We start from the raw sequence: 55439 nt of genomic DNA, 5'->3' as shown, positions 1-55439 counted from the left end.
CCATACGACATTGAGGCAGCTCGGCGGGCCAACGTGGCCACGCTGATCGTTCGGTGCGGCGGGTGGTGGAAAGACGGTGACTTTTCGAACGCGATCGGCATTTACGACGACCCCGCTGCGTTGCTGTCCAAGTGGCCTGAGGCCTGGCTTTCGCCCTGAGGACAGTTGGGCGGTCTTGGCCCATCCGCAGCCAAGGCGCCGCCGCCTAATGCGGGCGGGCTGCGCCGCGCGTCCTCCAAGCGCTTCGGCATCGCACTTCTGCTGTAGCTCGAAGACCAGCAGCGTCAATGAGGGCGCCCCGATAGATGGGCTTCGCCCGACGCTGTTCCGTGCCACTATGCCGCTTTGCGCGCGCGCTTAGACGGCGAGGTTGCGGTCTTGCCCGAGGGCCTCCCGGTGGTCTTCCTGGCCGCTGTTTTGCCGCCGCGGCCTTGAACCTCCTGTGCAAGTTCCTTCGCAGGCGATCCGGCCTTGCCGCCCTTGAGGCTGCGTTGCAACAACTCGGTGAGGTCGAGGACGTTGGAGCTGTCGGACGGCGCCTGCTCCTCGGGCTGCAGCACGGTCTCGGTTTCGCCGGCCTTCACCTTCCGGTCCACGATCTTCATCACCGCGTGTTTGAACTCGTCCTTGAAGGCCTCGGGCTCCCACCGCCCCGACATTTCCTCTATGAGTTGCTGCGCCATCTTCAGCTCTGCCGGCGTGACCTTGGCGCCCCTCACGCCGGCGCGGGGCACCTCGAGTTCGTCGGTGGGCTTCACCTCGTCACCCCATCGCAACAGGTTGAGCACCAGAACGTCGCCCGAGGGCACGAGCACCGCGAGATGCTGTTTGGTCGCGATGACGACCTTGGCCAAACCCACCTTGCCCGATTGAGACAGGGCCTCGCGGAGCAGGCCGTACACCTTCTCGCCCTTGTTGATCGGTGCGACGTAGTAGGGCCGCTCTAGATAGACGAACGGGATTTCATTGGCGTCGAGGAAGCGCTGAATCTCGATGGTCTGCGTGGTGCGCGGATAGACGGCCTCTATTTCTTCGGGAGAGATAACCACGTATGTGCACGAGGCCGAACGAAATCGCGCCTTTCCAGAGAGTCCTGGTTGCCATGATGGGAGCCTTTTCGAAGTTAAGAGATAGGACCAAATCCGAACACCATGGCCCGCCGGCCAGGCTTGGCGGCCATGTCACCGCCGGGTGTGTCGTCGTACCGCGACGCGTGCTCGGTGTTATCGGACGGGTCGTCAGCCGCTTCGGTTCCTGCATCGGAAGGGGTAGCGGCGCCATCTGCTAGGCCAAGCTTGGATGGCTCGGCGCGCGGTCCTCTTTCTAGGTCGGCGACCTGCCCCTCCAGTGCGAGCAAGCCGGCCGCCATCGCAGCGTGATAAGTCTTGAAGCTGTCCCTGCCGCTTTCAAACAGCTGCCAATGGGTCGGGGCCTCCAGTTCGCCCATAACCCAACGGAATGCCCCCCGGCTTGTCTCCTCGACGTAGACCGTGACCTTGCGCAGTGGCTGGAGGAAAGATTTTTTCATGACAGGACCAGGCGACTCGCGTGCTGCACCGCTCCGCCGCCCGAGTTCTCTAAAGGGTAGCTGACAAGACGCGCCCGTGCTGTAGGGAACGGCCTTACGCCGAAGCGCGTCGTCGGAGCCCCTGGCAGCCTGCGGCGCCTCCAGCTCCGCCCGCCGCCAAGCGAAACAAGGCACCTGCCTTCAGGTCTTGGCGTCAGAATTTAGGGCTTCGTCGACGCGCTCGACATTCGTTGTGCTTCGAGAACCCCTCAGATGCAGCTCCACGTCGGTGGGGCGGGCCCCGACAGCCGCAATAGCTTCTTTCAGCTGCGCCTCAGTCACATCGAACTTTTTCTGCCCTGTAGTCCTTTTTGGGTGCAGCGGCTCAGAAATGTGCACACGTCTCACGATCGCCGCAGCTTGGCGGCAGCCCGTTCCACCTCCTACGAGAGAATTGCGAACAATCTTACGCAAGCGCGCAGGGGAGGCAACACCATTCAAGCGCTGACGAAATTGCGAATGGAGGGCTCCCTGTCATGGACCACACAAAGCGAACTTTCCGTCCCGAGGATCTGTATCTGCAGAGGAAAATAACGGACATTGAATGTCACCCGGACCGCGCGGTGGCGGCCTGCTCAGTGAGGTCGGTGGATCAGGAAAACGACAAGTACGCTTCCTCGATCTGGCAGTTCTCACTCGCTGGAGGGGATGCGTCGCAGCTAACCCGCGGGACCGGAGACGACAACTCGCCACGCTGGTCACCCGACGGCCGCCAATTGGCTTTTCTGTCCGATCGTGGAGGCTCCCCGCAGGTGCACATCCTGGCCATCGACGGTGGCGAGGCCAAGCAACTGAGCAGGCTGCCGCAAAGCGTGTCGGACTTGCGCTGGATGCCGGCAGGCGACGCCCTCGTGGTGACGGCAGCGGTGGTCGATGACCCTGACACCCGCAGCTTGAGCGGCGGCACGGGGGGCCAGTCGGGCCAAAGCAACATTGGCAAGCAGTTGGAAGTGGCGCGCAAGAAATGCGCGCCAGAAGTCGCCTGGCGCCTCCCATATAAAGAGGATGGCGTCGGCTACCTGTTGCGGCGGCAGTTCCATTTGTTTCGCGTCGATGCGACCACTGGCGACCACATACAGCTTTCCCAAGGTGCGTTCGATGTGCTTGCCTTTGATGTCGCCCGCGACGGCTCCATCGCCTACTCGCGATCGCGTGACGGCCGCTTCGCTCATAGCAACGACCTGTGGATTTGCGGCCCGCTCGGGCGGGATGCGCGGCGGGTGACGCGGGACATTGCCATCGTGATGCACCCGGCCTGGTCGCCGGACGGCCGCATCATCGCTTTTACCAGTGCCGAGGAGGAAGGCGACGCCGAGCCGCGCCTGTGGCTGCTAGATGTCGCAACGGGCGAAGCTCGCACAGTTTGCGAGGCCACACTGGACGTGGCGCATCCGGCAGCCCTGCATTGGGTGGACGATGCCCGTCTGGTGCTCACACGTGCCTTCCGCGGACGTCATCAAGTGGTGATGCTCGATGTCGGGAGGGAATCGTTCGAGGTGCTCTCCCAAGGTGACCGCCAAATCGGAATCTTTGATTGCAACGCGACACACATCGCGTTCACGGTCGATCATCCGTCGCTGCCTTGCGAGCTATGGTCGGCGGCGCGAGACGGACGGGACGAGAAGAAGTCGAGCAACCTTAACGCTTGGTGGGGCGACCGGCAGGCCATCGATGTGCAGTTGCTGGAATTCGAAGTGCCCGATGGCCACGGCGGCATCGAGAGGATCGAGGGTTGGCTATTGCGACAGCAAGGACGCCTCGGGCCGTCGCCCTTGCTGGTCGACGCCCACGGCGGGCCGGCCGCCTATGCGCTTCTGGATTTCGATACAAACGTCTTCTGGCAGGTCCTGAGCGCGCTGGCCACGGGGCAGTCGAACGCTTTCAGCGCCGCAGTCGTCATGGCGCCAGTAGGGAACATTGAAACTCACTATGGAACTTCCGATGGAGGCTACTATGCCGACCCTTTCTATGTGGCGAGCAAGCCGATGTTCGACCGCGAGAAGGCGCGGGAGCTTTCGCCGTTGCACTATGTGGAAAAATCGGAAACGCCGACGCTGTTTCTGCAAGGCAAGGAAGATGAGCGTTGCCCCAAGTGTCAGTCCGAGGAGCTATTCGTGAGTCTCTCGCGTGCGGGGAATACGCCGGCCGAACTCGTGTTGTACCCGGGCGAAACTCATGCCTTTCTCGGCAGTGGCGCACCCTCGTGCCGTGAGGATGCGGCGGCCTGCATCGTGGCGTGGTTGAACAGGTTCGTGGGGGTGTGACAAGGAGTGGCGCGCGCCTGCACCAAGCAGAGTACGGGAGGCACAATGAAGGTGGTTCTCGCCGAGGACGATCGCAAACTGCGCAGCTTGCTGTCGCAAATATTGCGACCGATGGGTGGGGACATCGTTTTCGAATGCGGAACACAGTTCGAAGCGATCACGTGGTTGGAAGGGCATCATGACGGTTGGGATCTGGCGGTTGTGAACCTGTTCTTGGCGGAAGGGAACGGGTTCGCACTGCTCCGACATTGCGAGACACGCTCGCCCGCCCAGAAGGTGGTGATGATTTCGAACTACGTGCGGGAACCGGTGGCCGCGCGTGCCTGCGAGGCGGGTGCTGACGCTTTCTTCGACAAATCCTCGCAGATGGAAGATTTCATCGAGTACTGCCTTGCTGTGCGCCAGTCCTTGCCTCCAAATCATCGAGTCTGAGCAGAACGGGTGGTCGTTGTTGGCTGCTTGCGATGGAGCTTGATCCATTCGGCGCCCAAGGTTGTAACGCTATCCATACGGGCGAATTGTGACTTGCAAGGAGCGGGCGGATAAAAGGTTGCTGTTACAAACCCCTGCCGCTGCAGACGCCGCAGTTTTCGCAGCTTTGACCTGCGCGAGACGTACGCTGGCGATGCAGACTTGGCAAGGAGCCCGAGGAAGTCTAATAGAGACTGCTTCATATATCTGGTAATTAGATCGAGGCAATTCAGATCAACGGTGCGCGTTTGCTGCCGTAATGGCGAATGGGCTTGGGGCAAATGTTCCTATGAGCAGCGGCGCTTTGTCCCACCTGCGTAAAGGGGGGAGGCCCGAGCACGTGGAGCCGCAGCGGCGGCCGAAACTTGCCGCGGAGTTTGAAATCCCTTCGCACGTCGCATTGCGCTTGACGTACCCCTCTATGCCAGTAGGCCATGTTTAAGGGCGTAATAGGTAGGCTCGCTGCGCGACTTGAGCTGGAGCTTGGCCATCGCCCGAGCGCGGTTTCGGCTAACGCTGTTAACCGCTCGGCTGCAATCGTGCAAGCCCGTTCTCCCATCGCCAACCGGTAGAAGACCTGAAACTCCCGGTCTGTTAAGTGCCGGTGCGGTGGGGCGCACCGGGGCGGTTGTTTGGCCAAGAATTCAGCCACCTCAGATGGAAAGTGGTGTTTGCCATTCGCCAAGGTTCGAACTGCGTGGACCACCTCTATCGGGTCGCAGAGCTTGTTCAGAAAGCCCCGCGCGCCCATGCGCATGACAAAGCCCGCAAATGGGTCGGCCGGGTGCCCGGTGAATACGAGGATCGCCACTTCAGGCGCACGGATCTGCAGCCAGGCCAGAACGTCGAGACCGCTCCGTGCAGGCATGGCCACGTCCAAGATGAGTACATCGATGGGCGTTCTCGCCACCAGCGCCAGGGCAGCCTCTCCATCGCTCACCTGCCACGCACAGGTCGTTGTGGGTTGCTAGAAGGTCGCGCAAGGCCAGTCGAACAAGGGCGTGATCGTCGGCAATGCCAATGCGGATGCGAGGGATCATTGGGGCCAGCGTCATTTTGCGAAAAACCTGATAGGGCAAACGGCGTGCCGCGGAATGCAGCGCCAGCAATTTACAGCCTCCCACCGGCAAGGGAAGAACTAACACCGGGCGCTCACACCGGGAAACCGACTTGGGCTTGCCGTTTGCCCCGAGGAGCACGACTCCTAAATCTCGCTCCTGGGAGAGCACTCGGTACACACTTCCTCTTCCGGCAGCGCCCAGCTGCGCAGACCGCTTCGATCATCTGCTTCTGCCAAGGCCGCGCCCTTCAGTGCGGCTTCTACGAACCGCTGTTCTAAGCGGCTTACGCGTCAAGTGGTTAGGCGTCGATACGCGTGGTCGTAAATTTGGTCAAGAAGGACATTACTAAATGAGCAGTACTAAACCCAGATATACAAAAGCGCCGCTTCCACAACAGCAAGGGCACCGACGGGAGGCCGATCGGGGCGACGTCAGGGGGCGCAACACTGGGCAAAACCTAGAAAGGATTTCCATGCCTGACTTATCCCCAGCTCCGTGGCCTTTCCCGACCGCCCAGTCCCATAGTCCCCTCCCTGTGGCCGACGCGCCTACGGTGTTGGTGCCTTCGGAGGAGGCTCTCGACTCCGGAGTTGAAGAGTCTTTCCCTGCAAGCGATCCTGTATCGGTCACCGTCAGTAAATTCGTCCCTGAAAAATGAGCGAGAGGCATTGTCTTGAAAGATTGCCACGGGTGAACGATCTCTGTATCGATCTTCATAGCCAATGAGAACTGAGACAGGTGAATCCAGGTGCGACCGCTTCCCGCCAGTAGGACGGCGCCCTCCACGCGCGCACGCTGGCCCTACGGGCGGGCCGCGAGTGTCAAATGTCGAACGAGGGGTGCGGGCGCATCAGAAGACCGTTCAACGCCACTGCAAAGAGGAATCCGCAAACCGCTGCGATTCCAATCGACTGCAGCGGTTTAGCAGCGACGAACTTTGCAGTTTGCCCGACGAAGGGCATCCGCTCGAGTGGGCCAGCGGGCTGCCTGTCCGCGGCGCGGGCCCCGCCCACGTCGTCGACTGGCCGGGCAGGCACCGAAGCTCGGGTGTAGGTTTTGGGAGGGTAGCCGTCCTCAAGTTCTGCTCGCTGATGGGCGCGGTCAGAGAGTTCGGTGATCGGCAAGGTGGGGGAGTCGCTCAGATTGTCCATTGGATTCTCCTTTCGTCTGGAATGGGGCTCTCGACATGGACCGATATGGGTCGTTTTGGAGCTCGACTCTTGTCGGTGAACGTCGACTTGTACCGTGAGTAATGAGCGGGTCGAGTACCGCTTTCTGAAGCTACTAATCTCAGAACTGTCCGCTCGCTCGCGCGATCGCGGAGCAACTGTTTCGGGCGCGGCTAGGTGTCGCGACAGCGTCGCAACGCCTCAGGACGACAAGCCTGCAGCGAGTCGAAGGTCGCTCGCGCCCCGTCGACGCTCCACGGACTCGATGTCGAGGCCCTGCCGATATTTGGTGACCGTTCGGCGAGCGATGCGAAAGCCCTGCTGTGAGAGTTCACGCGCCAGCGCGGCGTCGCTCCATCGCGTATCTGCGCTCTCGCTCCCGATGAGGTCGCGGATAAGAGCCTGCAGTGCGATCGGAGCGCTCTCACCACCGCCTGAATGGACCATCCCGCGTGAAAAAAAGTGGTGCAACTCGAAAACGCCGTGCGGTGTCGCCAGGTATTTGTGGTGCACGGCGCGCGACACAGTGGAAGGATGCACGCCCACTTCATCAGCCACCTCGCGCAGACCGAGCGGCTTCATAGCCAGCTCGCCATATTCGAGGAAGAGCTTTTGCCGCTCTACGATCGCCATCGCGATCTCCAGAACCGTCGAGACCCGTTGGGCGGCGTTCTGCACGGTCCAACGGGCCTGGTTCAGGCAATCCTTCAGCGCCGCATCATCGTGTTGACGGTGCTTTTCGAACATCTCGGCGTATGACTCGTGAACGCGCACACGCGGCATCGCCGATCCGTTGAGCGCCGTCTTCCAGACCCCCCTGACCTTGCGCACGATCACGTCCGGCACCACGATGCGGGCAGCCCCTTCGCTGAACCGCGAACCGGGGCGCGCCTCCAAGCCGAGGATGAATTCCACGGCGCGTTGCACGGCAGCATCCTCTGTCCCGAGCAGCGCGCTCAACTTGGCGAGTTTGCGGGCGGCAAGGAGGTCCAGGTGATCGCGCGCGATGCGCCGTGCGAGGGTGCGAAGTGCAGGGTCATTCGCGCGCTCCAACTGGAGCGACAAGCACTCCGAAACGGTGCGTGCCGCTACGCCCAATGGGTCGAGCGCCTGGACGCGGCGCAGGGCCATCCGCCACTCGCGCATCTCGTCGACGCCTGATTCACCGAATGCGGTGCCCAGCTCCTCGAGAGAGACGCGCAGATAGCCGTCGTCGTCCAAAGCCTCGACCACAGCGCGCGCAAAGGCCCCGTCGCGAGCGTCCAGCCGGAGCACGCCCAGTTGCGCATGAAGATGCTGGCGCAGGCTGACGGGGGCGGGTGCATGCTGCAGATGGTCGAAACTCTCGTCATGGGACAGGCGCTGGGCAGACGGCGGACCTTGATCGCCCATTCGATCCAGCCGCTGCGCCCAGTCGATCTCGGCATCTCCAGGAATCGTGAGAGGTGCGTCCGCCAGCCGGTCCTCATCCGCTGAGGGGACGGCGCTGTCGTCGACCTCAAGGAACGGGTTGGCCTGTGCGGCCTCGAGAAGCGCTTGCGCATAGTCCATCGTAGACATCTGAAGCAATCGGACGGCCTGTTGGAGCCGCGGCGAAAAGGAGGCCGTTTGCGAGAGGCGGGCTTGCATTTTCGGGGCGCTCATGAAATCTCCGTTGGCCAGCCCATGACGCAACCCTCGTGCCAAGAAAATTCGTGCCAGAGCCCTGCTGAATGGCAACAAAGTTCGTTCCGCGCATTGCTTTGCGCGCCACGTCGGAAAAATTTACCGGAACATCTCGTTGTGCTTGCCGGTGGGTGCTTGCCGGCGGGCGCCTCTGCCTGCGGGCAGCGGGAAGCAACAGCCTGCCTCACGCGGCAACGCTGGCCTGCTCTGCGAGACGGCTGAAAAGCTTCAAGCTCTGTGCGACGACCTGATCCATGTTGTAGTACCGGTAGGTACCCAGTCGTCCGGTGAATGTGACGCCAGGCGTCTTCTCGGCGAGGCTCTCGTAGCGCCGGTACAGTGCCGCGTTCTCGGGTGCCGGGATCGGGTAGTAAGGGTCACCGTGGGCGGTCGGGAACTCGCGCGTGATGCTGGTACAGGGGTGCTGCTGCCCGGTGAGTTGCTTGTATTCTGTGATGCGGGTAAAGGGAACTTCCGGCGACGGATAGTTGACCACCGCCACCTCCTGAAAACGTTCCTGTTCGAGCGTCGCGTGTTCGAAGCGTAGCGAGCGATAAGGCAGACGGCCATAGCAGAAGTCGAAGTACTCATCGACCGGCCCCGAATAGACCAGGTGGTCGTGCGCGATGGTGTGCCTCACGTCCGCATAATCGGTGCTTGGCATGAACGTGATATCGGGGTGATCGATCATGCGCTCGAACATCCGGGTATAGCCTGCAAGCGGCATGAACTGGAACTTGTCCTGGAAGTAGCGGTCGTCGGCATCGGTGCGAGTCGGCACGCGCGACGTGACCGACCTGTCGAGCTCGGAGGCATCCCGGCCCCACTGCTTGCGCGTATAGCCCTCGAAGAACTTGCGGTACAGCTCCTCGCCCACCTGGCTCACGACCACGTCCCGCGCACTCTCGATGCGTGCGCTGGTGGCCGCTCGTGCGGCGAGGAATTCCGCTGCGCCAGCGGAGTCAAGCGTCAGTCCGAACAGGCGGTTGAGGGTGGTCAAATTGATCGGCATCGGAAGGCGCTGGCCGTCTACCTCGGCCAATACGCGATGTTCGTAAGGGCGCCATTCGGTGAACTGCGAGAGGTACTCGAACACCGCCGATGAATTCGTGTGAAAGATGTGCGGTCCGTAACGATGCACCATGACGCCGGCTTCGTTCAAGCCGTCATAGGCGTTGCCGCCGATGTGATCGCGCCGGTCCACGATCAGCACGCGGCGTCCGAGTTGGCTGGCCAGCCGCTCCGCAAGCACGCAGCCGGCGAAGCCGCCGCCCACGATCAGATAGTCAAAGCGCCCGCTACCGGCAGATGAGAAGTGCATGGAGAGCTCTCGCAAGAATAAAGTTGAAGTTCTCTCCAGGGCAACCGGCGTGCCTTGTGAAGAAGCTTGGCGACCCCGGACGGGCAGCCGAGCGGGTTTGCCGAGATGCTGTTCGCCCGGCAAAGTCACCGTGACGCACGCATCCACCCGCGGTGGCCTGAGTACTGCGCGAGCGAGGGGCGATGGCCTACACGCAGCCACCACGCACCTCACAACACTGGCTCTTGCCATGAAAAACATTCAGAGTTCGCCGGTTCGTTCGGTTCCGAGGAGCCGGAATGTCGGCTGGTGGCTGCTGGTGGGTCTGGGCGGCCTCGCGTGGCTGGGGCGTGGCACGCCCGAGGGGACCCGCCAAGCAAACGTCCGGCTGGCCGAGGTGCGGGCCCGCCGGTCTGAAGAGGCGCGGGAGGCGCAGCGACTCGACCATGAGCTTCGCACGCCCTTGGGGGCGATGGCAATTGCTCTCGAATTGTTGAACAGCGGCGACGCAACCACTGAACAGGAAGCCTTGGACGTACTTCGAAGGCAACTGGCGCGTCTGACCACTCTGACAGACAGGTTGCGCCTGCTCTCACAGCGCCTGGGCGATTGAACTTGCAGTGGCGGATTCGATCGCCATGACACTGCTGGAGATCGGAGCAACCGACGGGGAAATATTGTGAGCCATGCGCTGATCGTCGAGGACGACGAAGACTCCGCACGGATGATCGGGGCGGTCATCGCACGGAAGGGGCACACTGTCATGTATGCGCCTTCGCTGCGAGCGGCACGCCAGAAGCTTGCCATGCAGCGCGCCGATCTGCTGCTTCTGGACTTGCACCTGCCCGACGGCCATGGGCTTGAGCTGCTCGAAGACACTGAGGTCCTGCGCGACACCGTGTTAGTCCTCATGACTGGACACGCCAGCCTCGAAACCTCTATCAAGGCTTTGCGGCTCGGTGCCGCGGACTACCTGGTCAAGCCGATCCATCCGGACCACCTGAAAGGTGTGCTGGCACGTCTGATCGCCCCCTCGCAATTGCGCGCCGAGCTCGACGAAGTCCGCCAAGCGTGGCAGGAGAGCGGAACTTTTGCGCAGCTGACCGGGCGCTCGCAGGCAATGGAACGCGTCTACCAGCAGATTTCACGCGTCGCGGGCACCGCCGTCACGGTGTTCATACATGGCGAGAGCGGCACCGGAAAGGAACTCGTGGCGCGCGCGATTCATGACCTCAGCCGCCGGCGCGAGCAACCATTTCTGGCGGTGAACTGCGGCGCGCTGTCCTCGCACCTGATCGAAAGCGAGATCTTCGGCCACGAGCGCGGCTCCTTCACCGGGGCGGAGCGGCAGCACAAAGGGTTCTTCGAAAAGGCCCATGGCGGTACCTTGTTCCTGGACGAGGTGACCGAGATGCCGCTCGCCTTGCAGGTCAAGTTGTTGCGAGTGCTCGAGACTGGCACTTTCATGCGGGTCGGATCCACCGAGTTGCAACAGACGGACGTTCGCATCATCGCGGCCACCAACCGTGAGGCGGCCCACGAGGTGGAACAGGGTCGCATGCGCGAGGATCTGCTTTACCGGCTGAATGTCTTTCCGATCGGACTGCCGCCGCTGCGCGAGCGTGGCGAGGACATCGAGCTGATTGCCTGTCGTTGCCTACATGAACTCGGCCAACAGGAGAGCGCGGTGAAGCAGATGACTCCGCAAGCGCTGGCCGGCCTGCGCAACTACCGTTGGCCCGGCAACGTTCGCGAGCTGCGAAATGCGATCCAGCGCGCTTGGGTGATGGCCACCGGCGAAGTCATCGACGAAGAGTGGCTGCCGTCGGGCGGCAACCCGTCAGCATCGCCGGCCGTCGACCCGGCGGCCCCTGACCTCCTGGCGCTTGATCCAACGCCCGCGCCGGCGGGCGCGGATCGGATCACGGTGGCTTTGGGCACGCCGCTGGCGGACATCGAGCGCCAGGTCATCCTCGCCAACTACGAACGCTGCGGCCAGCACAAGGAGCGGACGGCTGCGCTGCTGGGCATCAGCACGAAGACGCTCTATACAAGACTGAAAGACTACCAGCGCTGAGCGGCGGACGACGCAGGCACGCCACGTGCCCAAAAAGCCGACCCAAGCTTCAAAGGCAATTACATGCTGGCAATGAGCTATCGAGGTCCGTACCGCGTACGCGCCGTCCAAACGCCGGAACCGCAGATCGAGCATCCCAACGACGCTATCGTCCAGGTCTTGCGCTCGTGCATCTGCGGCTCCGATCTCCATCTTTACCACGGGCTGGTACCGGACACGCGCGTCGGAAGCACCTTCGGCCATGAGTTCGTCGGAACCGTGATCGAAGTCGGCGAGTCGGTGCGCAACCTCAAACGAGGCGACCGGGTGCTGGTGCCGTTCAATATCTTCTGCGGCACCTGCTACTTCTGCCAGCGAGAACTGTACGGAAACTGCCACAACGTCAATCCACAGGCGACCGCGGTGGGCGGCATCTATGGGTATTCGCACACCGCGGGCGGCTACCAGGGGGGCCAGGCGCAGTACGTGCGCGTGCCGATGGCCGACGTCGGTCCCACCCGGATTCCCGATCAAATGCTGCTCGAGGATGCCGTGATGCTCACGGACGCGTTTCCGACCGGTTACCAGGCCGCGGAGATGGGTGGGATCCGGGAGGGAGACACGGTCGTCGTGTTCGGTGCGGGCCCGGTGGGTATCTTCGCCGCCAAGTCTGCGTGGCTGTTGGGCGCGGGGCGCGTGATCGTCATCGACTGCGTCGACTACCGGCTCGACTTCGTCCGCAAGTTCGCCCAGTGCGAAATCGTCGACTTCAAATACGTCGACGACATGGCGGTTCATTTGAAGAAGATGACCGACTGGCTGGGGCCTGACGTGTGCATCGACTGCGTCGGTGCCGAGGCCAGCGGCAGCGCGCTGCAAAGCCTGACCGGCGTCAAGATCAAGCTTCAGGCGGGCGCTGCGACCGTGCTGCACTGGGCCATCAATTCGGTGCGCAAGGGGGGGAACGTGTCGATCGTCGGCGCCTACGGCCCGACTTTCAACATGGTGCCGATCGGTAACGCGCTCAACAAGGGGCTTACGCTGCGAATGAACCAAGCCAGCGTGAAGCGGCACCTGCCGCGGCTCATTGAGCACATCCAGGAGGGACGCATCGAGCCGCACCGGGTCATCACTCACCGCATGCCGCTCGAAGAGGTCGCAGACGCCTATCACATCTTCTCGAGCAAGCTGGACAACTGCATCAAGGCGGTTCTGATCCCCCCTGGCGTCGCCAGCTGATAGACCTCACAAGGAACTGCGATGGAAAATTCCGCCAAGTACGCGCACATCAAGGGGTGGGGCGCCGACCTCGACCCCGCTCGCCGGCCCGCCTATCCGAAGGAACGCATGCCCGCCCGCCTTGAAGGCGTTCATTGGGATCAGCCCGAGCCGCAGCGCCAACACATCGAGGTGCTCCAGTCGATCGAATATCCGGCCCGACCACCTCTTTTCGGGTCCGGTCCTACGCCCCGGGGGCTGAGCGGGAGCGTCCGGCGCTTCGCCTTCGGGTTCAGCGAGAGCGATCTTCGGCACTGGTTGCTGCTTTTGCTGGCCGACCGCGTCGACGTGGGAGAAGGCCTGGTCGCCGACCTCACCCGCGGACATATTCCCAACATATACGCAGAGATGGGCGGGCGGGCTGAACTCAAGCACAACCCCGCGGGGGCCGTTCGCAAGGCTCTGGTGTTAGGCGTCGTACTGGGAGTCGTCTATCTACGTCTGCGCAGGAATCCGCGTCGTCGACGGAGCGAGACCCCCGCCCCGGCCCGGGTCTCCGCAAGGAGGTAGGCGGGCCTGGGGCGTTTCGACGGGCAGCGCGTCAGGGTGTAGGCGACGAAGTGGATTTGGTCGGATCGCGCTCGCCGTGCACCTTTTCCTCGTCGCCGACCCGATGGCCTTCGGTGACGGGGCCGTTGTAGACGGCATCCATCACCGGCCCGCGATCGGTATCCACGCCGGCGACTGCATCGTGATGCGCCAGTTGGCCGATGACGTCCATCGACGCGTTCGATGCTTCCTGGCTGCTGGCGGATTCATCGAGTTCGTTGGGCTGTTGTGGCACCTCGCGTTGCAGTCCGTCGGCGCTGGCCTGGGCCCACCGGGTTTCGCCTGCGGCCCGGTTACTTTTACCCTTCGGCGGCGCTTCCCCGTGCAACGCAGGCGAGTCGTGATGGGGAGCGGCTGCGGCGGGCTTCGTTTTGGTCATGGAAGGTCTCCTGATGAGGGCGCAAAGGGTTTGAGACTTCGATGGTGCAGCGCGAGCGAACCGACGCGGTCGGGCGTTGTGCAACGTGCCTGTAGGAGAGGCGGACGATGCGAATGGCACCGGAGCGCGCCGGCATGGCGATTGCCTCGACAAGGACCCCCCCACTGAGAGAGGTCCCCCAATGACACGACTGGCCACCGACGAACTGACCGGCGGCATCCTGTACGAACTGCCGCCCGAAGCCGGCGACACCACGCAACCACGTTTCGAGCCGGACGAACAATGGCTGCGCTCCGCCGCCCCCGAATTGCAGAAGACGGCCATCTGGCGCTGGTTTGCGACGCGCTATGAGGAAATCGACGCCGCCACGCCGCGCGACGCCTACGGCAACTACTTCCTCGGCGTGAAGGACGCGCCAGTGAGGGTCGACGCTGTGCTGATCGGGCGCTTCGGGGAATGGTTCCCGAGGGAACCCTGAGGGAATTGATTGAAAACGCGCAGGCCATGGCCGGCAATGCGTGGACCACGCTTCAGCCCGACGAACTCAGCGGCTAGGCGTTGAGAAGAGGCACGCGGATTGCCGGCTCAGATGCGGCGGCCGAGTTGGCCGATCCACAACCTCACGCAAAGGATATCCTAATGTTTTCACACAACAAGCACTTGCAATACACAGTCCGGGTGAGCGAGACGAATCCCGGCCTGGCCAACCTGATGCTAGAACAATTCGGTGGTGCGCAGGGGGAACTCGCCGCCGCGTGCCGCTACTTCACGCAGGCCATCGGCGAGGACGATTCAGGTCGCAAGGACATGCTGTTCGACATCGCCACCGAAGAGCTGAGCCATCTCGAGATCATCGGCACCATCGTCGGCATGCTCAACAAGGGCGCCAAGGGCCGGCTGGCCGAAGGCGTCGAGGAGGAGGGCGAAATCTACCGGTCAATAACGGCGGCCGGTAATGACAGCCACATCACACAGGTGCTGTACGGTGGTGGCCCGCCGCTGGTCAACTCGGCCGGGGTGCCCTGGACGGCCGCTTACATCGACACCATCGGGGAGCCCACCGCCGACTTGCGGTCCAACATCGCCGCCGAGGCACGTGCCAAGATCGTTTATGAGCGCCTGATCAATCTCACCGACGACCCGGGAGTGAAGGAAGCGCTCGGCTTCCTGATGACCCGCGAAATTGCGCACCAGAAGTCATTCGAGAAAGCGCTGTACGCCATCGAACCCAACTTTCCGCCGGGAAAGCTCCCCGGGGACCCGCGTTTCACGAGTGTGTATTTCAAGATGTCCGATCCGGACGGTAGCCCGCAAGGTCCCTGGAACGGGGGCGAGCGCTGGAATGTGGTGCAGGCGAAGGATGCAGCGGCGGTCGACGGCGGCGAGGGCACGGCATCGGTCCTGTTGGGCCCGGACGAAGAAGCGGTCGTCGCGACCATGTCGGCGCGCACGAAGTCGAACCCTACGATCGATCCTTTGACCGGCGCTGAATTGGGCATGGGAGAGCAGGCATTGGCAGAAGAAGATATGGAAAGGGAACAACTCGCCAAGTAGGCGCTGCCGGCCCCTGACCTTCCGCACGGGGCGCACATGCGCCCCGTGCCGTTATGCATCCCCTGTTAAGCAGTGCGGCTGCTGCCGCGTCATTGCTTGCGCGGCCATACGAGCGTGAAAATGCCGTAGAGGCCAGCCGCACCGACGAGCACATAGACAACGCGACTGATCATGGTCATGGAGCCGAAGAGGGCCGAGACCAGATCGACGTTCAAGGCGCCTAGCAGCCCCCAGTTTACGGCGCCAACGATCATCAGGACCATCGCAATCCAGTCGATTGCCGAGAGGCGCAAGCGCGGCGCGATCCCACGAGTCAGGTCTTCACGGGTGATAGGCATAGATGATCCAGAGAGAAAGTTGGAAAAAGCGCTTCGGGCGGGCAAGGGGTATGCCGCGTCGCCCCGTGCGGTCCAGCGGTCACACAGCCTCGGCCGCCGCGGGCCTTCCACTCTGCCGCGCAGCAAACGTCGACGCGTCGTTGGCGGGAGCGGATGACGCGACCAGGCGCGCCTCGATCAACTGGCCCATGTGCTTAGCGGTGCGCAGCCACGAGGTCCGCGCCACGATCGCGGCGCGGTCCACACGGTCCTGGGAGCGTTCTTGCGTGGTACGCGCCAACGCTTTCTCGCATGCTTCGATGAACTCCCAAGGCGTGGCGGCAATCGCGACGATGCCGCTGTAACCACGCACCACGTCACGCACCGGCGTGCTCACGGCAGGCTTGTCGGCCGCTAGGTACTCCAGCGTCTTGGTGGGACTGATGTAGCGCGTTGACTCGTTCAGCGCGAAAGGGAGCAGGCACACATCCCAGTTCTCCATCACCGTGGGCAATTCTTCATAGCGCCGCTGACCGCTCCATTCGATGTTCGGACAGCGGGGAAGGCTGGCAGGGTCGATCTTCGCCACGGGACCGACCATCTGGATCCGCCATTGCGGACGTTCGCATGCCAGCGTCTCGATCAATCCGAGATCGAGACGCTCGTCGATCACCCCGAAATAGCCGAGCGTAGGGCTTGCATTCGGCATTGCCCGATGCGCCGATGCCCCTGCGAAATGCGCCGCATCGACGCTGCTCGGGAAACAGTGGACGTCGGAGTGTCGAGATTGCTTGGACTCGAACAGGCTGATCCCGCCAGTGAAAACGAGGTCGCATTGCTTGAACAATGCGTTCTCGCGCTGGATCAGCTGGCGAGGCGCATCCTTGAACGCGGCCAGCTCGTCCATGCAGTCGTAGACGATCACACGCGGTGTCAGACCGGACGCCAACGGGACAGCCATCGGGGTGTAGAACCACAGACCGTAGTCATCGATGCCGAACCTGTGCAAATAGTCTGCGATGAGCGCCTGCATTTCGACGATATGTGAATCATGAAAGCCCTTCGCCTTGCCCGTCAGGTGCGGGCGCAAGACCTCGACGCCGGCGCACGGATGGATTCGCTCCAGCGACGCGTGCGCCGCACCTGGAATCGGCTCCTCGACGAACAGCACCGGGAATCGATGAGCCAACTGCGACAGCAGGTGCTGTGGACGTTGAAAAACAAAGTCCCAACGTAGGTGGGAGAAGACGACAAGGTGGGTCATGGGGCGGCGAGGTTGATTGAACGAGGGACGAGCTTCCTGAAGGCAAGCGGCGTGCCGCGCCGGCGGTTCCCGCTGCGCGCAGCGACTTGTGCGCTGCAGACGAACATGCGCCGCTATGGTTGCGTCTTGGCGGAGGCCGCGAGATCGAGCCGCAGGTCCGATCCCCGCGTCCCCTGCAGGCGGCGGGCCAGGTCGACGAGGAATTGAGGTTGGCACACCGGCGAGATTCGCACGCTGCCGCTTGCATGGTGCAACACGATGCGGTTCGCAGACAGAGCGGGCGCCCACGTCCAGCCGTGTTCGAGAGTGACGGCCAAGATGTCCGTGTACGGGATCTCGCGCACGTAGAAGCCGGCCTGCAAGCGCAACGCATCGGGCGTCAACGTGTAGCGGCACGGCACCGCCCCGGCCACCAGAGCAACCGACACGGCCAGCGCGGCCGAGCGCAGGGTGGACCCCATCCCGGCCCCTTCCGAACTGAGCGCGCAGCCGACGTAAAAGGCGAAGACGCAGGCCGCCGCCAGCACGACCCAGACGGTCGCGACCTCCGACCGGTATCGGGTGTTGTCCTTCACGTTCATGTATTCGAGCAAGATGGCCCCAGCCTTAGGATTGAAGAGCGTCGGCCTGCCCCTGAGCAAACCAGATGCCCATTGCAGGGGGCGCGCCGATTGCTCGACGGCTGCATGTGTTGCAACATGACCCACCTCATGAAAGCTCTCTCGTGAACCCGGTCCGCAATGGCACGACGCTGCCCCATGGCCAGCTCCCAGTGATGTCGGCCAAGCCTTGCGCCGTCGTCTTCGACATGGACGGACTGCTTATCAATACGGAAATTCTTGCTCGGCAAGCTCTGCGGCTTGCCGGACCCGAAGTTGGGCTTGCCTTGTCGGATTCTGTCTGCTCGCTGATGATCGGCGTGCCCTTGGACGGCTGCCGTGCCCTGCTGATCGAGCGCTATGGCGCGGACGTACCTGCGGACGCATTGTTCGAGGGCGCAGCGCGGCACCTGCAGGCGCAGATTGACGCGGGGGCGATGCAGATGCAACCTGGCGCAGCGGCCCTGCTTGCCCAACTCGACGCCGCCGGCACGCCGCGCGCAGTCGCCACCTCATCGAGCCGTTCCAAGGCGCAGCACCACCTCCTGAGCGCCGGCCTGGCCCATTGGTTCAGCACGGTCGTCACGCGCGACGATGTCGCGCAGGGAAAGCCGTGGCCCGACCTTTATCTGCTCGCGGCGCGACGACTCGGCTGTCCGCCTACCCGCTGCCTGGCGCTCGAAGATTCGTACAACGGTGTGCGTGCCGCCTCCGCGGCAGCAATGCCGGTCATCATGGTGCCCGACCTTCTCCCGCCGACCCCGGAAATGCGTGCCAGATGCCTGGCCGTGCTGCCGGACCTGCATGCCGTCGCGCGACTGCTCGCTTGAGGGCGAGAGTGCGGCGCCCCGGAACCCCTCTTCAGTCGCGCCGCACCAGTCCATCCGCCAGCGTGGCCAGGGTCGTCACGCCGGCAGCACGCGGAACCGAGGCCGCAGTCGGGTCGGCAAACTTGGCTGCCTGCGCGGGGGTGACCGGTGTCCCGGGGCTCACCGGGCTTTGCGGCGCGATCGTGCCACCCCGCGCCAGATGCTGCTGGATCTTGTGCTTTTCCATCCAGGCGACCAAGTGCTGGTTCAGCGCCTGCGGCAAAGGCCACCGGTAACGATGCCCTCCCTTCAGCGATTGCATCTCCCCCCAAGACGCATGGGTGCGAACCACCTCGGCAAGCTCTTCGTCGGGGTCGACGTTCATGCTGCGCAGCTTGCGATAGAACGGCCCTTCCGCACGGTCCATGGGTTTGGTGTGGTCCATGGCCACTGCATCGACGATGCTGATCCGGCCGAGCCCGTCGAGCAGGGAGGACCATGCGTAGTCGATGCCCCAGGTGCACCGCGTGAGCAGGAACGTCGGCAGCAGCCGGTCCAACGCCTCGCGTGAGAAGCACGGGGCCATGACCTCGACAAAATTGACCCCCCTCACCGTGCACACGGGGTTGCAGATATTGATCAGGTGATTGCTGTTGCTGCCCCAGGCAATCGCGGGCTGGCTCAGGAACAGGTCGTTGCGCTCGCAGTGCTCGAAGAAGCGCGACACATCCCCTGGCTTGAACCGAAGGTCGTCATCGATCATCAGCACGTAGCGGTAGCCGACGCCCGCGGCCGAGCCGCGACACATGTCGGAAAAGGCCTCGAATTTGTTCAGGGCGCCAGGCTGAAAGCGCTCGGCACCGAAATCCCGGGCCGTGCTGCCTGGGGGGGCCTCCCACCCATTGACGCAGCAATCCCAGTTTCGATCAGGGTCTTCGGCAATCATTTCCGGATGAAGGGAGTTTCTTCCGGCTCGTACGAACACTAGGTAATTGCGCATGAAGGTCTCGGGTCTCTGTAGGGGGTGCCCCCGGTTCGCACCTGTGGGCAAGCGACGTGCCGGTCGCAACCCGCCGCTTCGTCGACGCGCGGCATGCCGATTGCCGGACAGATCTCATACCCGCCGCGTCAATGGCCTTCCAACACCTTCGTCCTCCATGTCCCGTCGATACCTGGTCGTCGCCCGCGTCGGGCGCAGTTCCCTTCATCCGTCATGGCTCTCGGCGGGGCAGCCACGCTCCTGGGACCTGTATCTGTGCCCGTACGAGCCACTGGCGCCCCAAGGCGAACTCGATTGCACGGTCGGGGAGGTGATCGCGGGTCCCAAGTGGACGGGATTGCGCGCCTTGCTCAATGGCTGGCACGGCTGGCGCGATTACGATTACGTCTGGCTGCCCGACGACGACATTTTTGCGAGCCAGGCTACCATCGACAAAATCTTCGAGTTGGCCTCGGCACTGTCATTTCAGTTGTGTGCGCCTGCGTTGCACGAGAGTTCGTACTACGCGCATTTCGACACCCTGCGCAACCAGTGCTGCTTTGCCCGCGAGACCGGTTTCGTTGAAATCATGGTTCCGTGCTTCAGCGCCGACGCGCTCGCCCGGCTGCTCCCGACGCTGGATCTGAGCGAGACCGGATGGGGGTGGGGCCTGGATTCGCTATGGCCCAAGTTGCTGGCGTACCGTAACCTCGGCATCCTGGATGCCGCTGCGGTGCTGCATACGCGCCCGGTGGGCATGTTCCGTGATGCCACGCTCGGCGCGCGTGTACGAGCCGAGTCCGACCACATCATGTCCGCGTACCAGTGTGCGCAGGTCCATGCGACCTTCCAGATCGTCGATGCAGACTTTCGACGTTGCGAACTCGGGCCGGCCGCGCTGGCGGCGCGGTTGGCGCAAGGATGGTCCTATCTGTGGGCGCGCGACCCCCAGGTTCTGCCGTGGCTGCTGCAGGCCCAGCAGCCCGCCACGGGCTGGCCGTCCTATCCGATCGAAGGGTCGCCGTCCGGCGCAGCCCGGCCATTGCCATGACACCCCCTCCCGCCTACCCCCGCCCGCAGCTGGTGCGCGAATCCTGGATACCGCTCGATGGCCCGTGGCGCTTTCGCTTCGACGATGAACGCAGCTTCCTCACGCCGGCCGACATCACCGACTGGCCGAACGAGATCGAAGTCCCCTATCCGCCGGAGTCGGACGCCAGCGGCATCGGCGATCGCGGCTTCCACAGCGTGTGCTGGTACCAGCGCGACGTCGAGCTGGCCCCCGATCACGGGCGTGTGCTGCTCCGCTTCGGAGCCGTCGACTATGCCGCCCGGGTCTGGGTCAATGGGCATCTCGCGTGTACGCACGAGGGTGGCCATACCCCTTTCTTCGCCGACATCACGCACCTGCTCGACCCGGCGGGCCTGCAACGAATCACGCTGCGGGCCGAAGACGATCCGCACAGCCTGACGCAGCCGCGCGGAAAACAAGATTGGCAGGCTGTTCCCCATGCCATCTGGTATCCGCGCACGACGGGCATCTGGCAGATGGTCTGGCTGGAGCGAGTGGGCAGGACCTATATGGACAAGATCCGCTGGACCCCCAAGGTGGAAGGGTACGCGATCTACTTCGAAGCCCGCATCGCGGGCGATGTGGCAGACGGTCTCGCCATCGAGGTTGAATTGCGGCACGAATCCCGGCTGCTGGCCAGTGATCGCTACCAAGTCGTCGACGGCGAGGTCGACCGGTCCATCGTCCTGTCGGATCCAGGCATCGATGATTTTCGCAATGAACTGTTGTGGACCCCGGAGCGTCCTACGCTGCTCGATGCGGTCGTGCGACTGACGCAGAGCGGAAAGGTGATCGACAGCTTCACGTCCTACACCGCGCTGCGCTCGGTGCATATCGTGCGCGACCGGTTCATGCTCAACGGCCGCCCTTATCTGCTGCGCATGGTGCTGGACCAGGGCTACTGGCCCGATACCTTGCTGGCCGCGCCGAACGACGATGCGCTTCGCCGTGACGTGGAGCTCGCCAAGGCCATGGGCTTCAACGGTGTGCGCAAGCACCAGAAGATCGAGGATCCGCGCTACCTGTACTGGGCAGACACACTGGGCCTGATGGTCTGGGAAGAAATGCCTTCGGCCTATCGTTTCACCCGAACCGCGATCAAGCGAACTGTCCGCGAATGGACCGAAGCGATCGACCGCGACTACAGCCACCCCTGTGTCATTGTCTGGGTACCCTTCAACGAGTCGTGGGGCGTTCCAGACCTGACGAGCATCGGCGTACAACGCCACGCCGTGCAGGCGCTCTATCACCTGACCAAGACGCTCGACGCGACGCGCCCCGTGATCGGCAACGACGGCTGGGAGGCGAGCGCCACCGACATCGTCGGCATTCACGACTACGACGCCAATGTCGAGCACCTGCGCGAGCGCTACGGTGGCGAGACGGCGCCAGAGGGGCTGTTCGCGCAACGCCGGCCTGCGGGACGGGTCCTTACCCTGGACGACCACCCTCACCAAGGGCAGCCGGTCATGTTGACCGAGTTCGGAGGCATTGCTTTTAAATCGCAGCAGCCCGGGGCCGCGCCAGACGCGCTGCCGGTGTCGATGCCGGTCGGGCACGATACGAAGAAAGTCTGGGGCTACTCGGTGGCAGACAGCGCGCAGGAGTTGGCGGCGCTCTACGAGACGCTGCTGCAGACCGTCGTTCACGCGCAACTCTTCAGCGGCTTCTGCTACACACAGTTCAGCGATACTTTTCAGGAGGCCAACGGGCTGCTGAATGCCGACCGCTCGCCCAAGGTTCCTCTCGAACGGATCCATGCCGCCACCCGAGCCTCTCGGAGCCACATCCCGGGCGTGGTTTAGGGCGGTTGCGGGCGGTGGCGCCTCGCCTGCAGCGCGCACGATGAGGCATAAAAGCAGCACAAGGACAATATGAAGCTCTCTCGCTTTCCGACAGATCAAGCCAAGGACGTTCTGATCGCGTGGGAGGCGTCTTGCGCGGATTCCGAAATCCGCTGCCATCTGATGGCGGGGGCATCGCCCGGGAGGAATCGAGCCGATGCACAGGCTGTGACCGCAGCTACCGGGCCCAAGCTTGCAGGAGCGGCCCTTTGATGGTGGCGATTGTCATACCCGTGCTGGACGCGTTGTCGGATCTTCGAGAGATCGCGGTGACGTCGATCAAGGAAGGGTTGCTGACGCTGGAGCTCAAAGGCGGGTCGGCCTCCCTGCGGGTCGCCGAACAGCGCCTCTTGCGCGGCGGCGTCGGCGCCACGCTGGGCCACCAGAACGGGTTACTGAAAGGACTCTGGTCGCAGCCGAAGGGGCCCGCGCAGATCAAGGTGCGATGTCGCTGGCGGGTACCTTGATGCGTCGCGAAAGCACCCTGTCGGGATATCACCGAGGTCTCGCTCGGGACACGCGGAACGTGTGGCGCCACTGCACGATGAGTCGGCCTCTGGTGCCTCGGGTGCGACGGTGGCCCACTTCTCCACGGACACCGGCATGCTTCTCGTGCGGGATGGCTGGTTCGTAGCCGATGGAAGGAACCCGAAGGGCATACCGCGCCCGGCGGGTGAGGACTGACGAACGGATGCGTTGCAAGCCGACGGCCCCGCGGCCAGACACCGGACGCCGGACTGGCCCTTTTGCATTAACTTACCCGAGATACCCATGCGCAAAGATCCCAATGACGGCAAGAAGCCGATCCGTCGAATGACCCATCTGCTCGGTTTTCTAATCGCAGGCGCTGTGGTGCTGATCCTGTTGTGGATGAGGAATCCACCTCCAGGCGTCGATGCGACCACCGACGCCACAGGACGGTCTGCGTTGGCCTTGGCATCGCCGGAGCCGCGCCATTCATCCGGTCTACGCAATCTTCGTCTGACATCATGAGCATGAGCATTGAAGCCGGCGCTGCACGTCGCGGCCGGAACGTTCGCAAGCGGTTCGGGATGGCGGTGTCTGTCTTCGGCCTCGGGATCGTGTGCTGGCAGGCTCTCCCAACCAGCTTGGAAGCCGATCCACGCATGAAGGGCGCGTTGATCGGCGGCCTGCTGGCTGCCCTCGCGACCGCCCTCGGAACGCTCCCGGTTCTGCTGTCGCAGCAGTTCTCGCAGCGCACGTACGACACCATGCTCGGCTTCGGTGCCGGCGTCATGCTGGCCGCCAGTTCGTTCTCGCTGGTCATTCCCGCGCTGGCGGCGGCTAGGTCGCAAGGCGCCAATGGTTGGAGTGCAGGGGCCATCGTTGCCGCCGGAATTCTGTCCGGTGCGGCGGCGCTATGGGCCATCGACCGGGCGGTACCGCACGAGCATTTCGTCAAGGGGCTAGCAGGCCCGCAGGCGCGAGCCATGAAGCGCGTCTGGCTTTTCGTTTTGGCGATTGTCCTGCACAACCTTCCGGAAGGCTTGGCGATTGGCGTGGCGTTTGCCGGCAGCGATCCAGTGGGGGCGACAGCGCTGACCACCGGCATTGCGATCCAGGACGTGCCGGAGGGAATGGTGGTGGCCTTGGCGCTGCGTACGGTCGGCTACGGACGCGGACTGGCCGTCGGGCTTGGCGTACTTTCGGGACTTGTGGAGCCCGTGGCAGCCGTGTTGGGTGCCGCCCTTATCACCTTCTCGGAGGGGCTGCTGCCGTGGGGGCTGGCCATGGCCGCGGGCGCGATGCTCTACGTCATCAGTCACGAGATTATTCCCGAGTCGCATCGCCAGGGGCATGAGGCATTTGCCACCGGCGGACTCATGCTCGGTTTCGTGATCATGATGCTGCTGGACACCGCCCTCGCGTGATCATCACAGCCGCACGGGCGGTTCGGGGAAGTCAGGGCAGCAGGCCGGCCATGCATGCGGCCACCGCGCCCCGCACGCCTTGCTGCTGCAGCATGGCGACTGCCTCTTGCAGGCTGCGTCGCAATCCCGAATCGCGTGGCAAGTCGTCGCCAAAAATCCTGGGCTGCGCGAGCATAAGAGCCACCAGCTGGACCGGGTCGTTGACTGCGTCTGCAGCCTGACGCTTCAGCTCGGCGCACATAGCGTCCACCAAGGAGACCGGTTGGCCTGCGTCATCGCGGCCGGCAACGCAACACATCCAGGCAGCGACCGCAAGCACGGTGCAAGGCGCGGGCCGGCCGGCACACAGGTTGTCCCGCAAGGATGCGAGCAGCCGTCCAGGCAGCTTGGTCGAAGCGCCGCGCGCCACCCGGTCCAGTTGATGAACCACCCCGCGGCTGCGCCAGCGCGCAAGCAGTTGCCGTGCGTACGCGTCGATGTCGTGATCGCTCGCGGGAAGTGTTGGCTTTTGTTCGTCGAGCATAAAGCGCAGCGCGAACGCGGATATGCCCGGCACCGCCATCGCGTCGGCCACCGTGGCGCAACCCGCCATCTTCCCCAGGCTCGCGATCGCGAGGTGGCCGCCATTCAGCAGTCGCAACTTGGAGGCTTCCCATGGTTCGACGTTCGACACGTACTCCGCGCCGGCTGCGTCCCAGCGCGGACGTGCACCATCGAAGCGCTCGATGACCCACTGGTAAAAGGGCTCCGCGCACACCGGTACCGTATCGATCAGGCCCAGTGAGGCGCTCGCGTCCATCCGGTCTGCGGCGCTGGTCACCGGCACGATACGGTCGACCACCGTGCAGGGGAACTGCACGTGCGTGGCGATCCAGCTGGCCAGGCGGTCTTCGCCGTGCAGGGCTGCGAAGTCCAGGCACATCTGGCGCAGCAACCGTCCATTGGCGGGAAGGTTGTCGCACGAGAGGATGACGGGCGGCGCAGCGCCGTCGATCCAGCGCTTGCGCAGACCCTGGACCAGCAACCCGATCGCGGTGCTAGGCTGCACATGGAGGTCGTGCTGCACCGACGCCAGGGTGGCGTCGAGCCGGTTGGCGGCGTCGGCGCAGTAGCCGGCGACCGTGATGGTCAGCGTCACCACCCGGATCGCCGGGTCGGCGAATACGCGCTTCAGAAATTCCGGGCGGTCCGGTGCATAGACAAGCTCGCAGATGCTGCCGACGACAGTGGCATGGGTGCGCTCAGGTCCGCGCTCGAGCAGGGTATAGAGCCCGTCCTGGGCGGCAAGCGCATCGATCGTTTTTCTCGTGACCAGGCTCGCCGCGACGATGCCCCAGGCGGGTGGCTCGCTGCGCTGAAGCCGCCGGGCCGCGCTGTGTTCCCACTCCACGGCACGCTGCGTGAGCAACGCCTGATGGGCACGATGAAACGAGCCGCAACCCAGATGCAGGATTCCGGGACGCAATGGGCCTGCGCCGAAGCCGGGCACGCGAGCCTGCGGGGCGGTCATGCCGAGCGTCGCGCGCGTGAGCCGTGCCATCGGCGGGCGGGACGGCCGGGCGTCGGTCGATAGCAACTGAGCTAATTGGTTCATTCGGCGAGTGCGGGTGTTGCCGAAGAATGGCAACCGGCGTGCCTGAGCTCCCGAGGATCGGACAGCGGCGACCGCCGGCTGTCAGGGGCCTCGAGTGATCGGCGACGCGAGGCCGACTTCCCGCCGGACGATGCCCGTGCCGGGTCGATAGGAGCGGCCCAGCCCAGACGGCCGCCAGGTGAGATGCGTCAGTGCTCCCTGGCGCCGCGGCTTCACGCCGTTACGCCCGGCTGCGCGTACGGAGCCAAGTAGCGGTGCTCGATGTCGATGGTGGCGCGGCACCCGAGCTGTCCGCGATGGGTTTCCAGCCATGACTCGCAGGCCGCCCGCCCGCTGCGCCGAGGCGATTCGAACAAGGCCGGTCCCACCGTGCGCTTGATTGACGGCTCATTCTCGAGTTTGCTCCCCGCGTCCGGCAGGCTTAGCACGTGCAACCTGATGTCGGCATCCGGTACGGTGCGGTTGATCGTATCGAGCGCCCGGAGTTCGGCGAGCAACCCGTTGATCGACGCGATCTCGTTGATACGGTTCAGAATATTCTTGGCCGTGGTTGGCGTCTCGGGCCGGCGCAGCGGCGTCAGCTCCACCATGAAGATATCGGTGTCCAATGCCTCGCGGTACAACGGCCACAGCATCGGGTTGCCTGCATAGCTCCCGTCCCAGTACGCCTCACCCTCGATCTGCACGGCCTGGAACATCAGCGGGGCGCAGGCCGATGCCAGAAGCGCCTCCAGCGACATGTCCTGGGGGCCGAACACGCGCGACAGGCCGGAATGGACGTTCACCGCGTTGACGAACAGCGGATGGGCGGAGCGGGCGCGCAGCGCCTCAAGGTCGACCACCGTGTCGAGGATGTGCCGCAGCGGCGCGAGGGCGACCGGATTGGTCTGGTAGGGCGACAGCAACGGCACGGAGTCATCCCAGGTGCCCAGGCCTGGCTTGCGCAAGGGCAGGAGAAGGAAGGTCATCGGCGCGCCAACCTCGGCCACCTTTCGCCACAAGCGCTCAAGGTTGTCCTTCGCGGCCTGGCGGCCGCCGTTCACGAGCCGGTCACCAGCGCAGCGCCGTTGAGCGCGCCGCCGCTGGTGCCGCTTACCCGGCCGATCTCGATGTCGGGTTGGTCGAGCAGCGCATCGACCACGCCCCAGGTGAATGCGCCCTGCGCGCCGCCACCCTGTGCGCCAGGTTCAAGATTGTGCGGCCGGGGGAGGTGGAGGAGGGCATGAGGAAGACCTTTCAGGTCCATTCCAAATGAACAAGGGGCACCGCAGCCGCTCGGTTGCGGCTGGCGATACCTGGCATGACCGGCCCGCTATCAGGAGAATCCTCCGCCGCCGCCCGGGCGTTAGCGGCCCGGACGGGTGGGGGCAATAGCTAGCGAACAGCGCCGCGACGTACCAGGTTCACGATGGCCAGGAGGATGACCGCCCCGATGAGAGAGGCTACAAGTCCCATGACGCTGAAGTCGTTTTGGTTGACGGTGCCGGACCCCAGCAGGGGTGCGATCAACCACCCGCCGACCATGGAGCCCACGACGCCGACGACAACATTGAGAATCATCCCCTGTTGGGCATTCGTTCTCATGATCATGCTGGCCAACCAGCCAATGATGCCTCCAACAACAAGCCAAATGATGATGTTCATGAAAGCTCCTTGAAAAGAACAAGGCTGGTGGGTGCCCCCAAGTTCCCCTATAGGACAACGCCGCGACGAGAGGCCAGGAACGCACTGTCAAGTGTCGGCCTCGCTCGCACGGATGGTTTCGCATCATTTCGAATCGTCTCTAAAAAAAAGCGGTGGAAACCCACCGCCAAGACCCACCGTCGAAAAGCTGGCTACGGGGCCGTCGCACCGGCCATCTCTGCCATCAACTCTTCCTTGCGTCCTTCAAGTTGCGCGCGCATCGCCACCAGGTCGAGACGGCGCGCTGCGCGCGCCTTGACGAAGATTTCGTTACGCTCTTCCTTTACGTGGTGGTCGATGTACTCGCCCAGCACGGTCACCTTGGCGTCGAACTTGTCGTCCGTATCCGTCGCTTCCTGGATCTGGGCGATCAGGTCCTTCGCACTGGCGTGCTCGACCTCGGCCTCGTCCAACAGGTCAGTATCCTTGATTGCCTCACGAAGGGCGGGATAGAAGATCTCTTCCTCGATCTGAGCATGAACTGTCAGCTCCATGCAGATTTCCTTGGCCAGTTCCCGCTTCTTCTGAGAAGCGCTGGCGGCGCGGGAGCTGGTGAGCTCTTCGTACGCCTTAAACAATTTCTTGACGTTCCGATGGTCGGCATCCAGCAGGCTGCAGGCATCGGCCTCGGCACGTTTCGTTGTGGCCATCATGGGCTCCAGAGTGATTGTGAAAACGCCAGATTGTTCTTTCGCGCGTGGCCTCCACGTAGGAAGATGCCGTTCGCTATCAGCGACAAGGATGACGCAGGCTGATTTCGTCGCCGCGGCGGTTCGCCTGAAGCCCGCGCTGCATCAAGGCCCCTTGTGCCCGAGCATGTAGTGGTACGTACTCACGACGATCAGCAGAAGCAGGGTTGCGAGCAGCATCCAGCGCAGCGCGCCTCGCACGAACTTCTTCCTGCTCTTGACCTCCCTGTTGCTGTTCATTTGGCTCCTACGCTGTTGCCCCGCCCGCGCGTGGGGACACCATTCACTCTCACGCATAGACTCGACGGAATCAATAGAGAAAAGACGTGGAACCGGATGGCGGGCTTTGAGCGAACAGGATCGAAGCCGCGGCACATTCATTGCGCGACCGGAGTCATCGTTGTGTTCCTGTCACGCGAGAAGGGCACGCGCGCGGGCCTCTCTCAGCTCAAGTATCCCCAGGTCCGCAAGCGCTCCAGGTCGCCGCCAACAAGCCGCAACCCTATGTCCTCCCGATAGCGCATATTGGGAATACAGAGCCTCTGGACCGCATCGTAGGCAGCGCGCCGGGCCTCGTTCACGTTCAGGCCGGTGCCAGTCGCAACACCGACGTAGCCGGCTTGTCCGCTGGTGACGAGTTGGCCACCCACCTTCGCGATCTCACCGAAATGAAGTGCATCCTTGTGCGCCGCGCTCGCCGTCTTGCGGAAGGTAATGGGGAGGCCCTTTGACAATTCGTCGTAGCCGTATCGGTAGGGAAAGGGCGGCACGGTGAGGACGACGCCGCATGCAAACCCAGTGCGGGTCTGGATGCGGGTGGCATGGGCGTCGACCATCTTCACCAGGACGCTGGCCCAATCCTCGTCATGGAGCGCGTCGCAGATCGCAAAGCCGGGGTAGCCGAACCGGCTCGTGAACTCCAGCGGCCACAAGCCTTCCGGGTTGGCGATCAGATTGAGATTGATGTAACCACAATGCCCTGCGGCGCGCAGCTGATCGGCGACACACGCCAGGGTCGAACGGAAAATGTTCGCAGCGCCCTCGTAGGAGACGATGGTCCCCATCTCGCCGGTGAGTTCGCCGATGTCGCCCGGGAAGAAGCGCTTGTGTTCCCAGTCGACGAGCGGTGGGTCCAGAAAGCGGTGGCCGTTGAAATAAGCGCCCACGCCAACTTCCACGCCCTCGACATGGTCCATCAGGACGAAGTCGGTGCATGAACCGGGGGAAAGCTGCGTCCTCTGCAAGGCCAGGAACGCTCTCATGTCCGCGCCGTCCTCCAACTGACCGATGTAGTTGCGCGTGCGCGGGGCACCCGCACCATTGCTCTTGAAAACGTAGCGCCCTGGCTGGGCCCGAAGAAAGTCCAGGGCGGCGTCGAAGCTCTTGAACTCGCGAGTGCGCGCCGTCCGAAGTCCGGCTGCCCGCAATGCCGACTGCCCGAACTCGCGATTAGCTTCCAGCCGGTCACCGTACTGGCTGCCACCCACCACGCGATAGCCCTCGCTGCGAAGGGCGTCCTGCCACTCGCCCTTGGCAGCAGACTCAAAAACCACAAGTCCGTCTCGCCCGGCGGCGCGGATCCACGTCAGCTCCGCGCGCCAGTCGCTCGTGCGCGGCACAATGCCGCCGAACACGTCATGGGAATCAGGGTCCTCGATGAACACGCGCACCTCGTGGCCGGCCCGTTGCAGCCGCCAGTACATATCCCCCAGATCGCAGGTTTCGCCGACGCCCAAGACCCTCATCTGCCCTCCGTCGGTGCCTCGACCACGAGAGAAACGACAGCGATTCGCTCGGCGCCTTCGTAGCCCGGCTGGTCGAGCTCCTCCGCGAAGACATCCGGGTCCAGTTCGGCATAGCGGAACTCCAGGCGGTCGCGTTCCAGCATGGGGCGCAAGCTCGCCAACAACAGGTCCTCGCCACCGACGATGACACTCCCGGTATAGAGCACCAGCCTGCCGCCCGGCGCCAGCATCGGCACGCCTTCCGAGACGATCCGCTGAGACAGGCCGGCGCCGAGGGAACCGCCCCCGTGCCGATAGGCGCGCAATTCGCGATCCATGAGGTAGGGAGGATTGGCGATGATTAGATCGGCTCCAGGCGACAGCCCGGCAAACAAGTCCGCTTGGCGAAGTTCCGCATCCTCGACCCCCGCAAGTCGGGCGTTGACGGTTGCATATTCCAGCGCGCGCGGGTTGACATCGGTCATCTCGAGACGGGCGAACTGCCCCATGGCGCGCAATGCGCGAATCGCTTCAAGGCCGCCTGCCCCGGAACCACAGCCGATGTCGACAACTCTTCGAACCGCAGGCCTCGCTGCGAGCTCCCGCTGGATGAGCGAGATGAAGCGGTACGTATCCGGACCGAAGAACACCGACGCCGGTTCCAGGGTCGGGTAGGCGGAGTGCAGGTAAACGCTGTCCCCAAGGGTCGAGAACCGAACGCGACTCCGAAGCTTCCCACCGGAGGTCGTCAAGGCGCCGGCCTCCTCCGCCAGCGATCGAATATCGCTGGAGAGGTCCTCTGGGGCGAACGACAGACTCCAGCCGAATATGTCCCGGAGGTTTGCCCCGGCGCGATGCGCGCGGCGTTGCAGGTAGCGACGATGGGACTCAGGCGACACCGTCGTAAACCGATAGCCGGCGGTTTGAAGCGCACCCGCCAGCAGCCGCAGGGCTTCGAGGTTGCCTCCATCGCGCTCGCCCGGGCTCATGGTGCTCACGTGTGGGCCTCGTCGGCGCCCAAGACGGCACGACGAAAGATGCGGGTGGCGCAAAGCCCCGCCCGGGTCCAGTGGAGATCGGGGCCCATCATGTCACGCAAGATGACCAATCGTGCCTCAGGATCGGGCGCAGCTTCGAGGCGCACGGTGAGGTCGGTAACTTCAGGGTCCGCGGGCGGCGCGCCGAGCTGGACGCATTGAGTCAAGCCCGCCTCGGCCGCCGTCAAGGCTCCCCGTTGATGCCGGTATGGCCTGCATGGCCGAGGGGCCTGATCCGGGGTCACTGAACTCGGTGCCCGCGCTCCGTCCCCGCTCGCGGGCCCTCGAATCCAGTCGTAGATGACCTGGCGTTCGTAGGCGCCAAACACCCCGTGCATCTGCGCCTGTTCGCCGTGCAGCAACTGCCAGAAGCGGCTTGCGCGTGGATCGACCCCGCGGGTCAGCCAGCCTTTTCGGTGCAATGCCTGGACGAAGCCATCCACCCCTTGCGCGCTGCCCAGCCACTCGTTGACTGTCTTTCCCTCGATGCGACAGTAGTTGGAGTGCGCGAATCGACCTTCGAAGGTCTTTTGCCCGAGCACCCGCAGGAATTCGGCGTCGAGATCAAAACGCGTGATGGCGGCGTTGGTACTGAGCCCGAGGTTTCCCAGCAGGTAGCCCCGGCGCACGCGTTCCCAGAACACCGCCGATGCGTCAGTCCGCGAAAGCGCATCATGTACCGCTTTGACGGCGCGCATCGCATGACCGCTTGCCGCGTTGTCGACCGTGACGTGCAGGGTGAAATAGTACGGGTCTATCCCCAGTTCGTCGAGTTCGTAAGCCGAGATCAAAAGGTGAAGCGGCAGTTGTTCGTAGCCGAGGTTGAAGCCGATGACTTCGGGCAGGAAGTCCTGCGTGCACGCACCCAGCGCGAGTTGGATGGCACCCTGTTCAAAACATTCATCAGACTGTGCGAGCCAATCGTCGACGCCGTGGGCCTGCAGGAGTCTGCGATACAGGAGCACATGATTCTTGTCTGGCGCGCCATCGCCGAGTTCTTCCAAGTAGGTGCGGATCAACTCCGCGAAGCACGGGTCGCCAGCATGTGAGAGCATTCCGGATAGCCAAGCCCCGTCCGCCAACTTCGTCGGGGCAATGGCTCGCAATACGCCCAAGGCGTGCGAGCGGCAATGGAAGTACTCCCGTCCCCCACCGTCGACGCGCCGCTGGAGGTAGTCTTGGTAGAGCTTTCCGGTGCGCGCGACCCCGGTTTTCATCCACGCCTCCAGCCCCTGGGCGTCCTTGGGCAGATCGCAGGGAAGACTCGCGGCAACCTGCAGTCGATGGTCCAGGAAGAGCCGAGCTGCCTCGCGCCTTGCTCCAGCGTTCTCAAGTCGCACGGCGCCCGCCAGTTGCTGGTACAGCGCGCGCGCCGCCGGCGAACCTTGATCGTGAGAGGCAGGGTCCTCCGGCGCGCTAGTCTTCGCGCCGTCGTTGGCCGCGCCTGCCCAAGGAAGCAATCGGGGCAGCGGAATGGCGCCTCTTAAAAACGAAATCATCGTGAATCCTGCAAATCTGAACTGTCGCCTCACACGGCGCGCCGCGTATAAGGCTTCGTCGTCGGGTACCGTCGGAAATGCCTTACGGGTCCATCCGGCCCACCGTCGCCTTCACGCTTGTCTGACAGACACGCATGCCCTGGAGGCCAAGCTGATCACCTTCCGGCGAACGATACGAGCAATGACAAACCGCGCACCGCCTGACGATCCTCAACTTGCACGGGTGCTGGCCCGGTTCGAGTGTGGACAATTGTCGGGCCAGATGACCTTGATGTACTGGCTGAAGATGGGTCGCAGCGTATGGCAGATCGAATCCGAACTCGCAAGATTGCAAGAGTCTTCCCGTGAAGGGGAGAGACAGCATTTCGCGGAACTCGGCAAGTTGCTCAAGCGGCACCGCGAGGGCTGTCTGCGAATCGCCGCGATGGTGGGAAGTGGTGTGGATTCGGACTTGCCGGCCCGTACGGACGCCGAGGGAATCGCGTTCTGTCGCCGTCTTTTCGACTGGTCATGCCAACAATCGGGCGAAGCGAGCGTCGCGTTGTACTCCCTTGGCAGTCCCGCGCTGCTGTCTGCTGCTACCGACGAGATCGTGTTGTGGTTGGGAGAGCAGGCGGTCCTGCGGCCAGGAAGCGATGCGCTGGAGATCGGTTGCGGTATCGGGCGCTTTGAGGAGGCGCTTGCGCCCGTGCTCGGTACCGTCACAGGGGTCGACATCTCGACGGAGATGGTGCAGCGGGCTCAAGCCCGTTGCCGGAATCTCCCGAATGTGTCGATTCAACTCAGCGAAGGGAAGAACCTCTCGGGGTTCGAAGACGCCAGCTTCGACCTCGTGCTAGCAATCGACAGTTTTCCGTACCTGTTTCAGTCCGGATGGTCGTTGCTTGCCAGGCATTTCGAAGAGGCTCGTCGGGTGCTTCGACCCGGAGGCTCCCTGGTTGTCCTAGAGCTGAGCTACGGGCGCAGTCTGGAGGCAGATCGTGCCGACTTCGCGAAGCTCGCCCTGGCGTCGTCGCTAGAAATTGTTGTCAATGGCGACCAACCATTTCACGCGTGGGACGGAAATGCTTTCGTGGCTCAACGAGGAAGGACGTAAGTCACCCGGACCCTGCGGCAAGCGAGCTCAGGCGGGCCAACAGCCCAGCCCACCCTCACAGCTTTTCGAGCACGAAGTGCCCTGGCACTGTAGCACCCGCCCGCAAGCGCTGCTTCACAGCATTGGTCAGTGCGTCAGCGAACCCGCCGCTCGCCCGCGCCTTTTTTCGAGCGCTTGTGATCACGCGCGGCCGAGCGCTCCATGCGATCTTCGCACCCACGGCGTCAAGAGCCTCGACCAAGGCGACGTCTTCGCCGCATTCAAGATGTTCAAAACCGCCTGCGCGTCGATAGGCGTTGGCCTCCACTCCAAGGTTCGCCCCATGGATGTGCCGGTGGCCGTCGACGTCGAAGTATGTCTCGCTGAAGTGCCAGTGGAGAAGACGCGCATGTGCGCCGTGCGGCGACCAATCTGAAATCCCGACCGTGCCGCATACCACATCGGCGGCCAAATCCAACTGCTCGGCCAGCCACTCCGGAGAAACGAGTGTATCGGCATCGGTGAATGCCAGCCATCTTGCACCTCTTTCCAGAAGGAGACTTGCGCCCGCAGCTCGAGACTTGCCAACGTTTCGCACATCGATTGCCAGTGTCATGACGCCGGCGCGCGCCACGATCTCGGCGGTTCTGTCGGTGCAAGTGTCGGCAACGACCAGAATCTCGACGGGCTCGCCCCGAAGACGCACGCTTTGAGCACATCGGCGCAGGTGGCGGATGCAATCGCCGATGAAAGCCTCCTCATTGTGTGCAGGGACGACGACACCAAGCATAGGGCTCTTTCTAAGATCATTGAACCAGGATCTGAGTCGCTGTTCGCCTTTGGCCGGGCATTGCCTGACCAAGGCACACATCCGAAAGCTGCAAGCAATGAAGCTAATGCAATTGCGCCTCGAAATCGCTTGGCATGACGTCCACGACGCTCGATTGGTCACGTTCCGCGACTCGCAGTGCAACTGCGCGAAGGTCTTCGATATGCCGGGCAAAGGTCGCCAGATAGTCCGATTCGCCAAACGCCCCCAGGTAGATGAGGGTTTCACTCGGAACGCGGATAAGCAGGCGTCCGTGCTCGGTGCGAATGCTGGTGGCATACCCGCCTGTTTCCGTTTTCATTTGCGCTCCCCGCGGAAGTAGCCTAGGCCTGAGGCGGATCGTTCTCGCGCCCGAAATGTCTGTGCAAGCTCAGCGCCGCGACGAAATCCGTGATTGCTTCGTCAGGGTTCCCTGCGTCTGCGAGAATCAGGCCCGTATCCGGCGAACCGTCGGACATCGTCATTGGGATCTGCGCTTCAGCCAGTAAGGCGTGGGAGGCGCCGAACGCCAGGATGGGCTTGCAGTGCCAATACTGGGCCCGTAGAAATTCCAGGGTATGGGCGTCAGCGTCCAGCGCTTCGACGGCGGCCTCGCCGTCCGGCAGCACCATTGCATCGAACAGGAAGCCCGGGGAGTTCTCAAGCGTCCCGTCGGCCGCGAACTTGTCGCCACCGATCCCGACATAGGTCCCAAGCCGGGCCGCGACAAGGCGCGGCACCGCGCCGGCCGCAACCAGCGCCGAGACCACCTTGCCGAGTGACGTCCCTTCGACGCCTTGGGCGATTAGCACCGCGATTTTGCGAGTGCGGATACCGCCGTCGCCCGGCCGCGCGAAAAGCGACAGGGCGGGAGAGGCGTCGACCTCGGGCTGCGCAGGATTCTCCAAGGCCTTGGGGAGCGGCGCCGGCAACTCCATTCCCAGGTTCTGGGCCAGCCGCGCGGCGAGATCGGGCGCAGCGTTCAGAAGACTGGCGACCATGCGTTCCCGGATCGCCGGCACGGTGACCTTCGACAGCTCGAAACGGAAGGCGTTGCCGATGTGCGCCTTCTCCACCGCCGACTGGCTTTCGTAGAAGAGGCGGGCCTGCGTGTAGTGGTCGGCGAACTTCTCGGGCTTGATGCGCAGCTTGTCGGCGCTCTCCTTGGCGTCGATGCGCCGGGCCACGCTGGTGAAGCCCTGCGCCGCCCCGGCCGGGAACGGGCAGCCGCCGGCCAGGGAGTTGGGCTCGTAGGCGACCCGGCCGCGATGGATGGCTTGCCGGTGCATGCCGTCGCGCTGGTTGTTGTGCACTTGCGCGATGGGCGCGTTGATCGGAAGCTCGTGGAAGTTGGGCCCGCCCAGCCGACTGATCTGGGTGTCGACATAGGAATGGATGCGACCCGCCAGCAAGGGATCGTTGGTGAAATCCAGGCCCGGCACGATGTGGGCCGTACAGAACGCCACCTGTTCGGTCTCGGCAAAAAAGTTGTCGGGGTTTCGGTTGAGCACCATCCGCCCGACGATCTGCAGGGGTGCGACTTCCTCCGGGATGATCTTGGTGGCATCCAGGATATCGAAACTGAACTTGTCGGCCTGCGCTTCCGTAAAAATCTGCAGGCCAAGCTCCCACTCTGGATACTCGCCGGCCTCGATGGCCTCCCATAAATCGCGCCGATGGAAGTCCGGATCAGCCCCCGAGATCTTCACGGCCTCCTCCCAGACGAGCGAGTGGGTCCCGAGCTTGGGAATCCAATGGAACTTGACCAGCACGGACTCGCCGGCCTCGTTGACGAGCCGGAAGGTATGGACGCCGAACCCCTGCATCATCCGGTAGCTACGGGGGATGGCGCGGTCCGACATCAGCCACATCAGCATGTGCGTGGATTCGGGCATCAGCGAGACGAAGTCCCAGAAGGTGTCGTGCGCGCTGGCGGCTTGCGGCATCTGGTGGTGCGGCTCGGGCTTGACCGCATGGACCAAGTCCGGAAACTTCATCGCGTCCTGGATGAAGAACACAGGCATGTTGTTGCCGACCAGGTCCCAATTGCCTTCGTCGGTGTAGAACTTCACCGCGAAGCCGCGCACGTCGCGTGCCGTGTCCTTCGAGCCGCGCTCGCCGGCGACGGTGGAGAAGCGTACGAAGACCGGTGTCACCTTGCCCGCTTCCTTGAAAGGCGCGGCCTTGGTGTATTGCGTCAGCGGCTCGTAGCATTCGAAGAAGCCATGCGCGCCGGAGCCGCGGGCGTGCACGATGCGTTCGGGAATGCGCTCGTGATCGAAGTGCGTGATCTTTTCGCGCAGGATGAAGTCCTCGAGCAACGCCGGGCCGCGCGCGCCGGCCTTCAGGGAGTTCTGGTTGTCGGCTATCGCCACGCCCTGATTGGTGGTCAGCACCTGGCCGCTGGAATCGACGCGCACGCGATCTAGCGAGTCGATGGTGGCGTTGACGCCTTCCGGAGCCGCCGAACCCGTCTTGCCCGTCACGTTCTGTTCAGACAGCGTGCTTGCTCCGGGCAAGCGCGAAGGAGGACTGACGCTCGCGCCCGGAGGCGTGGCTGAGGCGTTGCGTTCGCCGTACTCCAGAGGTTTGGTCGGGTTCGAGGGCATGCCCTTGGCTAGCCCGCCGGTGTCGATGGCCTTCTGGGTCGGCGGGTCGTCCTTGCCCGCCGCAGGGGGCGGCGGCGTGGCAGGACCGCTATCGGTATTGCGTGCCGCGGCGCGTGCCGCATCTATTTCGGCTGCGGGGACAGGGGGAAGTCTTTTAGCCATGGCTGTTTCCGTGTGAGTTATCGAGGTGAAGGTAAAGGGTCTGGATGGTGGAGCGCGTCATGGAATGTGCTTGATCGCTCGGCGTCCGCGCCAAGTCTCGCGGCTCGGGCCCGCCCAGATCAGACAACCCGCTGCAGCGAGTGCGGCCATCCACAGCGCCGCTTTGTTGCCGGACACGGCGCGACCAATGTTGAAAGCGATCTCTCCACTGCGGGGCACCACGAGTTCGAGGCGTCGCTTGGTCATTTGCGCCCCCAACTCCCCGAGACGCTCGCCTAAGAGCCGTTCCGCGGCCGGCAGTACAACTGTCTCTTCGTCCGCCACGTGATGGAGCACGTTGCTCATCAGGGCGTGCAAGGTCTCGTCATAGTCCCTGGCTTCGGGTTCCATCTGGCGCAGCAGCACGATCAGGCGTTTCATCTCCTGATGCTCGGCCTGGCTGTCCCCGAGGAGGTCTTCACCTTCGTCGATCTCCTGTATGGCCGGATAGAAGATTTCCTCCTCGAGCTCGGCATGGATCTCGAGCGCGGTGCAGATCATGAGAACCAAGCCCTTTTTTACGCGCGGCGCCGCGGCACTCTTGTACTGGTGAAAAGTCGACAGTACGTGGGTGTGGTCCACGCGGATCATGTTCGTCACCGTCGGCAAGATGCCAAAAATGGAGCGCTCATCGAAGTCTCCTAAAACAAAATGGAGCCGATTCCGCCGCTGACCAAAGCCATTGATCGCAGCAATCGCCTTGGCATTGCTCTTGAACGTCAACACGCAGGCGGCAGCGTGCAATCGCGGGCGCCGGCCTCCCGAACATGCCCGCCCGGCTCGGAGAAACCGCCTTGTGTCCCCGTTCAGAGGTCTCGCTGGCGCCCGCCGAGCGTGGCGCAGTACGCGGCAAACAGAGCACCGAGAATCAAAGAGAGGAAAATCCACAGCGACCCGTAAGCGGTAGTCTTTCGCGCGGCGTCGGCCATCTCATTCGCCTTGCTTTTTGTTTCGTCCAGCGCCGCCTTGGCACGGGAGTAGACGTCGGTGACGCGCCTTTCCGCATCCTGCTGGCTCAAGCCGGTTCGCTGCGCGACGACTTGACTGGCGTATCGGTGGTCTTCAGGCGAAAGCGTTCCCGTCCGCAACGCGGTCGCGAAGATTCGCCCCACTTCTGCGGCGGTTGCGCGGTCGGTCGTGGCTTGGCTTGCATCGGTCTGGCTCGTGCCGCCCGACGCCGCCGTCGCGCCGGGATCTTTCCGGAACAAGGAATCGGTCATGTACGCCATGGGGCCACTGCTCGCGTCGTCACCGGTGCGGTTCGCTGCAGTGCCGGCGGCGGCCGTCGCAGCGCCACCTACCACGGTCGTGGCCACACCCATCCCGGCTTTGGCTCCGGCACTCAGGGCCGACCCTACGGTGGAGGCGATCAAGGCGAAGGTCACCAGAGTAGCCACGGCCCAAGCAAGAATTCCGTGGGCCGTGTCGCGGAAGCGCGCCTCTTCTGTATGAATCCCGCTCCACTTTGTCCGCAGCCGCCCTGCGAGGTACCCGCCAAGGCCGGAAGAGGCAAGTTGGGTGAAGGTGATCCAGAAGATACCGGCGATCCCGATCGTTTTCGCTTCCGCGCCTTCGCCCTCCCATGGGACGCAAGTCCCAGGCCCATCCCGGCGCCCAGAACCATCATTATCAAAGTCAGTGCGGCTGCAACGGCGGCACCCGCGAACACAGCGCCCCATGACACGCCTGATCGGGGAGCAGCATCGAGTACTACCGAATCCTGGCGCGGGCCTATGCCCGGCAGAGATGATTCTTGGGCGTAAGTGGCCATGGCGTTGTCCCCGTGTGTACAGCGTTGCATGTGACTAGTCACACGCTGACATCCATGTACGCAGAATTCCCTGTTGAAGGTAGGCAAGCGCCTCACACTGCCTTGCCTCCGCTCAACCCGAGAGAGCGTCGTCGAACCGGACGGCGACGGACAAGTGGCCCAATGAGGGCCCCAACATGACGACACGCATCGATCGTGCGAGCCGAGGCGTCGTCACGTTCGGCCGAACGCCGTCACTGGCCAGCGCTGTCATAGCTCTCGTCTGGGCCGCATCGGTGCTAATGCCCGGCGCGCCGGGGAAACCGGGCTTCTTGTTCGCCTCGCGTCCCATCCGGCTGCCGTCCATCGGGGGATCCTGCCCCGCTCGCGGCCTTCGCGTTCGATGCCGCCGCAGGGCAGGGGGCACTCGACCCGGCGGGCATCCAGGCCGCTCGCATTCATGCGCTATGGCAGATTACCGTCTGGGTCTGCCTCGCCGTCTTCACGCTGGTCCTGCTGGCGTTGATGATGGCGCTGGTGCAGGCCGCCCGCCGGGCCCGCCGCGAGTCATCGGAACCAGCGCGCGGCGAGCGCCATGAACCCGGTGCGAGCCGCGTGGTGCTGGTCGCCTCGCTGCTTTCGGGCGCCGCGCTGGCCGGGCTGGTCGCGCTCGACGTCCTGACCGATCGCGCGCTGTCGCGACTGCCGGTGCACGACGCGCTGCACATCGAGATGGTGGGCGCCCAGTGGTGGTGGCGCACGCGCTACGCGGACGACCTCGGCGGGCCGGGCTTCGAGGTGTCGAGCGACCTGCATGTCCCGGTCGGCCGGCCGGTGGTCGTGACGCTGAAGAGCGTCGACGTGATCCACAGCTTCTGGGTGCCGCAGCTGCACGGCAAGAAGGACATGCTGCCCGGGCGCACCACCACGATCCAGTTCCGGGCCGACCGCGCCGGCAGCTTTCGCGGCGAGTGCGCCGAGTTCTGCGGCCTGCAGCACGCCTTGATGGTGTTCAACATTACGGCCGACCCGCCCGAGCGCTACGCCCAGTGGCGGGCGCTGCAGGCCAGTCCGGCGAGCCCACCCGAGCAGCCCGATGCGCTGCGCGGGCAGGCGCTTTTTCCTGGCGCGCAACTGCGCCCAATGCCATGCCGTGCGGGGCACGCCGGCCGGCGGCGCGCTCGGCCCCGACCTCACGCACGTCGCCAGCCGTCCGACGATCGCGGCCGGCACGGTGGCCAATCGGCCCGACCTGCTGGCAGCCTGGATCGTGGAGCCGCAATCGCTCAAGGCCGGCGCCACCATGCCGCCCAGCGCGCTGGAACCGGAAGAGGTGCGCCTACTGGTCAGCTACCTGGAGACCCTGAAGTGACACCCGACCCCGCCCTGGGCGAAGCGCGCGACCGCGCGGGCGGCCGCGACGGACCGCGGGCCGGCCAGCTGGCCGTGGCCGCGCTGCGCCAGACCTGGAGCGATCCGCCGGGCTTCATGGGCATGCTGGAGGCCATCGACCACAAGACCATCGCGCGCCGCTTCATCATCGCCACGCTGGTGTTCTTCCTGCTCGGAGGGCTGCTGGCCCTGCTGATGCGCGTCCAGCTGGCGCGGCCGCAGGCGCACGTGGTCGGACCCGAGGCGTACAACCAGCTGTTCACGATGCATGGCTCGACCATGATGTTTCTGTTCGCGGTGCCCGTGATGCAGGCCGTAGCTGCCTACCTGGTGCCGCTGATGGTGGGCGCACGCTCGATCGCCTTTCCGCGCCTGAACGCCTTCCCCTACTGGATCTTCGTCATGGGCGGTGCCTTTCTCTATCTCAGCTTTGCGCTCGGCGCCGGTCCGAACGTCGGCTGGTTCGCCTACGTCCCGCTCTCGTCGAGCGACTATGCACCTGGCAAGGGGGCCGACATCTGGGCCCAGATGATCACCTTCACCGAGCTGGCTTCGCTGTTGCAGGCGATCGTGCTGATCACGACGATTCTCAAGATGCGCGCTCCTGGCATGCGCCTCGACCAGATGCCGCTGTTCGTCTGGGCCACGCTGGTGACCCAGTTCATGGTGCTGTTCGCGATGCCGGCGGTGATGATCGGCAGCAGCTCGCTGATCCTGGACCGCCTGGTGGGCACGCATTTCTTCAACCCGGCCAAGGGCGGCGACGTGCTCCTCTGGCACCACCTGTTCTGGTTCTTCGGCCATCCCGAGGTGTACCTGATCTTCATCCCGCCGCTCGGCTTCATCTCCTCGATCGTCTCGACCTTCTCGCGCCGTCCGCTCTTCGGCTACCGCGCGATGGTGCTGGCGCTGATCGCCACCGCCTTTCTCGCCTTCAGCCTGTGGGTCCACCACATGTTCGCGACCAACCTGCCGGAGATCGGCAAGAGCTTCTTCACGGCCGCGAGCCTGGCCATCGCGGTGCCTTCTGCGGTGCAGATCTTCTGCTGGATCGCGACGCTCTGGAATGGGCGGCTCGATTTGAAAAGCCCGCTCTACTTCGTGCTGGCCTTCTTCGTCATCCTAGTGCTGGGCGGGCTGACCGGCATCATGCTGGGCTCGGTGCCGCTCGACCTGCAGGTGCACGACACCTACTTCGTGGTCGCCCACCTGCACTACGTGCTGCTCGGCGGCGGCGTGTTTCCGCTCTTCGGCGCCTTCTACTTCTGGTTTCCGAAGCTCAGCGGGCGAATGCTGTCGGAAGCGGCCGGCAAGCTGCACTTCTGGCTCTTCTTCGTCGGCTTCAACCTCACCTTCTTTCCGATGCACCTGCTCGGGTTGCACGGGATGCAGCGGCGCATCTGGACCTATCCCGCGGGCCTGGGCTGGGACGGCATGAACCTCGCCGCCACCGCGGGCGCCTTCCTGATTGCGCTGAGCGTGTTGGTGTTCATCCAGAATGTGGTCTTCAGCCTGCGGCGCGGAGCCGTGGCGGGCGCCAATCCCTGGGGCGCCGGCACTCTCGAATGGAGCATGCCGAGCCCACCGCCGCCGCACAATTTCGACGCCATCCCGGTGGTGCACGCGGCAGATCCGCTCTGGTCGCCGCCTGGGCAGCCGGCCTTTGTCGGCGGCCTTGCCACCCATGCACGCGAGGTACTGGCCACCACCGCCGTCGAAGCCCGGCCGGACAGCCGGCCGCTGTTTCCGTCGCCGACCGCCTGGCCGTTCTGGAGCGCGGTGGCGACCACTGTGCTGTTCGTCGGCTCTGTCTTTACGCCCTGGGCGGTGGTCTGGGCCTCGCTGCCGGTGGCGGTGGCGCTGATCTGCTGGTTCTGGCCCAAGCGGCGCGAGATCGCGCGATCGGTCGCGCTGGAGCAGCGGCCATGACGCCGGCGAGGGAGCAGGGCGCGGCCGACACACTCGACGTTTCGGCGCTGCCGACCTACCGCTTCGGGCACGGCAGCCTGATGTGGTGGGGCACCATGGGCCTGATGCTGATCGAAGGCACGGTGTTCGGCCTCGGCATCATGATGTACTTCTACCTGCGCGGCGTCGCCGCGGCCTGGCCGATCGATGCCGCGCCGCCGGACCTGTTGTGGGGCACGCTGAACACGCTGATCCTCCTGCTGAGCGCCTGGCCCAACCAGCTGGCGAAGGCCGCGGCTGAGCGCGAAGATCGGTCCGGCGCGCGCCTGTGGATCCTGGTGTGCCTGGCTTTCGCGGTGGTGTTCCTGGCACTCCGCGCGCTCGAGTTCACCACCCTCAACATCAGCTGGACGGCGAACGCCTATGGCTCGGTGATCTGGCTGCTGCTCGGGCTGCACACGACGCACCTGATCACCGACACCGTCGACACCGGCGTGCTCGCGGCGCTGCTGTTCAGCCGCCGTTTCGAAGGCAAGCGCTTCGTCGACGTCAGCGAGAACGCGCTCTACTGGTACTTCGTGATAGGCAGCTGGCTGCCGATGTACGCCGTCGTCTATCTCGCGCCACGAATCTGAGGCCGGCCCTCATGCGATCCCTTTCTCTGCGTCGTCGATGGCTGCCGCTCTGGGCGCTGGTCCCAGGCGCCGCGTTGGCGCACGTGGCGGACGGGCCGCCCGCCGCCGGCATGGCGGCGCTGACCTGGAGCGCCGACCCGCTGGTCATCTCCCTGCTTGTAATCGGCGGGCTCTTGTACGGGGTCGGGCACGCGAAGCTGCGAATGCGCTCGCAACTGGGCCGCCGCACCCGCGCGCTGCAGGGCACGGCCTTCGCCGGCGGATGCCTGACGCTCGTGGTGGCGCTGGTCTCGCCGCTCGACGCGCTCGGCGGCGTGCTGTTCTCGGCCCACATGCTGCAGCACGAACTGCTGATGATCGTGGCCGCGCCGCTGCTGGTGCTGGGGCGGCCGCTTGCGGTCTGGCTGTGGGCCTTCGGGCCGCGCGCCCGGGCAGCAATCGCGCGCGCGGTACGCGCGCGCGCACCGGCGGCGGCATGGCGCTGGCTGACGTCGCCGACCGTCGCCTGGGCACTGCACGCTGTCGCCGTCTGGGCATGGCACGTGCCGCGCCTCTTCGAGGCCGCGCTGCACCATCCCGCCGTCCATACCTTGCAGCACTGGAGCTTCCTTCTCAGCGCCTTGCTGTTCTGGTGGACGGTGCTTGGAGTCCATCGGGTCGGCCAGGCGGGCGCCCACCCCATGCTGTCCCTGTTCACGACCATGGTGCACACCGGCGCGCTCGGCGCCTTGTTGACGCTGGCACCCGTCATCTGGTATCCGAGCTACGCCGAAGCCACCGCCTGGGGCTTCGATCCCCTGGACGACCAGCGCATCGGCGGCCTCGTGATGTGGGTGCCCGGCGGGATGGCCTATGTCTTCGGCGGGCTCGCGGTGGCGGCCCGCTGGCTGGCCAGGCGCCAGGCGCCCGGGTCCCCGGAAATCATTGCTCGACCATGACTGCCTCGACGCTGCGCTTCCTCGTCGGCGCCACTGCGCCGCTTGCCTGGGCGCTCGCCGTCGCCACGGCCCAGGCCGCCGCGCCGGCGCCGCAGCAGCTCGCGCGCGGCGAATACCTGGCGAAGATCGGCGGCTGCGCGAGTTGCCACACGGAGCCCAAGCACGGTGCGCCGTTCGCCGGCGGGCGCGCCGTGCCGACGCCGTTCGGCGCGATCTACAGCACCAACATCACGGCCGATCCGGCGCACGGCATCGGCCGCTACAGCTTCGAGGACTTCGAGAAAGCGTTGCGAGAAGGCACGGCGCCGGGTGGCCGGCACCTCTATCCGGCGATGCCGTACACGGCCTACGCGAAGGCCAGCGAGGCCGACCTGCGCGACCTGTACAGCTACCTGCTGCACGGCGTGGCGCCGGTGGCGCAGGAGCCGCCCGACAACCACCTGTCGTTTCCGTTCAACCAGCGCTGGGCGCTGAAGTTGTGGAAGTTGATGTTCCTGCCGCGCGGCGAGTACGTCGCGCGCCGGGACAAGGACGCAGAATGGAACCGCGGCGCCTACCTGGTGCAGTCCTTCGGCCACTGCGGCGCCTGCCATACGCCGCGCGGCGTGGGCTTCCAGGAGCGCGGCTACGACGAGCGCTCGAAGCACTATCTCACCGGGCAGGTCAACGACCTCTGGTTCGCCTCCGACCTCACGGGCGACCCGGGCTCGGGGCTCGGCCGGGTGTCGGCGCAAGGGATCGCCTCGTTTCTGGCCACGGGCCACGGCGACGGCATGGTCGCCTTCGGCACCATGGCCGTGAAGGTGGAGGAAACCTTGCAGTACCTGAGCGAGGACGACCTGCGCGCGGTGGCGGGCTATCTCAAGAGCCTGCCGGCGCGCAAGGGGGCAGGCAACTACCAAGCCCAAGCCGAGACCGACCCGCCGCCAGCCCGCGGCAACTACACGGGCGACGTCGAATCGGTCGGCGCCGCGGTCTATCGCGGCTTCTGCGTGCAGTGTCACCAGCCGGACGGCCGCGGCGTTCCGAAGGTCTTTCCGCGTCTGGCCGGCAATCCGTCGGTGCTTGACGAAGATCCCTCGGCCGTGATACGGCTGGTGATCGAGGGCGGGCGCAGTCCGGCCACTTCCAAGGGTCCGCCGCCGCAGGCCATGCCAGGATTCGTCGGCACCCTGACCGATGTGCAGATGGCGCAGGTGCTCAGCTATACCCGACAGAGCTGGGGCAACGACGCGCGACCGGTCTCGACCAATGACGTTTCGAAGATCCGCCGCCAGTTGCATCGCTGACGATCCGCGACACATTCCACGGGCGCGCGAAGTCACCTTGCTCGCCGTGCCCGCCGCATCGGGGGTGCTGCCGTGCGCGTACGGCAGGCGCCCGCCGGGGCCAGCGGCGGGCAGGGCGGTGCGTGGTCGCCCCATGTAGGCGAAAGCAGGTGACCGCGTGCCGCGCATGGTCCTACAGCCGGCATCCTGCGCGCATGCGAAGGTTTTTTTTCTACTCTCCGAAAGGAAGCCCCATGAGCACCCCACCAGTGACCGGAACCGGCGACGGAACACGGCCGACGACCAGCGGAGGCGTCGACAACATCGGCGCCGGAGAAAAGTTCTCCAGCACCAAGAAAGCGACCGGCGAGACCCCCTCCGGCCCGGCCCCCGGCGGCCACATGCCGGCAAAGCGAACCGTCGAAACCACCAGGCACGACGACTCGGCGGCGTTCGAATTGAAGGAAGACCTGACGCCGGCCCGCAATCACGAGCCGGAGGATGGCGGGCGGCCGTGAGGGCCGGCAAGTCAGCCGCTTTGAAGGAAATTCGATAAAATCCACTGTCAGCGCGCCGCCGGCGCGCCATCCCACGCCGGCTGAAAACGCGATGAAGCAATTCGCCAAGACGGAGGCCGAAATAGGGGCGCGCACCCGCGAAGCACGCCGGCAAAAGCGCCACCGCGACCCGCAACCCCGGACGCGACCGACGGCGGGCAGCCCGAAGACGCAGGGCGCAAAGCCTGAAGGGCCGGGTGCCGCCCCCTTCGGCCTCAGCCGGCCTGGATCTCGATGCGTCGCGGCTTGGCGTGCTCCGCCTTGGGGATTCTCAGTCGCAACACGCCATCGGCAAGCTCGGCATTGACCTTTTCGGCGTCGAGTTCCGCGCTGAGCGTGAAGGTGCGATGAAAGCGCCCCGCGCCGACCTCCGTGTGGCTGGACTGCAGGCCCTCCGGGAGCTTCAGGTTCATCTCGGCATCGATCGTCAGAGTCACGCCCTCGACCTGGATATGCAGGTTGTCCCGCGACACGCCCGGAAGGTCGGCATAGAGCGAGATCCCGTTCTCGTCCTCAAGCACATCCACTGGCGGCATCAGGGCGGTCTCGCTGTAGCCCGGGATGCCGGATCCCTGATGGCGGGCCACTTCGGCGGTGGGGGCGGTCTGGGTCAGGTTGTTCATGTCGGTCTCCTTCTGTTCACTGGATCGCGATGCGACGCGGCTGCGCAGAGGCACGCCGCTGGACGGTAATTTGCACCACGCCGTCGCGGTAGCGGGCTTCGACGGCGTCCGGGTCGGCGTCCTCCGGCAAGGTAAGCGCGCGCCGGAACTGCCCGGTGAAGCGCTCGTTGATGTGCACCGCGGTCTGTTTGCCGTTGCCATTGGCGTTGGGCAACACGGACTGGCGCTGGCCGACGATGGTCATCAGTCCGCGGTCGAGATGGACCTCCAGCGTGGCCGGGTCGATACCCGGTGCGAAGCGTATATCTCCACCGTCTTCGACGTGCCGCCGACGTTGAGGGCCGGAAAGCCTCCGCGACCGAAGCCTCGGATGGTGGGCGACAGGTCCATGGCCTGCTGCATTTCGCGCTGCAGGCGATCCATCTCGGCAAACATGTCGCGTGGGAAAAGGGATCGATACATGGCAAAAACCTCCATTCAAGTTGAAGAGGGCGCCGGGAGGCGTCTCCCCAGCGCTTCCGAAAGTCCAGCTAGGATCTCCCGTCAACTTTTCAAGAGGTTTTTTTTGCCAGCGTCGGACCTCGCCAGGTCTCTCATGCGGCGCCCGCCGGGCAACCGGCAACCAGGGGCAGCGGCGCCGACGCCGGTTCGCGCCGGTGCCGCATGCGAAGCCCCGCCAGGGCCGCCGTCATGCACACGGGCGCATAGAGTCGGTCAGCACGGGCCGTCAAACACGCGCCTCTGTTCGTAGGGCGCCACCACCTCAAGCTGGTCGAATCGGCAGGCGTCCGGTGGCTTGTCGAAGCGCCAGCGCACGAACACGGCGGCGTGACGAAAGCGCCGGCCCTGCAGATGGTCGTAGCGCACCTCGCACACCCGCTCGAGGCGCAGCGGCTGCCAGTTCAGGTCCTTGCCGGCGCTCCATCGGCTCTGGGCCCCCGGCATGCGCTGCGCCGAGTCGCCGCCAGCCGCGGCCCAGTCCGCCCAGGGGTGGCCTGCCAGCGTCGCCGGCCGCAGGGGGGCGAAGTCCAACGCGAGCGTTCGGCGCGTCGCCATGCTGAAGGCCGAGGTCGAGCCGATGTGGTGCAGCACACCGGCGTCGTCGTAGAGGCCCAGCAGCAGAGAGCCGACTGCGTCCTCGCCGCTCTTGTGCCAGCGCAAGCCCGCCACCACGCAGTCGGCGGTGCGCACATGCTTGATCTTCAGCATCGCGCGCTGGCCTGCCGGTAGGGCCCGTCCGCCGCTTTCGCCACCACCCCATCGAGGCTCGCGCCTTCGAACGACCGCAGCCATTCGAGGGCGAGGGCATGCGAGGTGGTCATCGGCGACAGGTGGATCGGCAGCGCCGCATCGAACAGCAGGGCCTGCAGCAGCAGGCGGCGCTCCTGCTGCGGCAGGCTCGACAGGTCCTTGCCGTCGAGCGCGATGAGGTCGAAGGCGACGAAGGAGGCCGGGGTCTCGCGCGCCAGCCGCTCGATGCGCGAAGCGGCCGGGTGAATGCGCTGCTGCAGGGCGTCGAAGTCGAGGCCTTGCAACCCCACGACCACGATTTCGCCGTCCAGCACGCAACCCCCGGGCAGGCCTCGGGCCAGAGACTCCAGCAGTTCCGGGAAATAGCGGTCGAGCGCCTTGGCGTCGCGGCTCTGGAGACGTGCCGAGGTGAATGCAGGCCGGCCCCGCGCGTGTAGGCTTTCAGCGCATGGCAATACCGGTCAAGGCCGGCTCATCAGCTGTCCGCGCCGCTGCACGACGCCACATCGAGACAGACGGCCTATGCCCCATTCGCATCACCGAAAATCCCTCGACACCGTCGCGAGCCTGCCCAGCATCGGCGTCAGGTCCTCGAGCCGCTCAGCAACGAGGCTGCGCAGTTCACCCTCCCGCTGCCAGGCCCCATGGACGGCCAGCAGCCGGGCGTTGAGCAACTCCTGCCGCTGCGCCTCCCGCAAGCTCCGCCACGCGATGACCTGCACAACCCCAGTCTCATCTTCGAGCGAGACGAAGATGACGCCCTTGGCCGTGTCCGGTTGCTGTCGCAGGGTCACGAGGCCGCAATAGCTGACCTCATCGCCGTTGGGCAGGTCATGCAGTCGGCCGCCGACATCAGTCCCCGTTTTGATAGCGCTGGCCGGAGCAAGGCCAGCGGATGCCGGCGCAGCGTCAGTCCCGTCGCCGCATAGTCGAACATGATCTCCTCGCCCTCCGGCGCCGGCGCTAGCTCGAGGATGTCTTCATCGACCGGCGCATCCCGCAGCAGTCGCGGCGTTGCGCGCAGCGCCGACGCGTCCCACACCGCATTCCTGCGGTGCCCGCTCAGGCTCCTCAGCGCATCCGCGCTGGCCAGCAGCTTCATCTCGTGGAGCTCGAGCCCGGCCCGGCGCGCGAAATCCTCGGCGTTGTCGAACAGGTTCTCGCCGCGGGCCTCGACGATCCGCTGCGCCGATTCCCAGCGCAGGCTCGAAAGCATGCGCAGGCCCAGGCGCACGGCCGGGCGATGCGGCAGGTTCTCCAGCGTGCAGTCGAGGTCGCTGTGCAGGACGTCGGCCGGGCGGACCTCGACGTCGTGCCGCTTGGCGTCCTGCGCGAGCTGACTCGGGCTGTAGAAGCCGAGCGGCTGCGAGTTGAGCATGGCGGCGAGGAACTCGGCTGGATGGTGGCACTTGATCCAGCAGCTGGCGTAGACGAGCAGGGCGAACGAGGCCGCATGGCTCTCGGGAAACCCATGTTCCGAGAATCCCTTGATCTGTTCGAAGATCTGTTCGGCGAACCCCTTCTCATAGCCGCGTTCGGTCATACCATTGACGATCTTGGCGTAGTAGCGCTCGAGGCCTACGCCATTGATCCACAGCGGCGCGCGCATCGGAGGCCCCGGGTAGCACTCATAGGCTGTTGACCTACAAAGTGGCAGCGGATGTTCGGCGCTAATACATGCCGCTAGCAGGCCCCAACGTGGCGATTCACAACCGAGCGCCTCTGGCGTACCACGATGCCGCTCCATACCATCCTCATCGAGGACAGCGAGACAATTCGCGAGAACTTGATTTCGACATTGGCTGAGCTGGCCGATGCGCAGGTTATCGCCGTCGCCGAGGGCGCTACAGAGGCCATCGAGGCCCTTGATCGGTACGGGGAACAATGGGACTTGGCCATCGTGGACCTTTTTCTGAAGGAAGGCTCCGGCCTGAACGTGCTGCGCGCGGTTCAGAGCCGGTCTCCGCATCAGCACATGCTGGTCCTGACGAACTATCCAACGGCAGAAATCCGTCGCCGATGCCTGGCTCTCGGGGCGGATGGCGTTTTCGACAAGTCCGCCGAACTTGAGGCGTTCTTTGACCGCTGCCGATCGTATGGCGCATAGCCGAAGAGCTGGCACGTGAGCTTTCTGCCAGTGTCCAGCCAGCCCCTGTCTCGCTGATCGAGAACGCCGGTAACGCCTCCGGCCCGGTGGGAGCCATCTATCTCAACGGCGGGGGCTTGAGTGCGATCGACAACGCCAACGTCGACACCTCGGCCCCGCAAGGGTAGGAGGAGCGAGGAAGGTTCGCTGGACACGACGCAGAGCATCGCGCGAGACGAGGTGGGCCTCAACCTGCTTCTTGCCCATGACGCGCTGGCCGGCGCGAACCCTCATTGTCGTGCCCGTCCGCCCTGAGTTTCCCGAGAGGGAAGAGCCGAATCTTGAATACATGATCAACTCCTTTCTCATGGGTGTGGATCCGAAATCCTGACCAGATCTAGGCCCCGAGTCGCTCCACAGGCACCGAAGGGCAGGGCTCGCGCCGCTGCCTCAATCACTGATGAACTCAGGGATCTCTCCGTCTATCCGCTGGCTTGATTGCTTCGCGTGCGCGTGCCGCCGCCAGCTGAATCCAGTTGACTTTGGCGAGCCTTCGAACGGGCCGTCCTTCGGGGTAGTGAAATCGCAATAGTTCATCGCAGCCTTTTTCCGTGATTGCAAGGACTCTAGCGGCGCGCTCAGGGGGCTCGTCCACCAGTGCGAGCACCAAGCCGGCCTGCCGAAGGATCCTGATGGCGTCAATATCCTTCGCAGCGTTGAACGACTTGGGGAGCGGCGTGGCAGCGATCTGCTTCAAGAATTCCACGGACATGGCATCTCCTTTCAAAAGCTTGGGGTCCGGGCCCGAAAGAACATCCCGCGCGCTCGGCCGTTTCAAGTCGGCGCCCACCTACAAAGCACGCACGGTCGGCGGCTACAAGCCTGGCCGTCACCTTGCAATCCAGCTCCTCGCTCCCTGAAGATTCGGCGAAAGGGTCCTGCTTCACACCTCGGCCGCCCTCGATGCGCGTGATGGCACGGACTGGGACCTGGAGGCGGATCCGAGTGCGCGACGCCGGCAGCTTTCCAGCGATGACGAGCGCGTCCCTGGACGGTACCGGCTGCTGCACCCCGATCGGCGGAGGCCGAGGCACTGATCCGCCGCTCAAGGCCCGCCAGCACGCCTTAGGGCGCCTGCGGAATGAGACCTCGCAAACCGGTCAGGAATCTGTTGAGAGCGAACATCATGGCGCGCAGACTAGAGGCCGGGTGCGGCGGAAGCGGTTCCCGGAGTAGTTTTCGGCACCCGGCCACCGTTTGCGGTTCCCTGTTCCTCTAATTTCTATGAACACCGAACTCGAACCACTCAATGCCCGCCTTTTGCCAACCCAGAGGCTTGCAGGAGGGTCGATGCATTCCATCTCTGAAATCAACAGCCGGATCTTCAAGGTGCCCTTGGCCGAGGTCCTCACCGATGCCAAGCACGGTACCATAGCACTTCGAATTGGTCACCGCGACGGTGACGCTCTCCAACGGCAGACAGGGCACTGGCTACACCTACACTGGCGGAAAGGGCGGCCATGCGATCAGGGCTATGATCGACCACGACTTGTCGCCTGCGTTAGTGGGCCGGAGCGCAGAAGATGTCGAGGCCATCCACGAATTTTGCGAGTGGCATGTCCACTACGTGGGCCGCGGCGGCATCGCCTCATTCGCTCTGTCTGCCATCGACATCGCGCTCTAAGATCTGCGCTGCAAGGCGGCCGGGCAGCCCCTGTGGAAGCTGGCCGGCGGGGCCGCAAACAGCTGCAAGGCCTATTGCGGAGGGATCGATCTGGCCTTTCCGCTCGACAGCCATGAGCTTCGACCTTACGAGATTACCGATGGCGGCATCGTGCTCGGCGAGCCAACCCCCGGCATGGTCGGTTTGTTGACCGGTCACCCGCGCCCGTCATGAGGTCACCCCCCTTCCAGCATGACTGCCGAGCTTGCAGACTCCAGAGAACCCCCCGCTCCACCTGAGGGGGCAATGGGAGTCTGAGCCAGCGTGAGCTGCGTTGCGCGGCGCGAACGCGAGGTAACCCGCCGTGAAGAGGACATGCGCGCATGGGAGTTGACCCAGGCGGCTTCTGAGAAGGTCGGAGAGGACTTGAGGGAGGCAAACGAACATCTGGTTATGGCCACTCTTGCTGCGGAGCGACTGGAAGAAGCGGCGCGGAAGGCAAAGCACCAGCAGGACGAATTCCTCGCCATGCTGGCCCATGAACTGCGCAATCCCTTGGCGCCTATTCGGAGCGCCGTCGCCCTGCTCGAGCGCATCGACACGGTCGACCCTCGGCTCGCAACCATCCGTGAGGTGGTTCGCCGTCAGGTCGAACACATGGCGAGGCTGATGGACGACTTGCTCGACGCGTCCCGCGTGACGAGCGGCAAAGTCACCTTGCTGCGGCGTACGGTTAAGGTCAGCGAGTTAGTCGACCAAGCCGTCGAGATGTACCGCGCGCTCATTGACGAACAACACCAGCATCTCACGCTCGACATGCCGGTCAACCCCATCTACGTCGACGGGGATCTCACGCGGCTTGCGCAGATTGTCGGAAATCTGCTGCACAACGCTGCCAAATACACGCCCGAGGGTGGCGAGATCGCCCTGATTGCGAGGCCAGCGCGGGACAAGGTAGTGATTCGCGTTAAAGGACACCGGAAGCGGCATGTCGGCGGAAACGCTGCCTCGCATCTTCGACCTTTTTGCCCAGGAGGAGCGTTCTCTGAACCGCAGCCAGGGTGGCTTGGGGATTGGACTTACCGTGGTCCGTAGCATGGTCGAGCAGCATGGCGGCTCCGTCGACGCCAAGAGCGACGGGCTTGGCACGGGCAGCGAGTTCACCGTCGTTCTGCCTCGTGTAAAAAACCCCAAAGAGCCGGCGCTCCAGCCGATGCTCAAACCTGCCGTTGTTCCTTGTCGCATCCTGATCGTGGACGACAACGTTGATTCGGGCGTCCTCCTGCGCATGCTGCTTGAGATGTCAGACTATGCGGTTGAAGTCGCGCTGGATGGGCCGAGCGCCCTGGATACCTTCGCGCGGCGGGGGCCGCCGATCGTGGTGTGCGACATCGGACTTCCCGTCATGAACGGCTACGAGGTCGCCCGACGCCTGCGTAGAGACTGTGCGGCCGGACTCGCCTCCGCTGTTGATCGCGCTCACCGGCTATGAAGGGCCGGAAGACCGGAAACGTGCCCTGGCCGCAGGTTTCGATCATCAGGTGGCTAAACCGGTCGACTTCGAGGTTCTGCTCGAATTGATCGAGCGAGCTGCAGGCGGTCCGAAAGCTCCGTAGAGCGGCAAGCGTTGGTACTTCGATCCGACGCGCGTCACCACAACACCGGTACATCCTGCAGGGCAATCTGTCCTATGTAGGCCCTGGCGATTTCTACTGGGCTATCGCAGGCCTACACGGGCGTTTCGGCCTAGCTGTCCCGCGGAGCTTGCCAGCTAGAAGAGGAACTCTCGGCTCAACGCGCGCCGATGGACCGCACGTCCACCTGAAAGGTCTTTGCCCATGTCTGCTTCCTCTTCCACTGGCCCGACAACCGTGAATCTCGCGCTCCAGGGCGGCGGTGCGCACGGCGCCTTCACCTGGGGCGTGCTCGATGCGCTGCTCGACCAGCCCGACATCGAGATCGGCCGAGTGAGCGGCACGAGCGCCGGTGCCCTCAACGGCGCCGCACTCGTCACGGGCCTGGTGAACGGCGGACGCCAGGCCGCCAAGGACAACCTCGAACTCCTGTGGCGCAAGGTGGCAGAAGTGGGCGCGCCGATGACCTTCCTGTTGTTGCCCCTGCGCAAGCCGGGCCTGGGGGTCTGGGACGACGCCCTCCCGCTGCTGTCGCCCTATCAGACCAATCCGGTCGCCCTTGCACCGCTGCGCCACGTTCTCGACACGGTGGTCGACCTCGAGGCGCTGCGCACTCGCTCAGACCATCCGCTGTTCGTCAACGCGGTCAACGTCCACTCCGGCCTGTCGCGCGTTTTCGGGCCCCAGGACATCTCGATAGAAGCGATCTTGGCCTCGGCCTGCGCCCCACTGATGTTCCAGGCCGTCCAGATCGAGGGCGAGTCCTACTGGGACGGGAGCTACGCGGGCAACCCGATGCTCTGGCCGTTGTACCGCGAGGCACTCGACACCGACACCTCATGGTGGAGTTCACGCCGCTGCTCCGGCCCGAGACACCGACCACGGCCAAGAACATCCTGAACCGGATCAACGAGATTGCGTCGATCAACGGTTTGCTCGCCGAGCTCCGAGCCCTCGATACGCACAACCGCTCGATGCCGGAGGCCGACATCCGCCTGCACGTGCTGAGCCTGCCGGACGCGGGGAGCGAGCTTGAGATCGAACCTTCGATCAAGCGTACGGTGGGACCGAGGCTGTTCGAATCGCTGCGGCGCACCGGGCGGGCGGCATGCGAGGTCTGGCTCGAGGCGCATCGCGGCCAGCTCGGCCGTCGCGCCACCGTCGACATCGAGCAGCGCTACCTGGCGCCGTACGCGCAGCCCGGAGTACCGGCGTGAAGCCGAAGCAAAAGGCGCCGGCGCAACTTCACCTGGCGTCCGTCTCGCCGCCGACGCACCCCCGAACCCACAGTCCCCGCGGCATTCGGCCGGCCTCGCGGCGCCAGCCGCTCTTGTTCGACTACGAGGTGTGGATGACATGGACCGCACAGGTGCTCTGCCCGGCGACGCCGCCGAAAGGCAGGCCCGCCAATTTGAGGCCGCCGTCCAGGGCTTCGTGACGAAAAACGCATCTACATGCCCAATAGCGTCCGTTGCCGGTCCCGAAGTTCGACTACCTGAGCGATTGGTTTCGACGCTCAAGATGCCTTTGTGGACGCGCGGCACGCGCGACCGGCAGGTGGGACCGAGTGCGCGGGCGATCGCCGACAGGGGTTGCCCCGCAACCTTCGGCGAACGGCACAGTCCAGGAACAAAGGAGACACCAGTGTCGACTACATGCGAGGCTGTCTATTGCTTCGACTGGGCACGATTCGGTATGCCGTCTATCCCGAGGGTCTCGATGGACCCCGCATCCTCGCTGAGATTGCAGAGGTGGCACTGCGATGTGTTTGGTGCCCGTGTGGGCCGGATAGCTTGCTTGAGGCGTGCCAAACGAACTTCGAAGGGATCCAAGAGCTCGCGTCGAACGGCACCGGCGTCAGCCGGCAGAACCGGTCTTGCTCACGATCGCGTCTTTCTCGGGTTCACCTCGATGGCGGGAGAGGGCGGTGCGGTCATGAACCCAGCGCATTGCCTGCTGCTCGGCGTGACGGGTAGCTTCCGCCTCGGTCCCATAAACAATTTCCTCGGTGTCGTTGGGCAGTTGCGTCTCTTCCTCATCCGCGGGAGTTCGAACAAGAACGACGATAGGCTGATAGCCGCCTCGGAACGGGCTCTGCGCGTAGCTTAAAGCGGAAGCCGCGGTATTCGAGCGAGTGGCCATCGGAAATGGGAGTGCTGGATTCTGTTGGCATGGTTCTGGGCCTCGTGGGAACTTCTTCCGATGGTGCCGGAGAATAAGGGCACCGGCATGCAGTCCCACATGGGGGCTGCTTGAAGGACGGCGCGCCGCCGATCTTGAATCAGGAGCACGTCCACCCGCGCCCTCAAGGCCACGAGCGAGTGAGCCGGGACGGGCATCCCTATTCGAAATCTCCAGTGCTGAGCTTCAAGGGATTCTCTGTCGAGTAAACATCGCCCGCTGGAGCGAGCTCCAACACCTTCGCGTTGATGGTCTCGCTGTGCTGAAGGAAGCCTCGGCCAGACCTTTCTTCCCCGTCCCTGCTCCGAAGTGGCCCCTGCGAACTTGTGCAGCGCGGGCGGCGCGCCGCTGGGCAGCTTTGCAAACCTCGAAGACACGGGTGGAGGATTTCTCGACACCTTCCTCTGCGTCCAGGGTGAGAAGTTGTGTTACTCAGTCATTGGGCCCTCCAGTTCGATCGAACCTGATCGTACAAAGGTGCCACGAATCCTGGGCCTGCCGATGCAAGCCGCGTCGCGGAGTTAATGCAGGACGGCACGCCACAG

General features: G+C 64.4%; 58 protein-coding genes and 4 pseudogenes (1 of these 62 running past the window's edge). 29 read left to right on the top strand and 33 right to left on the bottom strand.

Features of this window, described 5'->3' with window-relative positions; genetic code table 11:
• On the top strand, positions 1 to 159 hold the final stretch of the coding sequence (locus QTI33_RS08500; protein WP_286505349.1) for an HAD family hydrolase. Its footprint begins 507 nt before the window's first position; the window shows 159 of its 666 coding nt (coding positions 508-666); its start codon lies beyond the left edge, outside the window; the stop codon is at positions 157 to 159.
• A gap of 176 nt (positions 160 to 335) precedes the next feature.
• Here QTI33_RS08500 and ku read toward each other — a convergent pair.
• The 3 genes and pseudogenes from ku to QTI33_RS08485 all read right to left on the bottom strand — a co-directional run bounded on the left by ku (position 336) and on the right by QTI33_RS08485 (position 1849).
• Positions 336 to 1104: pseudogene (gene ku / locus QTI33_RS08495) on the bottom strand (non-homologous end joining protein Ku).
• Between the two features lie 19 nt (positions 1105 to 1123).
• Positions 1124 to 1528, bottom strand: coding sequence for a hypothetical protein (locus QTI33_RS08490; RefSeq protein WP_286505348.1), 405 nt, complete (start codon positions 1526 to 1528; stop codon positions 1124 to 1126).
• Positions 1529 to 1708: 180 nt separating this feature from the next.
• On the bottom strand, positions 1709 to 1849 hold the full coding sequence (locus QTI33_RS08485) for a hypothetical protein (RefSeq protein WP_286505752.1): 141 nt from the start codon (positions 1847 to 1849) through the stop codon (positions 1709 to 1711).
• 194 nt (positions 1850 to 2043) lie between these two features.
• Here QTI33_RS08485 and QTI33_RS08480 point away from each other — a divergent pair, with 194 nt between their 5' ends.
• Positions 2044 to 3831, top strand: a complete 1788-nt coding sequence (locus QTI33_RS08480) for a S9 family peptidase (protein ID WP_286505347.1) — start codon at positions 2044 to 2046, stop codon at positions 3829 to 3831.
• 45 nt (positions 3832 to 3876) lie between these two features.
• A complete protein-coding gene (locus QTI33_RS08475; RefSeq protein ID WP_286505346.1) occupies positions 3877 to 4263 on the top strand; it encodes a response regulator in 387 nt (128 codons plus the stop codon).
• Positions 4264 to 4531: 268 nt separating this feature from the next.
• Here the strand turns inward: QTI33_RS08475 and QTI33_RS08470 are convergent, their stop codons facing one another.
• The 4 genes from QTI33_RS08470 to glf form a co-directional block, all read right to left on the bottom strand.
• Positions 4532 to 5212 carry a response regulator gene (locus QTI33_RS08470; protein ID WP_286505751.1) on the bottom strand — a complete coding sequence of 227 codons (681 nt, stop codon included), beginning with the start codon at positions 5210 to 5212 and terminating at the stop codon, positions 4532 to 4534.
• Between the two features lie 972 nt (positions 5213 to 6184).
• Positions 6185 to 6514, bottom strand: a complete 330-nt coding sequence (locus QTI33_RS08460) for a hypothetical protein (RefSeq protein WP_286505344.1) — start codon at positions 6512 to 6514, stop codon at positions 6185 to 6187.
• 219 nt (positions 6515 to 6733) lie between these two features.
• Positions 6734 to 8176, bottom strand: coding sequence for an RNA polymerase factor sigma-54 (rpoN, locus tag QTI33_RS08455; protein ID WP_286505343.1), 1443 nt, complete (start codon positions 8174 to 8176; stop codon positions 6734 to 6736).
• A 205-nt stretch (positions 8177 to 8381) separates the two neighbouring features.
• Complete coding sequence (gene glf, locus QTI33_RS08450; protein ID WP_286505342.1) at positions 8382 to 9518, bottom strand: UDP-galactopyranose mutase; 1137 nt, start codon at positions 9516 to 9518, stop codon at positions 8382 to 8384.
• Between the two features lie 229 nt (positions 9519 to 9747).
• On the opposite strand from glf, the gene QTI33_RS08445 reads away from it, so the two are divergent.
• The 4 genes from QTI33_RS08445 (at position 9748) to QTI33_RS08430 (ending at position 13341) form a co-directional block, all read left to right on the top strand.
• Positions 9748 to 10110 (top strand): histidine kinase dimerization/phospho-acceptor domain-containing protein, encoded by a 363-nt coding sequence (locus QTI33_RS08445; protein ID WP_286505341.1) that lies wholly within the window; start codon positions 9748 to 9750, stop codon positions 10108 to 10110.
• A gap of 66 nt (positions 10111 to 10176) precedes the next feature.
• On the top strand, positions 10177 to 11574 hold the full coding sequence (locus QTI33_RS08440) for a sigma-54-dependent transcriptional regulator (protein WP_286505340.1): 1398 nt from the start codon (positions 10177 to 10179) through the stop codon (positions 11572 to 11574).
• Positions 11575 to 11637: 63 nt separating this feature from the next.
• A complete protein-coding gene (locus QTI33_RS08435) occupies positions 11638 to 12792 on the top strand; it encodes a zinc-dependent alcohol dehydrogenase (protein WP_286505339.1) in 1155 nt (384 codons plus the stop codon).
• Positions 12793 to 12813: 21 nt separating this feature from the next.
• Complete coding sequence (locus QTI33_RS08430; protein ID WP_286505338.1) at positions 12814 to 13341, top strand: hypothetical protein; 528 nt, start codon at positions 12814 to 12816, stop codon at positions 13339 to 13341.
• Positions 13342 to 13372: 31 nt separating this feature from the next.
• Here the strand turns inward: QTI33_RS08430 and QTI33_RS08425 are convergent, their stop codons facing one another.
• The gene (locus QTI33_RS08425) at positions 13373 to 13759 is read right to left on the bottom strand and encodes a hypothetical protein (RefSeq protein WP_286505337.1); all 387 of its coding nucleotides are present in this window, start codon (positions 13757 to 13759) and stop codon (positions 13373 to 13375) included.
• A 181-nt stretch (positions 13760 to 13940) separates the two neighbouring features.
• Here QTI33_RS08425 and QTI33_RS08420 point away from each other — a divergent pair, with 181 nt between their 5' ends.
• Positions 13941 to 14237, top strand: a complete 297-nt coding sequence (locus QTI33_RS08420; RefSeq protein ID WP_286505336.1) for a hypothetical protein — start codon at positions 13941 to 13943, stop codon at positions 14235 to 14237.
• Between the two features lie 161 nt (positions 14238 to 14398).
• On the top strand, positions 14399 to 15313 hold the full coding sequence (locus QTI33_RS08415) for a manganese catalase family protein (protein ID WP_286505335.1): 915 nt from the start codon (positions 14399 to 14401) through the stop codon (positions 15311 to 15313).
• Between the two features lie 89 nt (positions 15314 to 15402).
• Here the strand turns inward: QTI33_RS08415 and QTI33_RS08410 are convergent, their stop codons facing one another.
• From QTI33_RS08410 to QTI33_RS08400, 3 genes are all read right to left on the bottom strand, one after another.
• Positions 15403 to 15651 carry a DUF378 domain-containing protein gene (locus QTI33_RS08410; RefSeq protein WP_286505334.1) on the bottom strand — a complete coding sequence of 83 codons (249 nt, stop codon included), beginning with the start codon at positions 15649 to 15651 and terminating at the stop codon, positions 15403 to 15405.
• A 79-nt stretch (positions 15652 to 15730) separates the two neighbouring features.
• Positions 15731 to 16894 (bottom strand): glycosyltransferase, encoded by a 1164-nt coding sequence (locus tag QTI33_RS08405; protein WP_286505333.1) that lies wholly within the window; start codon positions 16892 to 16894, stop codon positions 15731 to 15733.
• Between the two features lie 113 nt (positions 16895 to 17007).
• Complete coding sequence (locus QTI33_RS08400; protein WP_286505332.1) at positions 17008 to 17475, bottom strand: PH domain-containing protein; 468 nt, start codon at positions 17473 to 17475, stop codon at positions 17008 to 17010.
• Positions 17476 to 17618: 143 nt separating this feature from the next.
• Here QTI33_RS08400 and QTI33_RS08395 point away from each other — a divergent pair, with 143 nt between their 5' ends.
• Positions 17619 to 18323 (top strand): HAD family hydrolase, encoded by a 705-nt coding sequence (locus tag QTI33_RS08395; RefSeq protein ID WP_286505331.1) that lies wholly within the window; start codon positions 17619 to 17621, stop codon positions 18321 to 18323.
• Positions 18324 to 18354: 31 nt separating this feature from the next.
• On the opposite strand, the gene QTI33_RS08390 is transcribed toward QTI33_RS08395, so the two are convergent.
• Positions 18355 to 19248: a hypothetical protein gene (locus tag QTI33_RS08390; protein WP_286505330.1), complete on the bottom strand. Its 894-nt coding sequence runs from the start codon at positions 19246 to 19248 to the stop codon at positions 18355 to 18357.
• Positions 19249 to 19459: 211 nt separating this feature from the next.
• On the opposite strand from QTI33_RS08390, the gene QTI33_RS08385 reads away from it, so the two are divergent.
• From QTI33_RS08385 to QTI33_RS08365, 5 genes are all read left to right on the top strand, one after another.
• Positions 19460 to 20332, top strand: a complete 873-nt coding sequence (locus QTI33_RS08385; protein ID WP_286505329.1) for a hypothetical protein — start codon at positions 19460 to 19462, stop codon at positions 20330 to 20332.
• Entirely contained in the window at positions 20329 to 22158 is a 1830-nt protein-coding gene (locus QTI33_RS08380; RefSeq protein WP_286505328.1) for a glycoside hydrolase family 2 protein, read from the top strand. Before QTI33_RS08385 ends, QTI33_RS08380 begins: the two co-directional genes overlap by 4 nt.
• 251 nt (positions 22159 to 22409) lie before the next feature.
• Positions 22410 to 22664: a hypothetical protein gene (locus QTI33_RS08375; RefSeq protein ID WP_286505327.1), complete on the top strand. Its 255-nt coding sequence runs from the start codon at positions 22410 to 22412 to the stop codon at positions 22662 to 22664.
• A 304-nt stretch (positions 22665 to 22968) separates the two neighbouring features.
• Positions 22969 to 23190, top strand: coding sequence for a hypothetical protein (locus QTI33_RS08370; protein WP_286505326.1), 222 nt, complete (start codon positions 22969 to 22971; stop codon positions 23188 to 23190).
• A gap of 2 nt (positions 23191 to 23192) precedes the next feature.
• Positions 23193 to 24089 carry a ZIP family metal transporter gene (locus QTI33_RS08365; RefSeq protein WP_286505325.1) on the top strand — a complete coding sequence of 299 codons (897 nt, stop codon included), beginning with the start codon at positions 23193 to 23195 and terminating at the stop codon, positions 24087 to 24089.
• Between the two features lie 31 nt (positions 24090 to 24120).
• Here the strand turns inward: QTI33_RS08365 and QTI33_RS08360 are convergent, their stop codons facing one another.
• The 9 genes from QTI33_RS08360 to QTI33_RS08320 form a co-directional block, all read right to left on the bottom strand.
• Positions 24121 to 25683 carry a mannitol dehydrogenase family protein gene (locus QTI33_RS08360; RefSeq protein ID WP_286505324.1) on the bottom strand — a complete coding sequence of 521 codons (1563 nt, stop codon included), beginning with the start codon at positions 25681 to 25683 and terminating at the stop codon, positions 24121 to 24123.
• A 212-nt stretch (positions 25684 to 25895) separates the two neighbouring features.
• Complete coding sequence (locus QTI33_RS08355) at positions 25896 to 26726, bottom strand: patatin-like phospholipase family protein (RefSeq protein WP_286505323.1); 831 nt, start codon at positions 26724 to 26726, stop codon at positions 25896 to 25898.
• On the bottom strand, positions 26723 to 26929 hold the full coding sequence (locus tag QTI33_RS08350) for a patatin-like phospholipase family protein (protein ID WP_286505322.1): 207 nt from the start codon (positions 26927 to 26929) through the stop codon (positions 26723 to 26725). The genes QTI33_RS08355 and QTI33_RS08350 overlap by 4 nt, the downstream gene beginning before the upstream one ends.
• A gap of 128 nt (positions 26930 to 27057) precedes the next feature.
• Positions 27058 to 27327: a GlsB/YeaQ/YmgE family stress response membrane protein gene (locus QTI33_RS08345; RefSeq protein WP_286505321.1), complete on the bottom strand. Its 270-nt coding sequence runs from the start codon at positions 27325 to 27327 to the stop codon at positions 27058 to 27060.
• Between the two features lie 191 nt (positions 27328 to 27518).
• On the bottom strand, positions 27519 to 28019 hold the full coding sequence (locus QTI33_RS08340; protein ID WP_286505320.1) for a hemerythrin domain-containing protein: 501 nt from the start codon (positions 28017 to 28019) through the stop codon (positions 27519 to 27521).
• Positions 28020 to 28160: 141 nt separating this feature from the next.
• Positions 28161 to 28295 carry a hypothetical protein gene (locus QTI33_RS08335; RefSeq protein ID WP_286505319.1) on the bottom strand — a complete coding sequence of 45 codons (135 nt, stop codon included), beginning with the start codon at positions 28293 to 28295 and terminating at the stop codon, positions 28161 to 28163.
• A 203-nt stretch (positions 28296 to 28498) separates the two neighbouring features.
• A complete protein-coding gene (locus QTI33_RS08330; RefSeq protein WP_286505318.1) occupies positions 28499 to 29800 on the bottom strand; it encodes a phosphoribosylglycinamide synthetase C domain-containing protein in 1302 nt (433 codons plus the stop codon).
• A complete protein-coding gene (locus QTI33_RS08325) occupies positions 29797 to 30768 on the bottom strand; it encodes a methyltransferase (protein WP_286505750.1) in 972 nt (323 codons plus the stop codon). Before QTI33_RS08325 ends, QTI33_RS08330 begins: the two co-directional genes overlap by 4 nt.
• 5 nt (positions 30769 to 30773) lie before the next feature.
• Positions 30774 to 32315 carry an iron-containing redox enzyme family protein gene (locus tag QTI33_RS08320; protein ID WP_286505317.1) on the bottom strand — a complete coding sequence of 514 codons (1542 nt, stop codon included), beginning with the start codon at positions 32313 to 32315 and terminating at the stop codon, positions 30774 to 30776.
• A gap of 181 nt (positions 32316 to 32496) precedes the next feature.
• Here QTI33_RS08320 and QTI33_RS08315 point away from each other — a divergent pair, with 181 nt between their 5' ends.
• A complete protein-coding gene (locus QTI33_RS08315) occupies positions 32497 to 33411 on the top strand; it encodes a class I SAM-dependent methyltransferase (protein ID WP_286505316.1) in 915 nt (304 codons plus the stop codon).
• A 55-nt stretch (positions 33412 to 33466) separates the two neighbouring features.
• Here the strand turns inward: QTI33_RS08315 and QTI33_RS08310 are convergent, their stop codons facing one another.
• From QTI33_RS08310 to QTI33_RS08290, 5 genes are all read right to left on the bottom strand, one after another.
• A complete protein-coding gene (locus tag QTI33_RS08310; RefSeq protein WP_286505315.1) occupies positions 33467 to 34180 on the bottom strand; it encodes a glycosyltransferase family 2 protein in 714 nt (237 codons plus the stop codon).
• 103 nt (positions 34181 to 34283) lie between these two features.
• On the bottom strand, positions 34284 to 34520 hold the full coding sequence (locus tag QTI33_RS08305; protein WP_286505314.1) for a hypothetical protein: 237 nt from the start codon (positions 34518 to 34520) through the stop codon (positions 34284 to 34286).
• Positions 34521 to 34542: 22 nt separating this feature from the next.
• Complete coding sequence (locus QTI33_RS08300) at positions 34543 to 36969, bottom strand: catalase (RefSeq protein WP_286505313.1); 2427 nt, start codon at positions 36967 to 36969, stop codon at positions 34543 to 34545.
• Positions 36970 to 37026: 57 nt separating this feature from the next.
• Positions 37027 to 37731 carry a hemerythrin domain-containing protein gene (locus QTI33_RS08295; protein WP_353506311.1) on the bottom strand — a complete coding sequence of 235 codons (705 nt, stop codon included), beginning with the start codon at positions 37729 to 37731 and terminating at the stop codon, positions 37027 to 37029.
• Between the two features lie 83 nt (positions 37732 to 37814).
• Positions 37815 to 38405: a hypothetical protein gene (locus QTI33_RS08290; protein WP_286505312.1), complete on the bottom strand. Its 591-nt coding sequence runs from the start codon at positions 38403 to 38405 to the stop codon at positions 37815 to 37817.
• An 878-nt stretch (positions 38406 to 39283) separates the two neighbouring features.
• Here QTI33_RS08290 and QTI33_RS35090 point away from each other — a divergent pair.
• The 6 genes and pseudogenes from QTI33_RS35090 to QTI33_RS08255 all read left to right on the top strand — a co-directional run.
• Positions 39284 to 39718, top strand: a pseudogene (locus tag QTI33_RS35090) (cytochrome c oxidase subunit II); the annotation flags it as partial.
• Between the two features lie 426 nt (positions 39719 to 40144).
• Positions 40145 to 42079 (top strand): cytochrome c oxidase subunit I, encoded by a 1935-nt coding sequence (gene ctaD / locus QTI33_RS08275; protein ID WP_444814829.1) that lies wholly within the window; start codon positions 40145 to 40147, stop codon positions 42077 to 42079.
• Complete coding sequence (locus QTI33_RS08270) at positions 42076 to 42693, top strand: cytochrome c oxidase subunit 3 (protein WP_286505311.1); 618 nt, start codon at positions 42076 to 42078, stop codon at positions 42691 to 42693. The genes ctaD and QTI33_RS08270 overlap by 4 nt, the downstream gene beginning before the upstream one ends.
• Positions 42694 to 42704: 11 nt before the next feature.
• The gene (locus QTI33_RS08265; RefSeq protein ID WP_286505310.1) at positions 42705 to 43631 is read left to right on the top strand and encodes a cytochrome c oxidase assembly protein; all 927 of its coding nucleotides are present in this window, start codon (positions 42705 to 42707) and stop codon (positions 43629 to 43631) included.
• Positions 43628 to 44920, top strand: a complete 1293-nt coding sequence (locus QTI33_RS08260) for a c-type cytochrome (RefSeq protein ID WP_286505309.1) — start codon at positions 43628 to 43630, stop codon at positions 44918 to 44920. Before QTI33_RS08265 ends, QTI33_RS08260 begins: the two co-directional genes overlap by 4 nt.
• A 233-nt stretch (positions 44921 to 45153) precedes the next feature.
• The gene (locus QTI33_RS08255) at positions 45154 to 45417 is read left to right on the top strand and encodes a hypothetical protein (RefSeq protein WP_286505308.1); all 264 of its coding nucleotides are present in this window, start codon (positions 45154 to 45156) and stop codon (positions 45415 to 45417) included.
• Between the two features lie 254 nt (positions 45418 to 45671).
• Here QTI33_RS08255 and QTI33_RS08250 read toward each other — a convergent pair whose 3' ends face one another.
• The 5 genes and pseudogenes from QTI33_RS08250 to QTI33_RS08230 all read right to left on the bottom strand — a co-directional run.
• Positions 45672 to 46079, bottom strand: a complete 408-nt coding sequence (locus QTI33_RS08250) for an Hsp20/alpha crystallin family protein (RefSeq protein WP_444814821.1) — start codon at positions 46077 to 46079, stop codon at positions 45672 to 45674.
• 16 nt (positions 46080 to 46095) lie between these two features.
• Positions 46096 to 46541: pseudogene (locus QTI33_RS08245) on the bottom strand (Hsp20/alpha crystallin family protein).
• Positions 46542 to 46793: 252 nt separating this feature from the next.
• Positions 46794 to 47288: an ATP dependent DNA ligase gene (locus QTI33_RS08240; protein WP_286505307.1), complete on the bottom strand. Its 495-nt coding sequence runs from the start codon at positions 47286 to 47288 to the stop codon at positions 46794 to 46796.
• Entirely contained in the window at positions 47282 to 47785 is a 504-nt protein-coding gene (locus QTI33_RS08235) for an ATP-dependent DNA ligase (protein ID WP_286505306.1), read from the bottom strand. The genes QTI33_RS08240 and QTI33_RS08235 overlap by 7 nt, the downstream gene beginning before the upstream one ends.
• A gap of 81 nt (positions 47786 to 47866) precedes the next feature.
• Positions 47867 to 48924: pseudogene (locus QTI33_RS08230) on the bottom strand (helix-hairpin-helix domain-containing protein); the annotation flags it as partial.
• Between the two features lie 141 nt (positions 48925 to 49065).
• On the opposite strand from QTI33_RS08230, the gene QTI33_RS08225 reads away from it, so the two are divergent.
• Positions 49066 to 49437 carry a response regulator gene (locus tag QTI33_RS08225; RefSeq protein ID WP_286505305.1) on the top strand — a complete coding sequence of 124 codons (372 nt, stop codon included), beginning with the start codon at positions 49066 to 49068 and terminating at the stop codon, positions 49435 to 49437.
• Between the two features lie 445 nt (positions 49438 to 49882).
• Here QTI33_RS08225 and QTI33_RS08220 read toward each other — a convergent pair whose 3' ends face one another.
• Complete coding sequence (locus QTI33_RS08220) at positions 49883 to 50188, bottom strand: hypothetical protein (protein ID WP_286505304.1); 306 nt, start codon at positions 50186 to 50188, stop codon at positions 49883 to 49885.
• A 672-nt stretch (positions 50189 to 50860) separates the two neighbouring features.
• Here QTI33_RS08220 and QTI33_RS08215 point away from each other — a divergent pair.
• From QTI33_RS08215 to QTI33_RS08190, 6 genes are all read left to right on the top strand, one after another.
• A complete protein-coding gene (locus tag QTI33_RS08215) occupies positions 50861 to 51100 on the top strand; it encodes a hypothetical protein (protein ID WP_286505303.1) in 240 nt (79 codons plus the stop codon).
• A 354-nt stretch (positions 51101 to 51454) separates the two neighbouring features.
• Entirely contained in the window at positions 51455 to 52174 is a 720-nt protein-coding gene (locus QTI33_RS08210; protein WP_286505302.1) for a sensor histidine kinase, read from the top strand.
• Positions 52068 to 52571: a response regulator gene (locus QTI33_RS08205; RefSeq protein ID WP_286505301.1), complete on the top strand. Its 504-nt coding sequence runs from the start codon at positions 52068 to 52070 to the stop codon at positions 52569 to 52571. Before QTI33_RS08210 ends, QTI33_RS08205 begins: the two co-directional genes overlap by 107 nt.
• Positions 52549 to 52695, top strand: a complete 147-nt coding sequence (locus QTI33_RS08200; protein WP_286505300.1) for a response regulator — start codon at positions 52549 to 52551, stop codon at positions 52693 to 52695. Before QTI33_RS08205 ends, QTI33_RS08200 begins: the two co-directional genes overlap by 23 nt.
• Before the next feature lie 255 nt (positions 52696 to 52950).
• The gene (locus QTI33_RS08195; RefSeq protein WP_286505299.1) at positions 52951 to 53613 is read left to right on the top strand and encodes a patatin-like phospholipase family protein; all 663 of its coding nucleotides are present in this window, start codon (positions 52951 to 52953) and stop codon (positions 53611 to 53613) included.
• Positions 53553 to 53930, top strand: coding sequence for a hypothetical protein (locus tag QTI33_RS08190; protein WP_286505298.1), 378 nt, complete (start codon positions 53553 to 53555; stop codon positions 53928 to 53930). Before QTI33_RS08195 ends, QTI33_RS08190 begins: the two co-directional genes overlap by 61 nt.
• Before the next feature lie 640 nt (positions 53931 to 54570).
• Here the strand turns inward: QTI33_RS08190 and QTI33_RS08185 are convergent.
• A complete protein-coding gene (locus tag QTI33_RS08185) occupies positions 54571 to 54855 on the bottom strand; it encodes a hypothetical protein (protein WP_286505297.1) in 285 nt (94 codons plus the stop codon).
• Between the last annotated feature and the right edge of the window lie 584 nt (positions 54856 to 55439).

The organism is Variovorax davisae (genome assembly GCF_030316845.1).
Lineage (GTDB): Bacteria > Pseudomonadota > Gammaproteobacteria > Burkholderiales > Burkholderiaceae_C > Variovorax > Variovorax davisae.
Note: the sequence above shows the minus strand (reverse complement) of the source record. Positions and strands in the feature narration are given on the sequence as shown.

Excerpts from the sequence above, each read along its gene's own strand:
- QTI33_RS08490 (WP_286505348.1), bottom strand. The coding sequence starts at position 1,528 with ATGAAAAAATCTTTCCTCCAGCCACTGCGCAAGGTCACGGTCTACGTC.
- QTI33_RS08480 (WP_286505347.1), top strand. The coding sequence starts at position 2,044 with ATGGACCACACAAAGCGAACTTTCCGTCCCGAGGATCTGTATCTGCAG.
- QTI33_RS08475 (WP_286505346.1), top strand. The coding sequence starts at position 3,877 with ATGAAGGTGGTTCTCGCCGAGGACGATCGCAAACTGCGCAGCTTGCTG.
- QTI33_RS08460 (WP_286505344.1), bottom strand. The coding sequence starts at position 6,514 with ATGGACAATCTGAGCGACTCCCCCACCTTGCCGATCACCGAACTCTCT.
- rpoN (WP_286505343.1), bottom strand. The coding sequence starts at position 8,176 with ATGAGCGCCCCGAAAATGCAAGCCCGCCTCTCGCAAACGGCCTCCTTT.
- glf (WP_286505342.1), bottom strand. The coding sequence starts at position 9,518 with ATGCACTTCTCATCTGCCGGTAGCGGGCGCTTTGACTATCTGATCGTG.
- QTI33_RS08445 (WP_286505341.1), top strand. The coding sequence starts at position 9,748 with ATGAAAAACATTCAGAGTTCGCCGGTTCGTTCGGTTCCGAGGAGCCGG.
- QTI33_RS08435 (WP_286505339.1), top strand. The coding sequence starts at position 11,638 with ATGCTGGCAATGAGCTATCGAGGTCCGTACCGCGTACGCGCCGTCCAA.
- QTI33_RS08430 (WP_286505338.1), top strand. The coding sequence starts at position 12,814 with ATGGAAAATTCCGCCAAGTACGCGCACATCAAGGGGTGGGGCGCCGAC.
- QTI33_RS08425 (WP_286505337.1), bottom strand. The coding sequence starts at position 13,759 with ATGACCAAAACGAAGCCCGCCGCAGCCGCTCCCCATCACGACTCGCCT.
- QTI33_RS08420 (WP_286505336.1), top strand. The coding sequence starts at position 13,941 with ATGACACGACTGGCCACCGACGAACTGACCGGCGGCATCCTGTACGAA.
- QTI33_RS08415 (WP_286505335.1), top strand. The coding sequence starts at position 14,399 with ATGTTTTCACACAACAAGCACTTGCAATACACAGTCCGGGTGAGCGAG.
- QTI33_RS08410 (WP_286505334.1), bottom strand. The coding sequence starts at position 15,651 with ATGCCTATCACCCGTGAAGACCTGACTCGTGGGATCGCGCCGCGCTTG.
- QTI33_RS08405 (WP_286505333.1), bottom strand. The coding sequence starts at position 16,894 with ATGACCCACCTTGTCGTCTTCTCCCACCTACGTTGGGACTTTGTTTTT.
- QTI33_RS08400 (WP_286505332.1), bottom strand. The coding sequence starts at position 17,475 with ATGAACGTGAAGGACAACACCCGATACCGGTCGGAGGTCGCGACCGTC.
- QTI33_RS08390 (WP_286505330.1), bottom strand. The coding sequence starts at position 19,248 with ATGATTGCCGAAGACCCTGATCGAAACTGGGATTGCTGCGTCAATGGG.
- QTI33_RS08385 (WP_286505329.1), top strand. The coding sequence starts at position 19,460 with ATGTCCCGTCGATACCTGGTCGTCGCCCGCGTCGGGCGCAGTTCCCTT.
- QTI33_RS08380 (WP_286505328.1), top strand. The coding sequence starts at position 20,329 with ATGACACCCCCTCCCGCCTACCCCCGCCCGCAGCTGGTGCGCGAATCC.
- QTI33_RS08375 (WP_286505327.1), top strand. The coding sequence starts at position 22,410 with ATGGTGGCGATTGTCATACCCGTGCTGGACGCGTTGTCGGATCTTCGA.
- QTI33_RS08370 (WP_286505326.1), top strand. The coding sequence starts at position 22,969 with ATGCGCAAAGATCCCAATGACGGCAAGAAGCCGATCCGTCGAATGACC.
- QTI33_RS08365 (WP_286505325.1), top strand. The coding sequence starts at position 23,193 with ATGAGCATTGAAGCCGGCGCTGCACGTCGCGGCCGGAACGTTCGCAAG.
- QTI33_RS08360 (WP_286505324.1), bottom strand. The coding sequence starts at position 25,683 with ATGAACCAATTAGCTCAGTTGCTATCGACCGACGCCCGGCCGTCCCGC.
- QTI33_RS08350 (WP_286505322.1), bottom strand. The coding sequence starts at position 26,929 with ATGGACCTGAAAGGTCTTCCTCATGCCCTCCTCCACCTCCCCCGGCCG.
- QTI33_RS08345 (WP_286505321.1), bottom strand. The coding sequence starts at position 27,327 with ATGAACATCATCATTTGGCTTGTTGTTGGAGGCATCATTGGCTGGTTG.
- QTI33_RS08340 (WP_286505320.1), bottom strand. The coding sequence starts at position 28,019 with ATGATGGCCACAACGAAACGTGCCGAGGCCGATGCCTGCAGCCTGCTG.
- QTI33_RS08335 (WP_286505319.1), bottom strand. The coding sequence starts at position 28,295 with ATGAACAGCAACAGGGAGGTCAAGAGCAGGAAGAAGTTCGTGCGAGGC.
- QTI33_RS08330 (WP_286505318.1), bottom strand. The coding sequence starts at position 29,800 with ATGAGGGTCTTGGGCGTCGGCGAAACCTGCGATCTGGGGGATATGTAC.
- QTI33_RS08325 (WP_286505750.1), bottom strand. The coding sequence starts at position 30,768 with ATGAGCCCGGGCGAGCGCGATGGAGGCAACCTCGAAGCCCTGCGGCTG.
- QTI33_RS08320 (WP_286505317.1), bottom strand. The coding sequence starts at position 32,315 with ATGATTTCGTTTTTAAGAGGCGCCATTCCGCTGCCCCGATTGCTTCCT.
- QTI33_RS08315 (WP_286505316.1), top strand. The coding sequence starts at position 32,497 with ATGACAAACCGCGCACCGCCTGACGATCCTCAACTTGCACGGGTGCTG.
- QTI33_RS08310 (WP_286505315.1), bottom strand. The coding sequence starts at position 34,180 with ATGCTTGGTGTCGTCGTCCCTGCACACAATGAGGAGGCTTTCATCGGC.
- QTI33_RS08305 (WP_286505314.1), bottom strand. The coding sequence starts at position 34,520 with ATGAAAACGGAAACAGGCGGGTATGCCACCAGCATTCGCACCGAGCAC.
- QTI33_RS08300 (WP_286505313.1), bottom strand. The coding sequence starts at position 36,969 with ATGGCTAAAAGACTTCCCCCTGTCCCCGCAGCCGAAATAGATGCGGCA.
- QTI33_RS08270 (WP_286505311.1), top strand. The coding sequence starts at position 42,076 with ATGACGCCGGCGAGGGAGCAGGGCGCGGCCGACACACTCGACGTTTCG.
- QTI33_RS08265 (WP_286505310.1), top strand. The coding sequence starts at position 42,705 with ATGCGATCCCTTTCTCTGCGTCGTCGATGGCTGCCGCTCTGGGCGCTG.
- QTI33_RS08260 (WP_286505309.1), top strand. The coding sequence starts at position 43,628 with ATGACTGCCTCGACGCTGCGCTTCCTCGTCGGCGCCACTGCGCCGCTT.
- QTI33_RS08255 (WP_286505308.1), top strand. The coding sequence starts at position 45,154 with ATGAGCACCCCACCAGTGACCGGAACCGGCGACGGAACACGGCCGACG.
- QTI33_RS08250 (WP_444814821.1), bottom strand. The coding sequence starts at position 46,079 with ATGAACAACCTGACCCAGACCGCCCCCACCGCCGAAGTGGCCCGCCAT.
- QTI33_RS08240 (WP_286505307.1), bottom strand. The coding sequence starts at position 47,288 with ATGCTGAAGATCAAGCATGTGCGCACCGCCGACTGCGTGGTGGCGGGC.
- QTI33_RS08225 (WP_286505305.1), top strand. The coding sequence starts at position 49,066 with ATGCCGCTCCATACCATCCTCATCGAGGACAGCGAGACAATTCGCGAG.
- QTI33_RS08220 (WP_286505304.1), bottom strand. The coding sequence starts at position 50,188 with ATGTCCGTGGAATTCTTGAAGCAGATCGCTGCCACGCCGCTCCCCAAG.
- QTI33_RS08210 (WP_286505302.1), top strand. The coding sequence starts at position 51,455 with ATGCGCGCATGGGAGTTGACCCAGGCGGCTTCTGAGAAGGTCGGAGAG.
- QTI33_RS08205 (WP_286505301.1), top strand. The coding sequence starts at position 52,068 with ATGTCGGCGGAAACGCTGCCTCGCATCTTCGACCTTTTTGCCCAGGAG.
- QTI33_RS08190 (WP_286505298.1), top strand. The coding sequence starts at position 53,553 with ATGGTGGAGTTCACGCCGCTGCTCCGGCCCGAGACACCGACCACGGCC.
- QTI33_RS08185 (WP_286505297.1), bottom strand. The coding sequence starts at position 54,855 with ATGGCCACTCGCTCGAATACCGCGGCTTCCGCTTTAAGCTACGCGCAG.